The organism is Pseudomonas sp. S3(2024) (assembly GCF_036861315.1).
GTDB lineage: Bacteria > Pseudomonadota > Gammaproteobacteria > Pseudomonadales > Pseudomonadaceae > Aquipseudomonas > Aquipseudomonas putida_A.
On sequence record NZ_JAZAQQ010000007.1, the window covers coordinates 112,894 to 170,564 of the forward strand.

50 protein-coding genes, 3 tRNA genes and 1 riboswitch are annotated in these 57,671 nt (G+C 60.6%); of the genes, 26 read left to right on the forward strand and 27 right to left on the reverse strand.

The features are described from left to right. Nucleotides 1-156 precede the first annotated feature (156 nt). The 12 genes from VLA07_RS18750 to VLA07_RS18805 all read left to right on the forward strand — a co-directional run bounded on the left by VLA07_RS18750 (nt 157) and on the right by VLA07_RS18805 (nt 11,478). Nucleotides 157-2,619, forward strand: coding sequence for an autotransporter (locus tag VLA07_RS18750; protein ID WP_330206041.1), 2,463 nt, complete (start codon nt 157-159; stop codon nt 2,617-2,619). A gap of 101 nt (nt 2,620-2,720) precedes the next feature. Continuing rightward, nucleotides 2,721-3,785: an NAD(P)H-dependent flavin oxidoreductase gene (locus VLA07_RS18755; protein WP_333990402.1), complete on the forward strand. Its 1,065-nt coding sequence runs from the start codon at nt 2,721-2,723 to the stop codon at nt 3,783-3,785. A gap of 168 nt (nt 3,786-3,953) precedes the next feature. Further along, nucleotides 3,954-4,721 carry a molybdate ABC transporter substrate-binding protein gene (gene modA, locus VLA07_RS18760; RefSeq protein WP_333990403.1) on the forward strand — a complete coding sequence of 256 codons (768 nt, stop codon included), beginning with the start codon at nt 3,954-3,956 and terminating at the stop codon, nt 4,719-4,721. Then, on the forward strand, nt 4,722-5,402 hold the full coding sequence (modB, locus tag VLA07_RS18765; protein WP_003225407.1) for a molybdate ABC transporter permease subunit: 681 nt from the start codon (nt 4,722-4,724) through the stop codon (nt 5,400-5,402). A 3-nt stretch (nt 5,403-5,405) separates the two neighbouring features. Then, nucleotides 5,406-6,485 carry a molybdenum ABC transporter ATP-binding protein gene (gene modC, locus VLA07_RS18770; RefSeq protein ID WP_333990404.1) on the forward strand — a complete coding sequence of 360 codons (1,080 nt, stop codon included), beginning with the start codon at nt 5,406-5,408 and terminating at the stop codon, nt 6,483-6,485. Between the two features lie 69 nt (nt 6,486-6,554). Beyond that, complete coding sequence (locus VLA07_RS18775; protein ID WP_333990405.1) at nt 6,555-7,583, forward strand: DNA topoisomerase IB; 1,029 nt, start codon at nt 6,555-6,557, stop codon at nt 7,581-7,583. A gap of 146 nt (nt 7,584-7,729) precedes the next feature. After that, nucleotides 7,730-9,355: an ATP-binding cassette domain-containing protein gene (locus tag VLA07_RS18780; protein ID WP_333990407.1), complete on the forward strand. Its 1,626-nt coding sequence runs from the start codon at nt 7,730-7,732 to the stop codon at nt 9,353-9,355. Nucleotides 9,356-9,425: 70 nt separating this feature from the next. Continuing rightward, complete coding sequence (locus VLA07_RS18785; RefSeq protein ID WP_007964938.1) at nt 9,426-9,656, forward strand: hypothetical protein; 231 nt, start codon at nt 9,426-9,428, stop codon at nt 9,654-9,656. A gap of 122 nt (nt 9,657-9,778) precedes the next feature. Further along, nucleotides 9,779-10,009, forward strand: coding sequence for a hypothetical protein (locus VLA07_RS18790; protein WP_007964939.1), 231 nt, complete (start codon nt 9,779-9,781; stop codon nt 10,007-10,009). A gap of 107 nt (nt 10,010-10,116) precedes the next feature. Beyond that, on the forward strand, nt 10,117-10,401 hold the full coding sequence (locus VLA07_RS18795) for a hypothetical protein (protein WP_027612677.1): 285 nt from the start codon (nt 10,117-10,119) through the stop codon (nt 10,399-10,401). 207 nt (nt 10,402-10,608) lie between these two features. Then, entirely contained in the window at nt 10,609-11,115 is a 507-nt protein-coding gene (msrA, locus tag VLA07_RS18800) for a peptide-methionine (S)-S-oxide reductase MsrA (RefSeq protein ID WP_139053880.1), read from the forward strand. A 201-nt stretch (nt 11,116-11,316) separates the two neighbouring features. Next, nucleotides 11,317-11,478 (forward strand): hypothetical protein, encoded by a 162-nt coding sequence (locus VLA07_RS18805; RefSeq protein WP_178085212.1) that lies wholly within the window; start codon nt 11,317-11,319, stop codon nt 11,476-11,478. A 153-nt stretch (nt 11,479-11,631) separates the two neighbouring features. Here the strand turns inward: VLA07_RS18805 and VLA07_RS18810 are convergent, their stop codons facing one another. The 9 genes from VLA07_RS18810 to VLA07_RS18850 all read right to left on the reverse strand — a co-directional run bounded on the left by VLA07_RS18810 (nt 11,632) and on the right by VLA07_RS18850 (nt 17,330). Continuing rightward, on the reverse strand, nt 11,632-12,072 hold the full coding sequence (locus tag VLA07_RS18810; protein WP_183780075.1) for a hypothetical protein: 441 nt from the start codon (nt 12,070-12,072) through the stop codon (nt 11,632-11,634). A gap of 331 nt (nt 12,073-12,403) precedes the next feature. Beyond that, a tRNA-Leu gene (locus VLA07_RS18815) sits at nt 12,404-12,490 on the reverse strand. Between the two features lie 194 nt (nt 12,491-12,684). Next, nucleotides 12,685-12,758: transfer RNA gene (locus tag VLA07_RS18820), tRNA-Cys, on the reverse strand. Between the two features lie 46 nt (nt 12,759-12,804). Then, nucleotides 12,805-12,880: transfer RNA gene (locus tag VLA07_RS18825), tRNA-Gly, on the reverse strand. Between the two features lie 60 nt (nt 12,881-12,940). Beyond that, the gene (pgsA, locus tag VLA07_RS18830; RefSeq protein ID WP_003225417.1) at nt 12,941-13,501 is read right to left on the reverse strand and encodes a CDP-diacylglycerol--glycerol-3-phosphate 3-phosphatidyltransferase; all 561 of its coding nucleotides are present in this window, start codon (nt 13,499-13,501) and stop codon (nt 12,941-12,943) included. 32 nt (nt 13,502-13,533) lie between these two features. Continuing rightward, the gene (gene uvrC / locus VLA07_RS18835) at nt 13,534-15,357 is read right to left on the reverse strand and encodes an excinuclease ABC subunit UvrC (RefSeq protein WP_027612674.1); all 1,824 of its coding nucleotides are present in this window, start codon (nt 15,355-15,357) and stop codon (nt 13,534-13,536) included. A gap of 2 nt (nt 15,358-15,359) precedes the next feature. Then, nucleotides 15,360-16,001 carry a response regulator transcription factor GacA gene (gene gacA, locus VLA07_RS18840; protein WP_024012761.1) on the reverse strand — a complete coding sequence of 214 codons (642 nt, stop codon included), beginning with the start codon at nt 15,999-16,001 and terminating at the stop codon, nt 15,360-15,362. Between the two features lie 127 nt (nt 16,002-16,128). Further along, the gene (locus VLA07_RS18845; RefSeq protein WP_333990429.1) at nt 16,129-16,572 is read right to left on the reverse strand and encodes a GNAT family N-acetyltransferase; all 444 of its coding nucleotides are present in this window, start codon (nt 16,570-16,572) and stop codon (nt 16,129-16,131) included. Further along, on the reverse strand, nt 16,569-17,330 hold the full coding sequence (locus VLA07_RS18850; protein ID WP_333990431.1) for a carbon-nitrogen hydrolase family protein: 762 nt from the start codon (nt 17,328-17,330) through the stop codon (nt 16,569-16,571). Before VLA07_RS18850 ends, VLA07_RS18845 begins: the two co-directional genes overlap by 4 nt. 615 nt (nt 17,331-17,945) lie before the next feature. Here VLA07_RS18850 and VLA07_RS18855 point away from each other — a divergent pair. Further along, nucleotides 17,946-19,010, forward strand: coding sequence for a 3-deoxy-7-phosphoheptulonate synthase (locus tag VLA07_RS18855; protein WP_333990432.1), 1,065 nt, complete (start codon nt 17,946-17,948; stop codon nt 19,008-19,010). Nucleotides 19,011-19,083: 73 nt separating this feature from the next. Here VLA07_RS18855 and VLA07_RS18860 read toward each other — a convergent pair whose 3' ends face one another. After that, the gene (locus VLA07_RS18860; RefSeq protein ID WP_333990433.1) at nt 19,084-20,262 is read right to left on the reverse strand and encodes a hypothetical protein; all 1,179 of its coding nucleotides are present in this window, start codon (nt 20,260-20,262) and stop codon (nt 19,084-19,086) included. Nucleotides 20,263-20,599: 337 nt separating this feature from the next. Here VLA07_RS18860 and VLA07_RS18865 point away from each other — a divergent pair, with 337 nt between their 5' ends. From VLA07_RS18865 to VLA07_RS18910, 10 genes are all read left to right on the forward strand, one after another. After that, nucleotides 20,600-21,469, forward strand: coding sequence for an esterase/lipase family protein (locus VLA07_RS18865; RefSeq protein ID WP_027612669.1), 870 nt, complete (start codon nt 20,600-20,602; stop codon nt 21,467-21,469). A gap of 96 nt (nt 21,470-21,565) precedes the next feature. Further along, on the forward strand, nt 21,566-21,847 hold the full coding sequence (locus tag VLA07_RS18870; protein ID WP_016774509.1) for a peptidylprolyl isomerase: 282 nt from the start codon (nt 21,566-21,568) through the stop codon (nt 21,845-21,847). A gap of 135 nt (nt 21,848-21,982) precedes the next feature. Then, on the forward strand, nt 21,983-23,851 hold the full coding sequence (locus tag VLA07_RS18875) for an extracellular solute-binding protein (RefSeq protein WP_247269744.1): 1,869 nt from the start codon (nt 21,983-21,985) through the stop codon (nt 23,849-23,851). Then, complete coding sequence (locus VLA07_RS18880) at nt 23,851-24,912, forward strand: microcin C ABC transporter permease YejB (RefSeq protein WP_027612667.1); 1,062 nt, start codon at nt 23,851-23,853, stop codon at nt 24,910-24,912. The genes VLA07_RS18875 and VLA07_RS18880 overlap by 1 nt, the downstream gene beginning before the upstream one ends. Beyond that, on the forward strand, nt 24,912-25,934 hold the full coding sequence (locus VLA07_RS18885) for an ABC transporter permease (RefSeq protein WP_098964175.1): 1,023 nt from the start codon (nt 24,912-24,914) through the stop codon (nt 25,932-25,934). Before VLA07_RS18880 ends, VLA07_RS18885 begins: the two co-directional genes overlap by 1 nt. Before the next feature lie 9 nt (nt 25,935-25,943). Next, complete coding sequence (locus tag VLA07_RS18890; protein WP_135295905.1) at nt 25,944-27,518, forward strand: ABC transporter ATP-binding protein; 1,575 nt, start codon at nt 25,944-25,946, stop codon at nt 27,516-27,518. A gap of 140 nt (nt 27,519-27,658) precedes the next feature. Further along, nucleotides 27,659-29,074 (forward strand): sigma-54 interaction domain-containing protein, encoded by a 1,416-nt coding sequence (locus tag VLA07_RS18895; RefSeq protein ID WP_333990449.1) that lies wholly within the window; start codon nt 27,659-27,661, stop codon nt 29,072-29,074. Nucleotides 29,075-29,351: 277 nt separating this feature from the next. Then, entirely contained in the window at nt 29,352-30,743 is a 1,392-nt protein-coding gene (locus VLA07_RS18900) for a GntP family permease (protein WP_027612663.1), read from the forward strand. Nucleotides 30,744-30,750: 7 nt separating this feature from the next. Further along, the gene (gene hbdH / locus VLA07_RS18905) at nt 30,751-31,524 is read left to right on the forward strand and encodes a 3-hydroxybutyrate dehydrogenase (protein WP_047294787.1); all 774 of its coding nucleotides are present in this window, start codon (nt 30,751-30,753) and stop codon (nt 31,522-31,524) included. Between the two features lie 139 nt (nt 31,525-31,663). Further along, nucleotides 31,664-33,619, forward strand: a complete 1,956-nt coding sequence (locus VLA07_RS18910; RefSeq protein WP_333990454.1) for an acetoacetate--CoA ligase — start codon at nt 31,664-31,666, stop codon at nt 33,617-33,619. Between the two features lie 493 nt (nt 33,620-34,112). Here VLA07_RS18910 and VLA07_RS18915 read toward each other — a convergent pair whose 3' ends face one another. Beyond that, nucleotides 34,113-35,225, reverse strand: coding sequence for a PilT/PilU family type 4a pilus ATPase (locus VLA07_RS18915; RefSeq protein ID WP_097087304.1), 1,113 nt, complete (start codon nt 35,223-35,225; stop codon nt 34,113-34,115). A gap of 133 nt (nt 35,226-35,358) precedes the next feature. Between VLA07_RS18915 and VLA07_RS18920 the strand changes: the two genes are divergently transcribed. Together VLA07_RS18920 and VLA07_RS18925 are read left to right on the forward strand one after the other, a co-directional pair. After that, nucleotides 35,359-37,908 carry a PAS domain-containing hybrid sensor histidine kinase/response regulator gene (locus VLA07_RS18920; RefSeq protein ID WP_333990458.1) on the forward strand — a complete coding sequence of 850 codons (2,550 nt, stop codon included), beginning with the start codon at nt 35,359-35,361 and terminating at the stop codon, nt 37,906-37,908. Nucleotides 37,909-37,947: 39 nt separating this feature from the next. Then, nucleotides 37,948-38,223, forward strand: a complete 276-nt coding sequence (locus tag VLA07_RS18925) for a peptidylprolyl isomerase (RefSeq protein WP_003225447.1) — start codon at nt 37,948-37,950, stop codon at nt 38,221-38,223. Nucleotides 38,224-38,346: 123 nt separating this feature from the next. Here the strand turns inward: VLA07_RS18925 and VLA07_RS18930 are convergent, their stop codons facing one another. The 10 genes from VLA07_RS18930 to VLA07_RS18975 form a co-directional block, all read right to left on the reverse strand. Next, nucleotides 38,347-39,282 (reverse strand): sugar kinase, encoded by a 936-nt coding sequence (locus VLA07_RS18930; protein ID WP_333990461.1) that lies wholly within the window; start codon nt 39,280-39,282, stop codon nt 38,347-38,349. A gap of 130 nt (nt 39,283-39,412) precedes the next feature. After that, entirely contained in the window at nt 39,413-40,627 is a 1,215-nt protein-coding gene (locus VLA07_RS18935; protein WP_333990462.1) for an amino acid deaminase, read from the reverse strand. A gap of 39 nt (nt 40,628-40,666) precedes the next feature. Continuing rightward, a complete protein-coding gene (locus tag VLA07_RS18940) occupies nt 40,667-41,431 on the reverse strand; it encodes an IclR family transcriptional regulator (RefSeq protein WP_027612656.1) in 765 nt (254 codons plus the stop codon). A 144-nt stretch (nt 41,432-41,575) separates the two neighbouring features. After that, on the reverse strand, nt 41,576-41,965 hold the full coding sequence (locus VLA07_RS18945) for a RidA family protein (RefSeq protein ID WP_003225452.1): 390 nt from the start codon (nt 41,963-41,965) through the stop codon (nt 41,576-41,578). A gap of 29 nt (nt 41,966-41,994) precedes the next feature. Further along, complete coding sequence (locus tag VLA07_RS18950; RefSeq protein ID WP_330206058.1) at nt 41,995-42,804, reverse strand: amino acid ABC transporter ATP-binding protein; 810 nt, start codon at nt 42,802-42,804, stop codon at nt 41,995-41,997. Then, on the reverse strand, nt 42,801-43,463 hold the full coding sequence (locus VLA07_RS18955; protein ID WP_247269190.1) for an amino acid ABC transporter permease: 663 nt from the start codon (nt 43,461-43,463) through the stop codon (nt 42,801-42,803). The genes VLA07_RS18950 and VLA07_RS18955 overlap by 4 nt, the downstream gene beginning before the upstream one ends. A 9-nt stretch (nt 43,464-43,472) precedes the next feature. Further along, nucleotides 43,473-44,135, reverse strand: a complete 663-nt coding sequence (locus VLA07_RS18960) for an amino acid ABC transporter permease (protein ID WP_003225455.1) — start codon at nt 44,133-44,135, stop codon at nt 43,473-43,475. 51 nt (nt 44,136-44,186) lie between these two features. Further along, nucleotides 44,187-45,035, reverse strand: coding sequence for a transporter substrate-binding domain-containing protein (locus VLA07_RS18965; protein WP_098964184.1), 849 nt, complete (start codon nt 45,033-45,035; stop codon nt 44,187-44,189). A gap of 286 nt (nt 45,036-45,321) precedes the next feature. Further along, nucleotides 45,322-45,603: a type II toxin-antitoxin system RelE family toxin gene (locus tag VLA07_RS18970; RefSeq protein WP_333990473.1), complete on the reverse strand. Its 282-nt coding sequence runs from the start codon at nt 45,601-45,603 to the stop codon at nt 45,322-45,324. After that, nucleotides 45,593-45,841, reverse strand: a complete 249-nt coding sequence (locus VLA07_RS18975) for a type II toxin-antitoxin system Phd/YefM family antitoxin (protein WP_003225462.1) — start codon at nt 45,839-45,841, stop codon at nt 45,593-45,595. The genes VLA07_RS18970 and VLA07_RS18975 overlap by 11 nt, the downstream gene beginning before the upstream one ends. A 276-nt stretch (nt 45,842-46,117) precedes the next feature. On the opposite strand from VLA07_RS18975, the gene VLA07_RS18980 reads away from it, so the two are divergent. Further along, nucleotides 46,118-46,546, forward strand: a complete 429-nt coding sequence (locus VLA07_RS18980; protein ID WP_027612652.1) for a thioredoxin family protein — start codon at nt 46,118-46,120, stop codon at nt 46,544-46,546. Between the two features lie 166 nt (nt 46,547-46,712). Here VLA07_RS18980 and VLA07_RS18985 read toward each other — a convergent pair whose 3' ends face one another. From VLA07_RS18985 to cobW, 6 genes are all read right to left on the reverse strand, one after another. Continuing rightward, the gene (locus VLA07_RS18985; RefSeq protein WP_333990477.1) at nt 46,713-48,272 is read right to left on the reverse strand and encodes a TerC family protein; all 1,560 of its coding nucleotides are present in this window, start codon (nt 48,270-48,272) and stop codon (nt 46,713-46,715) included. Nucleotides 48,273-48,687: 415 nt separating this feature from the next. Continuing rightward, on the reverse strand, nt 48,688-50,334 hold the full coding sequence (locus VLA07_RS18990; RefSeq protein WP_333990480.1) for a phospholipase D-like domain-containing protein: 1,647 nt from the start codon (nt 50,332-50,334) through the stop codon (nt 48,688-48,690). A 171-nt stretch (nt 50,335-50,505) separates the two neighbouring features. Further along, a complete protein-coding gene (locus VLA07_RS18995; protein WP_442969554.1) occupies nt 50,506-51,180 on the reverse strand; it encodes a vWA domain-containing protein in 675 nt (224 codons plus the stop codon). Beyond that, complete coding sequence (locus VLA07_RS19000; RefSeq protein WP_333990484.1) at nt 51,165-52,163, reverse strand: ATP-binding protein; 999 nt, start codon at nt 52,161-52,163, stop codon at nt 51,165-51,167. Before VLA07_RS19000 ends, VLA07_RS18995 begins: the two co-directional genes overlap by 16 nt. Nucleotides 52,164-52,306: 143 nt before the next feature. Next, nucleotides 52,307-56,155: a cobaltochelatase subunit CobN gene (gene cobN, locus VLA07_RS19005; RefSeq protein WP_333990486.1), complete on the reverse strand. Its 3,849-nt coding sequence runs from the start codon at nt 56,153-56,155 to the stop codon at nt 52,307-52,309. Nucleotides 56,156-56,158: 3 nt separating this feature from the next. Continuing rightward, nucleotides 56,159-57,229 carry a cobalamin biosynthesis protein CobW gene (gene cobW / locus VLA07_RS19010; RefSeq protein WP_103485159.1) on the reverse strand — a complete coding sequence of 357 codons (1,071 nt, stop codon included), beginning with the start codon at nt 57,227-57,229 and terminating at the stop codon, nt 56,159-56,161. A 98-nt stretch (nt 57,230-57,327) separates the two neighbouring features. Next, nucleotides 57,328-57,540, reverse strand: a riboswitch (cobalamin riboswitch). Between the last annotated feature and the right edge of the window lie 131 nt (nt 57,541-57,671).

Consider the following 57,671-nt stretch of genomic DNA (forward strand, 5'->3'; position numbering starts at 1 on the left):
GTGCCCTGAAATAACACAAAGCAACACATTGCCCCACCCGACTTTGCGCCAATTCGCAAATCCGCCCAGTAATTCCAGAGCGGGCGACTATGCTTTTTCGACGGCCGTGCTTTCGCTGCCATCCTGCTGAAAGCGGCCCTGTCGATGGAGCTGACAATGTCTTACCCGCGCTCGTTGCTTGCGATACTGATGCTGTGCCTGCTGACCGTTGGCGACACTTGGGCGGCCCCGGCTACCGCCAGCAAACCTGCTGCTGCCGACGCTGCCGCCAGCGCTCCGACGTGGCCGCAAGTGATCACCAGCGGCAAGGCCAAACTGACCGTGTACCAGCCGCAACTCGACAGCTGGGATGGCTACACCCTCAATGCCCGGGCTGCCGTCGAAGCCACCGGCGCCGACGGCAAACCCACCTTCGGCATCGTCCAGTTCAGCGCGCACACGCTGGTCGACAAGGCCACGCGCTGGGTCGCACTGGATCAGTACAAGATCATCAAGGCCGACTTCCCTGCCGACGCCAGTCAGGCCGACGTCTGGCTCGGCGCGCTGCAGAAAGATGCCGAAAGTCGCAAGAAAACCATCTCCCTCGATCAACTTGAAGCCGCCGTCGGCGTGCTGTCGGCCGAGCAGAAAGCCGACAGCGCGCCGCTGGAAAACACCCCGCCGACGATCATCAGTTCCGACGTTCCCGCACTGCTCGTCTACATCGATGGCGACGCCGTGTACCGGGCGGTCGATGGCACTGCGCTGCAACGGGTGATCAACACCCGCCCGCTATTGCTCAAGGACGCCGAGGGCAAGCACTACCTGCACGTGTTCGATGGCTGGATGGTCGCTGACAGCCTCAGCGGCGAATACACCCGTCTGACCTCGCCGCCAGCCGATCTGGAGAAGGCCAAACAGGCGGCGATCCAGAGCCGTCAGGTCGATCTGCTGACCGGGCAGAGTGATCCGAAAGACAAGGTGCCAAATCTGGCCAGACCGCCGCAGCCGAAAATCTTCATCGCCACCACGCCCACCGAACTGATCGTCACCGACGGCGCGCCGCAGTGGCTACCGATTCAGGGCACCAGTCTGCTCTACGTGAGCAACACCACCGGGCACATCTTCAAGGAAATCGGTGACCAGAACAGTTACGTGCTGATCTCCGGGCGCTGGTTTCGCGCTGCCGACATGCGCGGCCCATGGACGTTTACCCCAGCGGACAAACTACCGGCAGATTTCGCCAACATCCCGGACGACAGCCCGAAAGAGAACGTCAAGGCCTCGGTCGCCGGCACGCCACAGGCCAAGGAAGCCGCGATCGCGGCGACCATCCCGCAAACCTCGGCGATCAAGAAAAGCGCAGTGAAAATGACCGCACCTCAGTTCGATGGCGAACCGCAACTCAAGGCGATCAACCCCACATCACTGCAATACGTGGTCAACAGCGCGACGCCGATTATTCGTGTCGACAACGACAACTGGTATGCGGTGGAAAACGGTATCTGGTTCAGCGCCACCTCGGTGAACGGACCATGGAGCGTCGCCAGTTCGGTGCCGGCGGTGATCTATTCGATCCCGCCGAGTTCGCCGATGCATTACCTCACCTACGTCAAAGTCTATGAGTCCAGCGGCGACACCGTGGTGGTCGGCTATACCTCGGGTTATCAAGGGTCGAATCTGGATCCGGCCACCGGCGTGGTGGTCTACGGCACCGGTTATCCTTACACGCCGTGGGTCGGCAGCGTCTGGTACGGGCCACCGGTGACCTACGGTTTCGGCGTCGCCATGCGCTATACGCCGTGGACAGGCTGGACCTTCGGTTTCGGCTTCGGCTGGAGCTGGGGCGGCAACACCGTGGCGATGGGTTGGGGCTGGGGCGCTTATCCATGGTGGGGCAATTACGGCTGGGGTTACGCCTGGGGCCCGCGCCTGTACCCCGCGCCACTGGCCTGGGGCGGCGCCGCTTATGGCTATCGTGGCGGTGCTGTGGCCTGGGGGCCCGGTGGCTGGGCAGGCACCACCGGCAACATTTATCGTCAGTGGGGGGATCGCGCGACGGTGAGTCGCTATGGCGCCGGATACAACGCCTGGACCGGCAATCGCTGGGCCGGTCAGGTTGGCTCGTCCTATAACTCGCGCACCGGTATTGCGGCGGCAGGCCAACGCGGCGCGGTGCACAACGCCTACACCGGCAACTACGCGGCTGGACGTAGCGGTGAAGTGGTCGGGCCGAATGGTGGCGCCATCGCCGGTGGCCGGGTCACCGCAGGTAATGCTCGCACCGGCACCCAGGTCACCGCCAATCGTGGCGCGGTGTACAACCCCAACACCGACAAGACCACGCAGTATGCCGGCGTGAAAGGCCGCAACGGCGGCGCCGCACGGGTTGGCGACAACGTCTATGCCGGGCGCGACGGCAACGTCTACAAGAAAACCGACAACGGCTGGCAATCGATGGTCAAGGGCAGCCCGGCCCGCACGGCGCCGGTCAACAACAATGCGCAACTGCAGAACCTCAATCGCGAGTCTGCTGCGCGCAACTTCGGCAACCAGCGCACCAACAACTTTCACAACTCCTCGCAAGTCATGAACCGCTCATTTGGGGGCGGCGGGGGCGGCGGTTTTCATCGCCGCTGATGGCTGCATTGAAAATTCAGACTGGCCCCGAGTCCGGTTTTGCTGTTAAAAAACCGGCTCTGCCGTCCCTGCCCCGTTTCATCGTTCGGAGAACCGCTTTCATGAGCCAATGGCCTGACACTCGCATTCTTGACCTGCTCGGCATCGAGCTGCCGATCATTCAGGCCCCGATGGCCGGCGCCACGACTTCGGCAATGGTGATCGCCGTGTGCAACGCCGGCGGCTTGGGTTCGATGCCTGCCGCAATGCTGAGCATCGAGCAGTTGCGCGAAGAGCTGAAGACCATTCGCGAGCACACCCGCAAACCGTTCAACGTCAATTTCTTCTGCCACCAGCCACCGGCCGCCGATGAACAGCGCGCGCAAGACTGGAAAAACCTGCTGGAGCCTTACTACCGCGAATTGGGCGTCGATTTCGACGCACCGACACCGGTTTCCAACCGCGCGCCATTCGATGCGGCAGCGTGCGCCGTGCTCGAAGAGTTTCGTCCTGAGGTGGTGAGCTTTCACTTTGGTCTGCCGGAAAAATCCCTGCTGGATCGGGTCAAGGCCACGGGTGCGAAAATCCTCTCGTCCGCCACCACTGTCGATGAAGCGATGTGGCTTGAGCAAAACGGTTGCGACGCGATCATCGCCATGGGTTACGAGGCTGGCGGGCATCGCGGGATGTTTCTCAGCGATGATTTGAGCAGTCAGGTCGGCACCTTTGCGCTGGTGCCGCAGATCGTCGATGCGGTCAAGGTGCCGGTGATCGCTGCCGGCGCCATTGCCGATGCGCGAGGGGTGGCGGCGGCGTTGATGCTGGGTGCATCGGCGGTGCAGGTTGGCACCGCGTACCTGTTCACGCCGGAAGCGAAAGTCAGCGCCTCGCATCACCAGGCGCTGCGCAGCGCCAAGGAAAGTGAAACCGCGATTACCAACCTGTTCACCGGCCGCCCGGCTCGCGGCATTCTCAATCGGGTGATGCGCGAAATCGGCCCGATGTCACCGAAAGCCCCGGCCTTCCCGCTGGCCGGCGGGGCGCTGATGCCGTTGCGTGCCAAAAGTGAAGCGCAGTTCAGCAACCTCTGGGCCGGTCAGGCGTTCCCATTGGGCGAAGAGCTGAACAGCGCTGATCTGACCCGGCAACTGGCGGATGGCGCTCTGGCAAAACTGCTCCGCCGCTGATCCGGCGCAGGGTGAGACATGGCACCACCTCACCCTGTGTTCACCAGCACTTCCTGTTTAGCGGCATTTCGCTATATATTTCGCTATATAGCGTTCCACCCTTCGCATCGGTGCAGTCCACCTCCAACAATAACTGCCCTCTGCACTCGCCCATAACGGAGCTGTTACATGACCATTCGTGCCCCACGTTTTGCCCCAACCTGCCTGGCCACCCTGCTTTCGGTATTCGCCTTCGGTACCGCTCAGGCTGATGAAGTGCAGGTGGCCGTTGCCGCCAACTTCACCGCGCCGATCCAGGCCATTGCTGCCGATTTCGAAAAAGACACCGGGCACAAACTGGTCGCCGCCTACGGTGCCACCGGTCAGTTCTATACCCAGATCAAAAACGGCGCGCCGTTCGAAGTGTTCCTCTCGGCGGACGACACCACGCCGGAAAAACTGGAAAAAGAAGGCGACACCGTCAAGGGTTCGCGCTTCACCTACGCCATCGGCACCCTGGCGCTGTGGTCGGCGAAAGATGGTTATGTCGACGCCAAAGGTGAAGTCCTGAAGAAGAATGAATACCAGCACCTGTCCATCGCCAATCCGAAAGCCGCGCCATACGGTCTGGCCGCTACTCAAATGCTGGAAAAACTCAATCTGACTGAGGCGACCAAGGCGAAGATCGTCGAAGGCCAGAACATCACCCAGGCCTACCAGTTCGTGTCCACCGGCAACGCCGAACTGGGTTTTGTCGCACTGTCGCAGATCTACAAGGACGGCAAGGTCACCAGCGGTTCGGCGTGGATCGTTCCAGCGAGCATGCACGACCCGATCAAACAGGACGCGGTGATTCTCAACAAAGGCAAGGACAGCGCCGCCGCCAAAGCGCTGGTTGAATACCTCAAGGGTCCGAAAGCCGCTGCGGTGATCAAGTCCTACGGTTACCAACTCTAAATGTCGCTGACGAGTGCCGACTTCGCGGCGATCTGGCTGACCCTGAAACTGGCGTCCCTGACCACCGCTATCCTGCTGGTCGTCGGCACGCCGATTGCCCTGTGGTTGTCGCGCAGCCGTTCCTGGCTGCGTGGCCCCATCGGCGCTATCGTCGCCCTGCCCCTCGTACTGCCGCCGACCGTGATCGGCTTTTATCTGCTGCTGGCGATGGGGCCCAATGGCTTTCTCGGCCACTTCACGCAATGGCTGGGTCTGGGCACTCTGACCTTCAGTTTTACCGGGCTGGTGATCGGTTCGGTGATCTATTCCATGCCGTTTGTGGTGCAACCGTTGCAGAACGCGTTCTCTGCCATCGGCACCCGCCCACTGGAAGTGGCCGCAACCTTGCGCGCCAATCCCTGGGACACTTTTTTCAGCGTGATCCTGCCGTTGGCCCGCCCCGGTTTCGTGACGGCGGCGATCCTCGGTTTCGCGCATACCGTTGGTGAATTCGGCGTGGTGCTGATGATCGGCGGCAACATTCCCGACAAGACCCGCGTGGTCTCGGTACAGATCTACGACCATGTCGAGGCGATGGAATATGCTCAGGCCCATTGGCTGGCCGGGGCGATGCTGGTGTTTTCGTTTCTGGTGTTGCTGGCGCTCTACTCCAGCCGCAAGACCCGCGCGGGTTGGAGCTGATCGATGATTGATGCACGTCTGAAAATCACTTATCCGGGTTTCAACCTGGATGTCGATCTGCACTTGCCGGGGCGTGGCGTGACTGCGCTGTATGGCCATTCCGGGTCGGGCAAAACCACTTGCCTGCGCTGTATCGCCGGGCTTGAGCGCGCCGAGCAGGGTTTCATCCAGATCAACGACGAAGTCTGGCAGGACAGCGAACGGCGGATTTTTGTCCCGCCGCACAAACGTGCGCTGGGTTACGTGTTCCAGGAAGCCAGTTTGTTTCCGCACCTGTCAGTGCTGGCCAACCTGCAATTTGGCCTTAAACGCATCGCCAAGGCCCAGCGTCGGGTCGACATGGCGCAAGCCACCGAACTACTGGGCATCGGTCATTTGCTGGAGCGTCATCCGCAGCATCTGTCCGGCGGCGAACGCCAACGTGTCGGCATCGCCCGCGCGTTGCTGACCAGCCCGAAACTGTTGCTGATGGATGAGCCGCTGGCCGCCCTCGACAGTCAGCGTAAAAACGAAATCCTGCCATACCTGCAACGTCTGCACGACGAGCTGGACATCCCGGTGCTGTACGTCAGCCATGCGCAGGATGAGGTCGCCCGCCTGGCCGATCATCTGGTGCTGCTCAGCGACGGCAAGGCCCTGGCCAGCGGCCCGATTGGCGAAACCCTCGCGCGCCTTGACCTGCCAATGGCGTTGGGCGATGACGCTGGTGTAATCATCGAAGGCCAGGTCAGCGCCTACGATGCCGAGTACCAGTTGCTGAGTCTGCAATTGCCGGCGACTGCCATGAACATCCGGGTGACTCACGCGCCGATGGCGGTCGGTCAGGCTCTGCGCTGCAAGGTGCACGCCCGCGACATCAGTCTGGCCCTGCACAACAGCGAGGCCAGCAGCATCCTCAATCGCTTGCCGGTGACCGTGGTCAGCGAGCTGGCGGCGGACAATGCCGCGCATGTGCTGATTCGTCTGGATGCCGGCGGCACACCGCTGTTGGCGCGGATCACGCGGTTTTCCCGGGATCAGCTCGGCATCCACCCGGGCCAGCATTTATGGGCGCAGATCAAGGCCGTCGCCGTGCTGGCCTGAATTGGTTGGCACGACGGCCACGGCGCGCGGTCAATCGCTGTAACAGAGCGATTCGCCAAGGACACCGCCATGCCCGACACCGCACTAGCCGACGTCTTACCGCCCGACCTGCATTACGTCGACGATACTCAACCCGGCCTCACCCGTAAAAAGCTGCGCGGCAAGTTCGCCTATTTCGATCCGGCCGGGCAGCGCATCACCGACCCTGATGAGATCAAACGGATCAATTCGCTGGCAGTGCCGCCGGCCTACACCGACGTGTGGATCTGCGCCGATCCGCGTGGCCATTTGCAGGCCACCGGACGCGATGCCCGGGGCCGCAAGCAGTATCGCTATCACCCGCGCTGGCGCGAGGTGCGTGATGCCGACAAGTACTCGCGCTTGCGTGAGTTCGGCCTCGCGCTGCCGAAGTTGCGCAAACAGCTCGAAACCCTGCTCGACGCACCCGGCTTCAGCCGCGACAAAGTCATGGCCACGGTCATCACGCTGCTCGACGCCACATTGATTCGTGTCGGCAATACCCAATACGCGCGGGACAACCGCTCCTATGGCCTGACCACCCTGCGCAGCCGACATGTCGAGGTCAACGGCAGCGCGATCCTGTTCCAGTTTCGCGGCAAAAGCGGCATCGAACACCAGATCACCGTCAAGGATCGTCGCCTGGCGCGCATCATCAAGCGCTGCCTGGAAATCCCCGGACAGAATCTGTTTCAGTATCTGGACGAAAACGGCGAGCGGCACACCGTCAGTTCCCATGACGTCAACAGCTACCTGCAGACCCTCACCGGTGCCGACTTCACCGCCAAGGATTACCGCACCTGGGCCGGCAGCGCACTGGCTCTGGCGGTATTGCGCGAACTGCAATGGGAGTCGGAAGCCGAGGCGAAACGGCACGTAGTGGAGATGGTCAAGAGCGTATCCAAACAGCTGGGCAACACCCCGGCGGTGTGCCGCAAGTGCTACATCCATCCGGCGGTGGTCGAGCGCTTCCTGCTCGGTGCGCTGGCTGAACTGCCACGCCCGCGGGTGCGCAAGGGCTTGCGCTCCGAGGAAGTGGCGCTGGCGATGTTTCTCGAGCAAATGATGGACGCGCCTTGATCGCGCTGGATGGGTGATCTAGGCTAGCCACCTTTCCCCCCTTCAGGACGACCGCAGAAAGTGAACAATCAAGCCTTCTGAAAATGTAATCGCGATAAGCGCTGAATGGCGCCTGTCAGTCTTCACGACATTTTTCGGAGGTGCCGATGACTCACGTCTCGCGTACGCCTGCCCTCGTCTCCCTGAATCAAACCAGTTTTCAGTTCGCTAATGGCGAGACGATTTTCAACGACCTGAATCTGCAATTCGATCACACCCACACAGCCATCGTCGGGCGCAACGGCGTCGGTAAAAGCGTGCTGGCCAAGCTGATCGCCGGGCACTTGCAACCAACTGCCGGCAGCGTCACCTGCTCGGTGCCATTGGCCTATGTGGCGCAAACATTCACCGCCAATGCGGCGCTGACCGTGGCCGATGCCACCGGCACCGCCGCCGCCCTTCGCGCATTGCAACGGCTGCAGTCTGGCGAGGCGGCAGCAGAAGATTTTGACATCCTCGGCGAGCGCTGGGATCTGCCCGAACGTCTGCGCCAATCGCTGAATGACGCCGGTCTGCCGGACATTGCTCCCACCGATCTGACCCAACCGCTGAGCGGCGGCCAGCAAGCGCGGCTGGCGTTGATCGGGGCGCTTCTGAATCCGGCGCGCCTGTTGGTGCTGGATGAGCCGACCAATCATCTCGACGGCCCCGGCCGCGACTGGTTGATGAGCGAACTGGAACGCTGGCGCGGCGGATTGATCGTCGTCAGTCACGACCGGCAATTGCTTGAGCGCATGCAGCGTATCGTCGAGCTGACGCCGCTGGGTGTCACGGTGTACGGCGGCAATTTTTCCGCTTACCAGCAGCAACGACAAATCCAGCAGGCGGCGGCGCAAGCGACGCTGGATCAAAGCCGAACCGAGCGCCGGCGCGAGCAACAGCGCTTGCAAAACGAGCACGACACCATCCAGCGGCATGCCGCCCGCTCACTGCGCAATGCGAAAACCGCCAACGTCTCGGGCTTCGAACGCGCCGGCCTGAAAGGTGCGGCGAGGCAGATCATGGGCCAGGTGCGTCATGGTCATCAGCAGCGCAAATCGGAGCTTGATGCACGGGTGCGCGATGCCTATGCCAAAGTGCTCCCGGATGATGCGGTGCTGATGAACCTCCCCGGCAGCGCAGTGCCTGCTGCGCGCAGAGTCTGTACGCTGATTGATGCGTGCGTGCCATGGTTGCCGGCGCAACCGCTCAATGTCACGCTGAGCGGGCCCGTGCGCGTCGCCGTCAATGGTCCGAATGGCTGCGGCAAATCGACGTTGCTCAGGTTGCTCGCGGGTCAACTGCATCCCGCCAGCGGCGAATGCATCACCCATGTTCCTGCGGCTTATCTGGACCAGCATCTGAAGCTGCTGGATGACCGTCTCAGCGTCATCGAGCAACTGCTCGCGCTGCAGAGTCCGTTGAGTGAGAGCGAATTGCGCAGCCATCTGGCGCATCTGCAACTGGACGCGCAACGGGTCACTCGAGCGAGCGCTTCACTGAGCGGTGGAGAACGTTTGAAAGCCGCGCTGGCGGTGGCCTTGTGGGGCAAGACACCTGCGCAATTGTTGCTGCTCGATGAGCCGAGCAATCATCTGGATCTGGCATCGGTTCAGGCTTTCGAGCAGGCATTGCAGACGTTTCCCGGCGCAATTGTTGCGGTTTCCCACGACACTGAGTTTCTACAGGCGTTGAAACCGACGCACCACCTGGATTGGCATGCCACAGAGTGGCGGCTGCAACCGACGAACTGACTGGCTATTTTTTGCACGATTGGCCAAGGCTTCTATAGTTGATCTGACACCTATTTGCTGTGGTGACGCCATGGAAGACATATTTGTCGTGAAGCGCTGCAACAAGATCATCATTCACGGCCGCCGCGCCGGGGAAAGCCAACATGAACCCGCTGAGGCCAGCAGTTGGTTTCGGATCAACGACACCCGCACCGGCGGCTTCATCGGCGACGGCTACGATCTTGAGGAAGATGCCCGACGCGAATGCCGACGGCTCAATGCGGCCAGCTCGCCGCTGCCGGCGCGACAATCGGCCGGCTGATGCAATTGACAGGCGGGGTCTATACTCAAAGCAGCTGACGGACCAGCGCCCCAACGGCAGAGAGCTCGCAGCCCGCGGGCTTTTTGCTGCCTCTCAACGGTTTGTCTGAACGGAGGTGTTCCATGTCCGAAAAAGAGTCCATCACCACCCTCCTCACCTTGCTCGACTCTCGTCAGGCGCGACTTGCCGCGGCCTGCAAGGAAATCGCCGACTGGGTCGACCATCAAGGCGGCCATCCGACTGCGCTGCGCATCCGCGACCGACTGAACGATATCGAAAAAGACACACCGCTGATCCGCAGCACCCTGTCGTCGCTACAACCGGTCGAACGGCCACTGCCACGTTTCAGATGACTGCACCGCGATAAACGACAGCTAACCGGCGTACCGTCTGGCCGATGTACCGAACGCCCCGAGGTGTGGGCGGTCAAAACCTGTACACGTCACCCAGGAGACGGTTCATGGTTATCCATTTCAAAACAGACGGACATCTGGCTTGTGGTCACAAGGGCGACAACCTTGCCTCAAGCCTGGAACTCAATCGCGTCAAATGCCGCAGCTGCCGCAACACAGACGCCTACAAAGAAGCACGCAAGACCCAGCGCAATGCCGCACGCCGCGCAGCGCGCCACACCAAGGCTGATCATGGTGCGTCGAACTGGCGTTCGGAGTGGATCGAACGCCTGACCGCGCTGGCCGGGCCGCAGCGCCTGCCAAGGGGCTTTTTCGGGCAAGCGTTCGTATAACCGATTGATGTCGTTTTTTTAGTCCATCACTCGACGTGAATTGCCACGAATTCACCGCTCGAACCCATCAATGCCCTGGCCTTATCGTCAGGGCTTTTTGTTGAAAACTCCGGTTCGAGCAGCCCGTAGCCCTGAGTCAAGCTTGCAAATAGCCAACGCGCCCTCATAACCAGAACCGTATCCACAGTCACCGAGAGGCAAAAAATCATGACCGGACAAACCGAAACCGCGATTCTCGCCGGGGGCTGCTTCTGGGGCATGCAGGACCTGCTGCGGCGTTATCCCGGCGTGTTGCAGACGCGAGTCGGCTACAGCGGCGGCGATGTACCGAACGCCACCTACCGCAACCACGGCAACCACGCTGAAGCCATCGAAATCATCTTCGACCCGGCGGTGATCAGCTACCGGCAGATCCTCGAGTTCTTCTTCCAGATCCACGATCCGAGTACGCCCAACCGTCAAGGCAACGATCTCGGCCCCAGCTATCGTTCGGCGATTTATTATCTCAGCGAAGAGCAACGCGACATCGCCGAGGATACCGCCGCCGACGTTGACGCTTCCGGTCTCTGGCCGGGCCGAGTAGTCACCGAAATCGAACCGGCGGGGCCGTTCTGGGAAGCGGAACCTGAGCACCAGGACTACCTGGAGCGGATACCGAATGGCTACACCTGCCACTTCATCCGTCCGAACTGGAAGTTGCCCAAGCGCAGCTAATAACACACCTGCGTAATCACTCCACGCACAGCGCTGGCCTTTACTGAAGGCCGGCGCTCGCGCACCTCTGGAATTGATCATTTTGGTGAGCCCTCCGTAGCACAGTTCCAGCGCCCGAGGATGAACATACGTTCATCGCAAGCATGGCTCAATGCGTCTAGCCTGCAGGTTCCAACATAGTGCCTACAGGAGTACCCCACCATGTTCTCGCACGAAAGCCTCCCGCTGATTGCCATTTTCACCATCATGCTACTGTGCGTACTGGCTGCGTTTTTACACCCGGTACATGCATTCTTCAGCTGGCTGCGCAGGCGCAAGGAACGATCAAACGCCCAGGCTGCAAAAGAGGCTGATTCGCGCTGAATGTGTTCCCTCGACTGGCCCGGGGTATGCCTGGGCTTTTTGTTTTCTGGCCGAACAGCAGGTACAAAAAGCCCAGCGCGGGGCTGGGCCTGATTTTTCGTCAAGGTTAAAAACATCCGGGCTTTTTAGCCGCGAGAGTGGAGCTCAAGTGACTTACGCCAGGCTCCTCTCGTGCTCGCTTTCATGGACATAAACCCATGAAATTCCGGATGGCGAGGCCTGGTCGACGCGCATCAGCGCCGAATCGACTTTCTTCTTGGTAATGCCGTCTTTGACAAGGTCGAAGACGGCCAGGAAACAGTCCCCGGGAAGCGCTGTGATCGAGAGGTTGGTGATGTGTGATTCAGGGCTTCCAGCACGCTTGCCATACAAGCCCCAAAGTCGCTCCCAATAGTCCGCCCGACACATGATCTCTCCATCGGTGAGTACCACACGGAAGTCATTCGCCAACGCATCGTACAGAGGCTTGATGGCGCCCTCCGACCGGGAAGACATACCGCGCGACCACGGAAAGAAGAGATTGTACCAACGGTATACCTCGGCTTCGACGAGAGCGGTTTTATCGGTTGCTGCGTGCACTTGATTGATTGCCATCGGTGTTCTCCTTAACACGTCAAAAATGGCGGGGCTGGCGTAACAGACAGGCCGTCTGAATGCCCATCGCCTGAGCGATGTACCGCGCCTTGATCAAGATCCATCCTGATATCAACGCCACCGGGTCAAGCTAAAATGTTCACTCAATGACTTTTGATATCTTCGACCAAGCCACAAACGTAGACGCTTGCAGGATTGGTTGCATCGAGAAGTGACCAACGGTCTCTGCGCGCAGAAACGCAAGGAATTGATGAGGAGCCAGTTAAAAATGGCAATCCGGAAACAAACAAGGGTTTGTCTCAGCTTTCGCCCGCAAACCCTTGATTTAAGATGGTGCCCGAAGCCGGAATCGAACCGGCACGCCCTTACGAGCGGGGGATTTTAAGTCCCATGCGTCTACCAGTTTCGCCATTCGGGCGGTAGCGCTGTTGTAGTGCTCAAATCAGTCGACCAGAGAATCTGTCTTTGTTGAGCCTTTGAAGCAGAGCGGGAAATATATACATCACGTCCCGGTGAAGCAAGTTCACAGTAGCTGATTTCAAGACTAAATCTTGCAGCGCACTGAAAATAAAAAAGCTCCGTAAATCATGGATCTACGGAGCTTGTTTATAGTGGAGGCCGAGGTCGGAATCGAACCGGCGTAGGCGGATTTGCAATCCGCTGCATAACCATTTTGCTACTCGGCCTCAAACGATCGCTGTTTAGTAGCACAACAACAACCGCGTACAAACTTGGAGCGGGAAACGAGACTCGAACTCGCGACCCCGACCTTGGCAAGGTCGTGCTCTACCAACTGAGCTATTCCCGCTTGGTGTGGCGCATTCTATAGATTTCAGATGCCCCGTCAACCCTTTGATTCAAAAAAGTTTTATTTCTTTTCAACGTCGGTTTTCAGATGCGGCCAGGCGGCGCGCAGGTATTGAACCATCGACCACAACGTCAGGCCCGCCGAGATCATCAGCAAGGCGTAACCCAGCAGTACCCAGAAGCTGAAGTCGCGGGGATTGGCCAGCAGGATCACCAGCGCCAGCATCTGCGCCGCGGTTTTCCACTTGCCGAGATTGGACACTGCTACATGAGCGCGGGCACCGAGTTCGGCCATCCATTCACGCAAGGCCGATACGACAATCTCGCGGCCGATGATGACGGCTGCGGGAAGTGTCAGCCACAAATTGCCGTGTTCCTGAACCAGCAGTACCAAAGCGACTGCCACCATCAGCTTGTCGGCAACCGGATCGAGAAACGCGCCGAACGGCGTGCTTTGTTCAAGGCGGCGGGCCAGATAGCCATCCAGCCAATCAGTTGCCGCCGCAAAGGCGAATACCGAAGCGGAGGCCATATAGCTCCACTGGTAAGGCAGGTAAAACAGCAAAATGAAGATCGGGATGAGCAGGACGCGGAGAACGGTAATCAGATTAGGGATATTCATCGGCACAACTGGCTACGAGGTGAGTTGGCATTCTACTCGCTATGCAGGTTTGCATAAATCGACTCTGCGAGCTTTTTACTGATCCCCGGTGCTTTGGCGATCTCTTCGATGCTTGCACGAGACAGCTCCTGCAATCCACCAAAATGTTTCAACAAGTCCCGACGTCGGGTCGGTCCGACACCTGCAACGCCTTCCAGCGTCGAGGTGCGGCGGGTCTTGCCGCGCCGCGCACGGTGGCCGGTGATTGCGAAGCGATGCGCCTCGTCACGAATCTGCTGGATCAGGTGCAACGCCGGGGAATCGCCACGCAGCGTGAACTCATGCGCGGCATCATTGAGATACAAAGTTTCGAAGCCTGCCTTGCGTGTTGCACCCTTGGCCACACCCAGAAGAATGAGATCCGGCACCGCCAGCTCGTTGAGTACGTCGCGGGCCATCGACAACTGACCTTTGCCGCCGTCCACCAACAGAATGTCCGGCAGCTTGCCCTCCCCGTCCTTCAGTTTGCTGAAGCGCCGGGTCAACGCCTGGTGCATGGCTGCATAGTCATCACCCGCCGTGACGCCTTCAATGTTGTAACGACGATAGTCGGATTTGATCGCGCCTTCCGGGCCGAACACGACACAGGAAGCGACGGTGGCCTCACCGCTGGAGTGACTGATGTCATAGCACTCAAGACGCTGCGGCGGCTCATCCAGGTTCAGCACTTCAGCCAGCGCATCGAAACGCGCAGCCGTGTGTTGACGATTGGCCAGGCGTGCGCCCAGCGCTTGCTCGGCATTGGTGACCGCCAACTGCTGCCATCGAGCCCGCGTGCCGCGTACCCGGTGGCTGATGCTCAGCTCCCGACCGCGCAGCTCGTGGATGGCGTCGATCAGAGCCGTGGCGTCTTCGGGAACCACGTTGACGATCAGTTCGCCTGGCAGGTCGCGCTCCGGACTGCTGATGTAGTACTGACCGAGGAACGCCGCCATGACTTCAGCGACCTCCTCCTCGATACCCACCTGCGGAAAGAAGTTCTTGCTGCCCAACACCCGACCGCCGCGCACACTGATCAAGTGAACGCAAGCGCCGCCTGGATTGACGAAAGCGGCGATGACATCGATATCGCCCGTGCCGCCTTCCATGCTCTGCTGATCCTGAACCCGGCGCAGCAAGGCAATCTGGTCACGCAACTCGGCGGCGCGCTCGAATTCGAGATTGATTGCCGCCTCTTCCATTGCCGTGGACAGCTCATTGGTCAGGGCATGACTGCGCCCCTCGAGAAACATCACCGAATGGCGTACATCCTCGGCGTAGACCTCAGGTTCGACCAGACCGACACAAGGCGCCTTGCAACGCTTGATCTGATATTGAAGACACGGGCGCGTGCGATTTTTGTAATAGCTGTCTTCGCACTGACGGACGAAAAAGGTCTTTTGCAAGAGGCTGAGGCTTTCGCGAATGGCCCCGGCGCTCGGGTACGGGCCGAAATACTTGCCCTTGGCCTTCTTCGCGCCACGGTGGATGCTCAGACGTGGGAATTGGCCGTCAGACAGAAAGACATAGGGATAGGACTTATCGTCGCGCAGCAGAATGTTGTACGGCGGCCGCCACTCTTTGATCAGCGTCTGCTCAAGCAGCAACGCCTCGGTTTCGTTGGCGGTAATGGTCGTTTCGACCTGCGCGATACGCCCGACCAGCGCAGCGGTTTTTGGCGCCAGCCCGGTCTTGCGAAAATAGCTGGCAAGGCGCTTCTTGAGGTTCTTGGCCTTGCCGACATACAGCAGGCGCGCATCGCTGTCGAACATGCGATAGACGCCGGGGCGCCCACTGACAGTCGCCAGGAAGGCGCCGGAATCGAATACTTCAGTCATGATCAGGCGCTGGCATCCACCATGCCGTGGCGCACAGCCAGCAACGTCAGCTCGACGTCACTGCTGATCGACAGCTTTTCGAAAATCCGGTAGCGATATGTGTTCACCGTTTTCGGCGACAGGCAGAGTTTGTCGGAAATGATCTGCACCTTCTGGCAGCCGACAATCATCAACGCGATCTGGATTTCCCGCTCGGACAAGGCGTCGAAGGGTGAATCGTTGGTTGGCTGGAACGATTTGATCGCCAGTTGCTGGGCAATCTGCGGGCTGATGTATCGCTGCCCGGCAAACACCAGACGGATCGCCTGAACCATTTCCGGCAAACCAGCGCCCTTGGTCAGGTAGCCGGCGGCACCAGCCTGTAACAGGCGCGTAGGAAATGGATCTTCCTCGCACACGGTCACCGCGACGACCTTGATGTCCGGGTGGCTGCGCAACAGCTTGCGCGTGGCCTCGAGGCCACCAATACCGGGCATCTTTACGTCCATCAGGACCACATCGGGTTTCAACTCACGGGCCTTGATCAGGGATTCTTCCCCGGACTCGGCCTGTCCAACCACCTGCAAGCCATCGATATCAGCCAGCATACGTGTAATGCCTGTACGAACGAGATCATGGTCGTCGACCACTAGCACCCTAATCAAGCAGACACCTCGCGATATGGTCTTATTGGGATGCCGGACACCTTAGCAAAAAGTGCCAGACAGACCTAGCGGCAAGCATCATTTAAAAAGTTTCAATTCATCATCGAAGGCTTGCCGGCCGTGGGTTTCAGAGCACAAGTGTACCGAAATCGAGCTCCATCCTCAGGAAACACTCGTCCTCACCGCACACCTTGAAGCCTTTTCTCTTATACAGACTTTGCGCCGGATTATTTTTGAATACTGTCAAACGCAGTGCTGACAGTTTTTCGCCGCGAGCCAAAGCGACAACCTGATCAATCGCCCAGGATCCTGCACCTTGCCTGCGAGAGACCTCGGCTATTTGCAGCTCGCGGATGTACAAGGCCCGGCGATCATGACTGAGACTGAAAAATCCCACAGGAACTTCACCAAGAAGGATCAGCCAGTTGTCCCGCCCATCCCAGGCAACGTCGAACGCTTCGTCCTGCCACAGCAGATCGTGGTCAATGTAATAGCGCAGCATGTTCTGGCACGTCAGCTCTCGGGCGAACGCCCGATCTGCCGACTCGGCACGACGTAATGCCCAGGTCACAGGTCTACCGCCACGGGTACTACCCGCCCCTGCCATGCGCCGGCATCACGCCGGACAATAACCAACACTTCACCCGGCCCTCGCGCCGCCACCACCAGCGTCCCGCTTTCAGACCAGAACGCGCTGCGACCCGCCGATTGCCATCCACCCGTGAGCCCGGCGTGATTGGCCATCAGCACCGCCATTGAGTGGTTTTGGGCATAGCCCTGCAGCAGCGCGCTATCCACGCCGTAGCCTTTTTCCCCGATCAGCACGCCTGCTGCGTACAGGTCGGCACCAAGATCGGCGGCCGCTGCCGCGTGACTGGCATTGGAAAAATCAGCGCAGACCGCCAGCGCTACGGTATCGCCGCCTATGCTCAAGGACGAACCACCAGCACCTGGGGCATAGAAAAGCTCTTCGCCACTGTGCAGATGTTGTTTGCTGTAAACCTCAAGAGAACCATCCCCTCCTAATGTCAGCGCGCCGATCAATATCTTCGAACTGTCCCTATCGCGAATCGGCATACCGACGACAGCGGTGAGGCCCAGCTCGCGAGCGCAATCGCGCAAGGGTTGCAGCACAGCATCCTGCGGATCGATTGCCAGGTCTGCGGCCATCTGGCCTTCGTAGCCTGTCAGCGACAGCTCCGGGAACACCAGCAGCTCGACGCCCTGCTCCGCCGCCACGGCCATGAAGCGCAAATGACGGGCGAGGTTCGCCGCCAGATCACCGGCAATGGAGAGCGACTGGGCTGCAGCGACCGTGAACATCGACATGAATCATCCTTGGTGTTTGTACAAAGCAACCAGTGTGTCACAACGCCTGCAGCACTCAAGCGATAGGTAACCTCCGCAATGGCGATAGCAATTTCTGATTGCTCAGCCGTACGGGCCTCTAGTAAGCTCGGCGCATTCATCGGAGACAAACCATGTTCAACGCCCTCTCACAGCTTCGTTCCGCCAGCGCCCTGCGCTCGGTTGCGGCTGCCCGGGCGAATGACGTTTGCGCTCCTGTCAGCTTTTATTTTGGGTATTGGTTTAGCCACTGGCGCGCCTGATACCCACCGGCGCCCATAAAAACGGGTCGCCTACCAGAGAATTCTCAACCCCCGGTCGGCCTCCCGACCGGGGGTTTTGTTTTTTCAGGCCCCAAATTTTTCAGCAACACACCAGAACTTTGAGGAATCACGACATGAACTACGCCACTTATTACCGTTACGACACTTTTACCGCCTGGCGATTTAGCAGCCTCCGCTCGGGACAGCCTGCCGCCTCCGATCGGTCACCCACAGGTGGCAAGCACACACACGCAGCCAATACGGCCAATTGTCGAACACCCCAGTAGGGCCGAGTGAGCGGGAAGCACCCGCCGCCAGCCCAGGAATCCCGAATATGAACTCGTCTGTTTCTGCTCTGCCACTGACCACCCTTGATTCTGCCAACGAAGCACTGACCCTGCGTCTGCCCAGCGCATTGCAGCTCAAACAGCAATTGCCCCTGAGCAATGCCCTCGCCCAGCAAGTCGCAGCCCACCGCCAGGCGGTCCGCGCGATCCTCAATGGCGAAGACCATCGCCTGCTGGTCGTCGTCGGCCCTTGCTCGATTCATGACCCGCGCTCCGCACTCGAATACGCCGAAAAACTTTCCCGCCTGGCCCATGAAGTCAGAGACGAGATGCTGTTGGTGATGCGCGCCTACATCGAAAAACCACGCACCACCGTCGGCTGGAAAGGTCTGGCTTACGACCCGCACCTGGATGGCAGCGACGACATGGCTGGCGGCCTGACCCTGTCGCGTGAATTGATGCTTGAGATGATCCGCCTGGGCCTGCCCATCGCTACTGAGTTGCTGCAACCAATGGCGGCCGGCTACTTCGACGACCTGCTCAGTTGGGTTGCTATCGGTGCACGCACCACCGAATCGCAGATTCACCGGGAAATGGCCAGCGGCCTGAACATGCCCGTTGGTTTCAAGAACGGCACCGACGGTGGCGTAGGTGTAGCCGTCGACGCCATGCGCTCAGCAGCGCATCCGCACCGACACTTCGGCGTCGACAGCCAAGGACACCCGGCGATCATCCAGACCCCGGGCAACCCCGACACTCATATAGTGCTGCGCGGCGGTCATCACGGTCCTAACTATGATCGCGAAAGCGTCGCCCGGGTACATGCCGACCTGAGCCGACTGAAAATTCCGAGCCGGATCATGGTCGACTGCAGCCACGCCAACAGCGGCAAGGACCCATTGCGCCAGCCCGACGTGTTCAACGCGGTTCTCGAACAACGCCTGCTGGGCGATCGTTCCTTGATCGGCATGATGATTGAATCCCACCTGTTCGAAGGCTGCCAGCCCTTTAGCCCCACACTGCGTTACGGGGTGTCGGTTACCGATGGTTGCCTTGGGTTCAGTGCGACGGAACAGTTGCTGTCGAGCGCTGCCGAACGTCTTCGAGCCTGATGATCCGAGCAGCCTTTGCGGGCTTATCAAAATCCCGCAAAGGCCGAATCATCGCTCAGACTTCACCACCGGGTTATGCCCGCACCCGGATGCGTGTTATCTCGGAAGCCTGGCTGACATCATCCAGCCGCTCCACTGAATACGACACCTGCACCACAGTTTCCCGATGCTCTCGCCAGAAACGATAAGGCACGATGAATACCAAGGGCTCGCCTGCAGTTTCCCGGGTGATGTCCCGATCATCGCGGTGACTGAAATACTCACCATCGCATTTCAAGTAAACCAGCTCCCCCTCCTCGGCCTGGGCATTGCCGATCACCACGGTAATGCCATCCTCGGCATCTACTGCCTCCAGTTCGCCATCTTGCGCTTCCAGTACCTGCGGAGCTGCGAGCTCGCCTCGCATCAATGGCGCGATCAGAATTCGCGAGGTTGCAGAGTTCCTCACCTGCGCCGACCCTGACTCCACCCGGTAGCTGACGCTCACCTCCTGCATACGATGAGGGGCGATGCGATCTGCGGGTATCCAGAAAGACAGCGCTTCGCCGACAGCAAACGGCTCCACGAGCAACACATCACTGATCACCGGCAGTCCTTCGACACCTTGCCACGACAGGATGACCCGGTCCCCGACAGCCATGCGGGCGTAAGGTCGCACGATAACGCTAGTGCCCTGCGGAACACGGGCCGGATCGAGCGTCCCGCCCACCGTTTCTTCAAGGATCGGAGCCAGCAGATCGGGTTCCGGATCACCCACATTCAGCTGCAAACGACTGGATGACACGGGCTTCTGCAGCGCAACGCTGTACAGCGTCCAGTAAACCTCCAGCGAGCCGCGCTCCAGCGCTGCGATGTGCAAACCCTTTATGACAAAGACGAGTTCCTGACCCACCTGACTTTCACTGACCGCACGAGTGGTTTCGTGAATATAGGGCAATCCTTCGTCATCCAGTCCTTGCCAGCTCAGCACAAGTTTGTCGCCGCACAACATGTTCGGGTAAGGCGCCACCCTGACGAATGCATGGTCCAGTGAAGGATCAAGCATTCCACCCTCCATAACCTCAAGCATCGGTGCAGGCAACCACGAGTCTGGAGAGTCTGCCGCCGCAGACGCGTGCCGATAGCAGAATTCGAAGTGGTCGCCGTCCACCTTCAAACTCAGAAGACCGTGTTCACCGGATTCATCCGGTACAGGGGACATATTTGACGCTGGTACCACAGAAGAATCGCCGGTGGCTTCGTATATAGACATTCGTAGCTCCATTCCTTGGATAAAACGCCGCCGTGAAGGCCGCGTCGAACGAAATCCATTGAACACCATCCAGCGACCGGCGGAAGTCAGCACAACGCCTTCCGTCGGCAGGGTAAATACACCGCATGACGTAGGCTTACGAAGCAGAATCCAGCGATACCGGGCAAAAGATTGCCAAATGTTCCGACTACCCTCTCAAGCAGAAGCGAAAATTCGTACCGCTTTTAGTCCAATTTCCTTTCAGTACAGAGGATTTTTCAGACATCGCCGACCCGCAGGCCTGTTTTACAGTGGCACGCACCAACCACTGACAAGCATCTGCAAAAGAGGCAGGAACATGCAACGGAATGCGACAACCCGCTACCCCATCCTTTTGGTCCATGGCCTGTTCGGGTTTGACCGTATCGGCCATTTCGAGCTTTTTCATGATGTCAAGCAAGCGCTGAGGGAGGCAGGCGGGCAAGTGTTTGTGCCGCAGCTGTCCGCAACCCATGACAACGAAGTTCGCGGCCAGCAATTGATGTTCCAGATCGAACGCGTTCTGCGAGGCACCGGCGCCGGTAAAGTCAACCTGATCGGACATAGCCAGGGCGCGCTGGCATGCCGTTATGCCGCTGCGCTCGCGCCGGAGAAAGTCGCCTCGGTGACATCGGTCAGCGGCCCCAATCACGGCTCGGAACTGGCTGACGCCTTACGCCTGGCGCTGGTTCCGGGAGGCCTGCCGGAGCAGGTGGCGGAGCACGCTGCGACACAGTTTGCGCGATTCCTCTCGCTACTCAGCGGTCAACCGGGTCTGCCGCAGGCCGCCGTAGCCGCACTCAATGCCCTGACGACTGCGGACGTCGGGCAATTCAACAAAAAATACCCTCAAGGCCTGCCTTCGACGTGGGGCGGCCAGGGGGCGGAACGGGTCAATGACGTCCACTACTACTCCTGGAGCGGCACGCTGCAGGACAATTTGTTGCAGGCTCTGGATCCAGTGCATTCCGTCTGCCACGCATTATCCAGCCATTTCGTCACGGAGGCCGGACAGAACGATGGTTTCGTGGGCCGTTACAGTTCTCACTTGGGCCGGGTCATCCGCTCCGACTATCCCCTCAATCACCTTGGCAGCTTGCGCCATCCGGGCGGGTTGCGAATACCCGGCGCGGATCCCGTCGACCTCTATGTCGAACACGCGATGCGCCTGAAAGCCGCGCAACTGTAGATGTACGTCAATGTACCGAGTGGAACTTTGCAGAGAAATCGCTTACTGAATCCGGTAGGCTCCACACTTTACTGAAATAGATTGGAGAATTTCCCCATGGCTAAAGCCACTGCCCGCCACATCCTGGTTTCCAGCGAAGACAAGTGCAACGAACTCAAGGCCCAGATCGAAGCCGGTGCTGATTTCGCCGAGGTCGCCAAGGCCAACTCCAGCTGCCCGTCCAGCCGTCAGGGCGGCGATCTGGGTTCATTCGGTCCTGGCCAGATGGTCAAGGAATTCGACACCGTGGTCTTCAGCGCGCCAATCAACGTCGTGCAAGGCCCGGTGAAGACCCAGTTCGGTTATCACCTGCTCGAAGTCACCAGCCGCCAGGACTGATCCGTCGCCTGACTGCTGTCCCAACGGCCCGCCTTTTGGTGGGCCGTTGTGTTTTGGTTACAGGATACGGCTGGCGACTGACGCGCCGCTCGCGTACAAATTGCGCTTATCGATCACCCGGCTTTAAGGCTGACAATGCGACTGGCTTTCCCGACTTTACTGTTCACTGCCGTGGCCCTGCTATTGGGCGCCGCCGGTGTGAACGCCACCCCGCAACATGCGTTGACCGTCTATGGCGAACCTGCCAAATACCCGGCCGGTTTCAGCCATTTCGACTACACCAATCCGCGGGCGCCCAAGGGCGGCACCATGCGCCGCTCGGCGATAGAGATCGGGCATTTCGATCACATCCTGCCTTATATAGATAAAGGCATCGGCGTCACCCAGATCGACGGCATGCTCTATTCGCCGCTGGCCCAGCGTTCGATGGACGAGCCCTACACGGTCTATGGCCTGGTGGCGCAAAAGATGGAGCGCTCGGAGGATGGTCTGTCGCTGCGCTTCTTCATCGATCCCAAGGCGCGTTTCGCCGACGGCAAGCCGATCACTGCCGAGGACGTGCGCTACACCTATGACCTGTTGATGACCCAGGGCAGCCTGCGCTATCGCACGCAGTTCGCCGACGTCAAAGGCGTGGAAGTGGAAGCGCCGCTGACCGTGCGCTTCGATTTCAAGAGCAACGAGAACCGCACCCTGCCGCTGGACATTGCCACCCTGCCGGTGTTTCCCGAGCACTGGTGGAAAACCCGCGACTTCGCCGGTGGCGGTGGCTATGAACCACCACTGGGCAGCGGCCCGTATCGGGTCGGCAAGGTCGACTCCGGGCGCAGCATCACCTTTGAACGCAACCCCGACTGGTGGGGCAAGGACCTGCCGGTCAGTCGCGGCCTGTATAACTTCGATCACTTCAGCATCGAATATTTCGGCGACACCGATGTCGCCCGCCAGGTATTGCGCGGCGGTGCCTATGACTACAACCGCGAGTTTTCCGCCACCGGCTATTCGATCGGTTACGACAGCCCTGCGCTGAGTGACGGCCGCTTGCAGAAAGCCCACCTGGCCACCGAGGCCCCGCAATCGGCGCAGGGGTTCGTGTTCAACCTGCAGAAACCGATGTTCCAGGATCGTCGGGTGCGCCAGGCGCTGGCGATGCTCTGGGATTTCGAGTGGAGCAACCGGCAGATGATGCGCAACATGTACATCCGCCAGCAGAGCTATTTCTCCAATACCGCACTGGCAGCCCGCGAGCTGCCGGACGCCGCCGAACTGAAAATCCTTGAGCCGTTGCGCGGGCAGGTTCCCGACGAAGTATTCAGCCAGGTCTTCGAGGCGCCGAAAACCGATGGCAGCGGGCTGATCCGCGACAAGCAACTGCAAGCCCTGGAACTGCTCGAACAGGCTGGCTGGAAACCCGAGGGCGACCAACTGGTCAACGCCGAAGGCGAACCGTTGAGTTTCACCTTTCTGGTCAGCCAGAACGGTATGGATCGCCTGCTTCTGCCTTACAAGCGCACGCTGAAACAGATCGGCATAGAGCTGAATATCCGCCGCATCGACTCCTCGCAATACGTCAATCGCCTGATGAGCCGCGACTACGACATGATCGTCACCGGCTACCCGGTCAGCACGTCTCCGGGTGGCGAGCTGCTCAACTACTTCGGCTCGATATCGGCCAACGACCCCGGCGCCAACAACTACATGGTGCTGAAAAATCCGGCGGTCGACACCCTGATCAACGGCCTGATCCGCGCGTCGACCCAAAGCGACATGCTGCACTACGCCCACGCTCTGGACCGGGTGCTGCAATGGAACTACTACTGGATTCCCAACTATTACCCGCCGGGCACCTCCACCGTCTGGTGGAACCGCTTCGGCATGCCGGCGATCCAGGCCAGCAATGACGAAGCCATCGAGAGCTGGTGGGAAATCAGCAGCACGCCGTTGACCAACCAACAGATGACCGCCGAAAAAATCGGGCGTGGCAGACCCGGAGGACCGCACTGATGTGGGCATACATTCTGCGGCGCCTGCTGCTGATCATTCCGACGCTGGTGATCATCCTGCTGGTCAATTTCGTGATCATTCAGGCCGCACCCGGTGGCCCGGTCGAACAGGCCATCGCCCATCTGCAAGGGATCGGCGGTGCGAGTGTCGGCGGCAGTTCCAGCGAAACCATGAGCAACACTTCGCGTGCCAGCCGTGGCCTCGATCCGCAACTGATCAAGGACATCGAAAAGCAGTACGGTTTTGACAAACCGGCGCATGAGCGGCTGTGGCTGATGCTCAAGAACTACGCGCAGCTGGACTTCGGCAAAAGCTTTTTCCGCGGTGCGACGGTCACCGATCTGATTCTGGAAAAAATGCCGGTGACCATTTCTCTCGGCTTGTGGGCGACGCTGATCACCTATCTGGTGTCGATCCCGCTGGGCATCCGCAAAGCGGTGCATCACGGCAGCCATTTCGACATCTGGAGCAGCACCGCGATCATCATCGGCTACGCGATGCCGGCGTTTCTGTTCGCAATGTTTCTGATCGTGGTGTTTGCCGGTGGCACGTCATTGAACTGGTTTCCAGTGCGTGGTCTGGTCTCGGACAACTTCGAATCGCTGTCGACCCTGGGCAAGATTGCCGATTACTTCTGGCACCTGGTGTTGCCGGTGACGGCGCTGGTGATTGGCGGCTTCGCCACGCTGACGATTCTCACCAAGAACTCGTTCCTCAATGAAATCACCCGCCAGTACGTAGTCACCGCCCGCGCCAAAGGCTTGAGCGAGCGCCGCGTGCTTTACGGCCATGTGTTCCGCAATGCGATGCTGCTGGTGGTCTCGGGGATTCCGCAGGCGTTCATCAGTGTGTTCTTTGCCGGTTCGCTGTTGATCGAAGTGATCTTCTCTCTCGACGGCCTCGGCCGCATGAGTTACGAAGCGGCGGTTTCTCGCGATTATCCGGTGGTGTTCGGCTCGCTGTTCATCTTCACCCTGTTCGGCCTCCTGATAAAACTGATCGGCGACTTGTGCTACACCCTGGTCGACCCACGTATCGACTTCGCCGCGAGGAACGCCTGATGTTCAAGCTCTCGCCTCTGGGCCGTCGCCGTTTTGCCCGATTCAAGAAAAACCGCCGTGGCTGGTGGTCGTTGTGGCTGTTTATCGGACTGTTTGTGGTTACGCTGGGCGGTGAACTGATCGCCAATGACAAACCACTGGTGGTGAGCTACCAGAACCAGCTCTACTTCCCGGTCTTCAAGCGCTACACCGAACAGGAGTTTGGCGGGCAATTGCCGTTCCAGGCCGATTATCGCAGTGACTATGTGCAGAACCTGATCCGCAAGGACGGTGGCTGGCTGCTGTTCCCGCCGATCCCGTTCAGCGACGACACGCCCAACTACGACCTCAATCAGCCAGCACCGAGCCCGCCCTCGAAGGTCAACTGGCTCGGCACCGACGATCAGGCGCGTGATGTGTTGGCGCGGGTGATTTTCGGTGCACGGGTATCGATCCTGTTTGCCCTGATGCTGACCGCCGTCAGCGCGCTGATCGGCATTGCTGCCGGCGCCCTGCAAGGCTATTACGGCGGTTGGGTCGATCTGCTCGGGCAGCGTTTGCTGGAGGTCTGGAGCGGATTGCCGGTGCTGTACCTGCTGATCATTTTGTCCGGCTTTGTCGAGCCGAATTTCTGGTGGCTGCTGGGAATCATGGCGCTGTTTTCATGGCTGGCACTGGTGGATGTGGTGCGCGCCGAGTTCCTGCGCGGGCGTAATCTGGAATACGTCAAAGCGGCGCGCGCGTTGGGCCTGAGCGACCGCAAGGTGATTTTCCGGCACATCCTGCCCAATGCGATGAACGCGACGCTGAGTTACTTGCCGTTCATTCTGACCGGCGCAATTTCCACCCTTACCGCCCTCGACTTCCTCGGTTTCGGCATGCCCGCCGGCAGCGCTTCGCTGGGCGAACTGATTGGTCAGGGCAAGCAGAACCTGCAAGCGCCGTGGCTCGGGCTGACGGCATTCTTCACCTTGGCGCTGATTCTTTCTTTACTGGTGTTCATCGGCGAAGCGTTACGTGACGCGTTCGACCCTCGATCCTGAAGTGTGACCATGACTGATAACCTGATCGAAATCCGTGACCTGAACGTCGCCTTCCATGGCCAGCCGGCGGTGCGCGACCTGTGCCTGGACATCCGGCCCGGCGAGTGCCTGGCGCTGGTCGGCGAGTCAGGCTCGGGCAAATCGGTGACTGCGCATTCGATTCTGCAGTTGCTCCCCGAAGGCGATGCGCAAACCAGCGGCAGCATTCGCTATCGCGGTCAGGAACTGCTCGGTGCCGATCCAAAGGTCTTGCGTGAGCTACGCGGCAACCGGATCGCAATGATCTTCCAGGAGCCGATGACCTCGCTCAATCCGCTGCACACCATCGAAAAGCAGATCGGCGAAACGCTGCTGGTGCATCGCGGTCTGGGCGGTAAAGCGGCGCAGCAGCGCATCCTTGAACTGCTGGAACTGGTGGGCATTCAAAAGCCCAAAGAGCGCCTCAAGGCCTATCCGCATCAACTGTCCGGCGGCCAGCGGCAACGAGTAATGATCGCCATGGCGCTGGCTTGCGAGCCGGAACTGCTGATCGCTGACGAGCCGACCACGGCGCTTGATGTGACAGTGCAACGCAAGATCCTGCTGCTACTCAAATCCCTGCAACAACGCCTGGGCATGTCGCTGCTGCTGATCAGTCACGACCTCAATCTGGTGCGCAGCATTGCGCAACGGGTGTGTGTGATGAAGGCTGGCGAAATCGTCGAGCAAGCCCCGTGCGAAACCCTGTTTACCGAACCGAAACACCCTTACAGCTGCGTGCTGCTCAACGCCGAGCCGGAAGGCGAAGCCCTGCCCCGCGATGAACGCGAGAACGTGCTGGAGGTGGATGATCTGCGGGTCGAGTTCGTCGTCGGCGGCGGGCTGTTCCAACGCAAACAATATTTGCGGGCGGTGGACGGCATCAGCCTGAATATCCAGCGCGGCAAAACCCTGGGCATTGTCGGTGAGTCCGGTTCGGGCAAGTCGACCCTGGGTCAGGCGATTCTGCGGTTGCTCGATTCCGAGGGCAGTATCCGTTTTCAGGGCACCGCCCTCGACGGCCTCGATCAGAAGCAATTGCGACCATGGCGTCGGCAGATGCAGGTGGTGTTTCAGGATCCGTTCGGCAGCCTCAGTCCACGGATGTCGGTGGCGCAAATCATCAGTGAAGGGCTGGAGGTGCATTGTCAGTCCAGCGCCGATGAGTGCGATGCACAGGTGATCCGCGTGCTCAAGGAGGTCGGTCTCGATCCGGAAAGCCGTCATCGCTACCCGCACGAGTTTTCCGGCGGTCAGCGCCAGCGCATCGCCATCGCCCGGGCGCTGGTGCTGAAACCGGCGCTGATCCTGCTCGACGAGCCGACCTCGGCCCTTGATCGTACCGTGCAGAAACAAGTGGTCGCCCTGCTCCGCGACCTTCAGGAAAAACACGGTTTGACCTACCTGTTCATCAGCCACGACCTGGCGGTGGTGCGGGCGCTGGCGCATGACATGATCGTGATCAAGGACGGCAAAGTGGTTGAGCGCGGTGCCAGCCATGATGTATTCGACTCACCGCAGCATCCTTACACCAAAGAGCTGTTGGCGGCGGCGCATCCGGGGTAGGCATAATCGGCGCTTGCCTTGATACCGAGTCGCATCTATCGCGAGCAGGCTCACTCCTACAGTGGAACGCCTTTCAAATGTAGGAGTGAGCCTGCTCGCGATGGCGTCGCCACAGCCGAAACACATCCAGGATCTGCCAGATGAACACCACCGAAAGCCTCAAGGACTACCAACGCGTGCGCACGCTGGCGATCCGCTCGCTGTTCGAGATCATCGAGCAGTCCAGCGAAGGCACGGTGATTGTCGATCGTGACGCGAACATCGTCTGGATGAACGAACGCTATGCCCGGCGTTTCGGTCTTGAGTCAGCGAAAAAAGCCATCGGCCAACCCTGCGAAAGCGTGATTCCCGGCAGCCTGCTGCGTGAAGTGGTGCGCACCGGCCGGCCGATCCTGCTGGACATGCAGGACACACCGAAAGAGCCGCTGGTGGTGATGCGTCTGCCGATCCACGACGATGCCGGGGCGGTGATCGGCGCCATCGGTTTTGCCCTGTTCGATGAATTACGCAGCCTGTCGCCGATGCTCAAGCGCTACCTGAACATGCAGGAAGAACTCGCCTCGACCCGCTCGCTGCTGCGGGCGCGGCAGACCAAATACAACTTTGCCCATTTCATCGGTACCAGCAGCGCCAGCCTCGAGGTCAAACGCCGCGCCCGCCGCAGTGCGAGCACCGATTCACCCGTGTTGCTGCTCGGCGAAACCGGCACCGGCAAGGAGTTGCTGGCTCAGGCGATTCACAGCGCTTCGCCCCGGGCGCACAAAGCCTTCGTTAGCATCAACAGTGCGGCGATTCCCGAAGCGCTGCTGGAAGCCGAGTTTTTCGGCACCGCGCCTGGCGCGTTTACCGGCGCTGACCGCAAGGGTCGTACCGGCAAATTGCAGATCGCTCAGGGCGGTACGCTGTTTCTCGATGAGATCGGCGACATGCCGTTGCCGCTGCAGAGCAAACTGCTGCGGGTGCTGCAGGAAAAGGAGTTCGAACCGGTTGGCTCCAACGACGTGATCCAGAGCGATGTGCGAGTGATCGCGGCGACTTCGACCGATCTGCAAGCCGCGATCAAACGCGGTGAGTTCCGCGCCGACCTGTATTACCGGCTCAACGTGCTGCCGATCCAGGTTCCGCCGCTGCGCGAACGTCTCGACGATCTGCCGGCACTCAGCGAGGCGATTCTTGAAGAACTGCGCAGTCAGCATGAGCTGAGTCGCGCAGCGCTGGATCTGCTCGGGCAACATGCGTGGCCGGGCAACATCCGCGAATTGCGCAACGTGCTGGAGCGCGCGGCGCTGCTCAGCGATGACCTGATCCTCACCGAAGAGGATATTCGCGCGGCCATCGGCACCTTTACCCCGGTTGAGCGCCCGTCGGTGTCGACGCGAGAGCCGTTGGCGGATGAGACTTTCGCCGAGGCACGGCAGCGGTTTGACCGGCAGTTGATCCAGTCCGCCCTCGCGCAATGTGCGGGCAAAGTGCCGGAGGCGGCGGCTCGACTGGGACTGGGACGCTCGACGCTGTACAAGAAGATGCTGGCCTTGGGCATCACCGAGTCTCAATAAAGAGACCCGAGTCCCCAATAAAAGACAACAGCAAAAGCTTCGCGAGCAAGCCCGCTCCCACAGGGGATACGCTTTCCAAATGTGGGAGCGGGCTTGCTCGCGAAGGCGTCAGCCCTGTCAACAAAAATCTCCAGAAGGAGACAACCCTTCAACTCTCAACACGCTTAAAACAATAAAACCCTTACATTTCAATGATTTGAGTATCTGGCACAGATCTCGCTAAAGCCTCTCCAGCACCCGCTTCACCCACAAAAATAACAATCTTTGGAGACACTCCATGAGTGTGATCATCGCCTTGGCAGCCCTCGCGCTGCTGATGCTCGCCGCCTACCGTGGCTACAGCGTCATCCTCTTCGCCCCGATTGCCGCCCTCGGCGCTGTCCTGCTCACTGACCCTTCCGCCGTCGCCCCTGCCTTCACCGGGGTGTTCATGGAGAAAATGGTCGGTTTCATCAAACTGTATTTCCCGGTGTTCCTGCTCGGTGCCGTGTTCGGCAAGTTGATCGAATTGTCGGGGTTCTCCCGTTCGATCGTGGCCGCAGCGATTCGCTTGCTCGGCACGCGTCAGGCGATGCTGGTGATCGTGCTGGTCTGCGCCTTGCTCACTTACGGCGGCGTGTCGTTGTTCGTGGTGGTGTTTGCGGTGTATCCATTTGCCGCGGAAATGTTCCGCCAGAGCAACATCCCCAAGCGCCTGATCCCGGCAACCATTGCCCTCGGCGCATTCTCGTTCACCATGGACGCCCTGCCCGGCACGCCGCAAATCCAGAACATCATTCCCAGCACCTTCTTCAATACCACCGCGTGGGCGGCGCCGTGGCTGGGGGTAATCGGCACGATTTTCGTGTTCTGCGCCGGCATGCTGTTCCTGCAGCGCCAACGCAACAAGGCCCAGCGCGCCGGCGAAGGTTATGGCACCGAGCTGCGTAACGAGCCGGAAACCGCCGAAGACCTGAAGCTGCCAAACCCATGGATCGCCCTGTCGCCGCTGCTGGCGGTGGGCATCATGAACCTGCTGTTCACCCAGTGGATTCCGCAGTGGTACGGCAAGACCCACAGCCTCGCGTTGCCGGGGATGGCCACGCCGGTGACTACGGAAATCGCCAAGCTCACCGCAATCTGGGCGGTGCAGGCGGCATTGCTGATCGGCATCCTGATGGTGTTGGTGTTCGGCTTCAAGGCGATCCGCAGCAAACTCGCCGAAGGCAGCAAAAGCGCGGTCAGCGGTGCATTGCTGGCGGCGATGAACACCGCCTCGGAATACGGTTTCGGTGCGGTAATCGCTTCGTTGCCGGGCTTTCTGGTACTGGCCGACTGGCTCAAGCAAATCCCCAATCCGCTGGTCAACGAAGCGATCACCGTGACCCTGCTGGCGGGTATCACCGGTTCGGCGTCAGGCGGCATGAGCATCGCGCTGGCGGCGATGTCCGAGCAATTCATCGCGGCGGCACACGCCGCGAACATTCCGCTGGAAGTGCTGCACCGCGTGGCCGCGATGGCCAGCGGCGGCATGGACACCCTGCCGCACAACGGCGCGGTGATTACCCTGCTGGCGGTCACTGGCCTGACCCACCGCGAGGCCTATAAAGACATTTTCTGTATTACGCTGATCAAGACCCTGGCGGTCTTCGTAGTGATCGGCACTTTCTACGCCACTGGCATTGTGTGAGGTATTCATGACGACTCTTTCGGGCAAGACCGCACTGGTTACCGGTTCCACCAGCGGCATCGGCCTGGGCATCGCCCTGAGCCTGGCCAAGGCCGGCGCCAACCTGATTCTCAACGGTTTCGGTGATGCCTCGAGCGTGATCGCCGAAGTCGGCCAGTTCGGTGGCAAGGTCGGTCACCATCCAGCCGATGTCAGCGATCCGGCGCAGATTGCCGACATGATTGCTTACGCCGAACGCGAATTCGGCGGCGTCGACATTCTGGTCAACAACGCTGGGATTCAGCACGTGGCGGCCGTCGAGGAGTTTCCGGTAGAGCGCTGGGACTCGATCATCGCGATCAACCTGTCATCGGTGTTCCACAGCACCCGCCTGAGCCTGCCGGGCATGCGCGCCAAGGGTTGGGGACGAATCGTCAACATTGCCTCGGTGCATGGTCAGGTGGGGTCGACCGGTAAAGCCGCGTATGTCGCGGCCAAGCATGGAGTGATCGGTTTGACCAAAGTGGTCGGACTGGAAACGGCTACCAGTAATGTGACCTGCAACGCGATCTGCCCGGGCTGGGTATTGACGCCGCTGGTGCAGAAACAGATCGATGATCGTGCCGCCAAAGGCGTCGATCCGCAGCAGGCGCAGCATGATTTGCTGGCGGAGAAGCAGCCGTCGCTGGAGTTCGTCACGCCGCAGCATCTGGGGGAACTGGTGTTGTTTCTATGCAGCGAGGCTGGCAGCCAGGTGCGCGGGGCGGCGTGGAATATTGATGGAGGCTGGTTGGCGCAGTAATGCTGCGCCCCTGTGGGAGCGAGCCTGCTCGCGAAAGCGGTGTATCAGCCAACATCAATGTTGAATGTAATTCCGCTATCGCGAGCAGGCTCACTCCTACAAGTGATGTGTCATGAACAACACAACAAGAGGCAAACCAATGTCCGACCTCCTCTGGCAACCCGATGCCGAGCGTATCGCCCAATCGCGCATGGATCAGTTCCGCCGCGACATCAATCAGCGCCATGGCCTGGCGCTGAGCAGCTACACCGACCTGCACCGCTGGAGCGTGGAACAGCGCGAAGCGTTCTGGCAGGCGATCGTCGATTTCTTCGACATCCGCTTTCACACCCAGCCCGACGCCGTCCTGCGTGAAGGCGCGCAGATGCCCAGTGCCGAATGGTTTCCCGGCGCGACCCTGAACTTTGCAGAACACCTGCTGCGCCGTCGTGACGATGCCGTTGCAGTGATCGCCGTGGCGGAAAACGGTCAGCGCGAACAGCTGACCTGGGCCGAACTGGCCGAGCACGTCGCCGGTTTTCAGGCCAGCCTGCAAGCCGCCGGTGTCGGCCTCGGCGACCGGGTGGCCGCGTGCATGCCCAACACCTGGCAGACTCTGGTGGCGATGCTCGCGACCACCAGCCTCGGGGCGATCTGGTCGTGCTCGTCGCCGGACTTCGGCACCCATGGCGTGATCGACCGTTTCGGCCAGATCGAACCCAAAGTGTTGATCACCTGCGCCGGCTACCGTTACGCCGGCAAAGACATCGACCAGACCACCAAGATCAACGAAATCCTCGCGCAACTGCCATCGCTGCAGCAGTTGATCATCGTGCCCTACGCTCGCGCGCAGGCCCGTACCGAGGATTACCGAACCCACGCCAACGTGACGTTGTGGGACGAGTTCTACCAACCCGGCGGCGAACCACGGTTTGTCCCGGTGCCGTTCAATCACCCGCTGTACGTGTTGTATTCCAGCGGCACCACCGGCGTACCCAAATGCATCGTGCACAGCACCGGCGGCGTACTGCTGCAGCATGCCAAGGAGCATGGCCTGCACGTCGATCTCGGCCCCGGTGACCGGTTGTTCTACTACACCACTTGCGGCTGGATGATGTGGAACTGGCTGGTCTCGGCCCTCGCGGTCGGCAGCGCGGTGGTGCTGTATGACGGCTCGCCGTTTCACCCGGGCCATGAGCGCTTGCTCGACCTGATCGACGACGAGCGCATCAGTGTGTTCGGCACTAGCCCCAAGTTTCTCGCGACACTGGAAAGCAGCGGTTTAAAGCCTGCGCACAGCCATGATCTGAGTAGCCTGAAGACCCTGCTCTGCACCGGCTCCGCGCTGTCGCCGCAGAGTTATGACTTCGTCTACCGCGACTTTAAGCGCGATGTGTGCCTGGCGTCGATGTCCGGCGGCACCGATGTGGTGTCGTGCTTCGTCAACGGTAATCCGCTGTCGGCGGTGCGCCGCGGCGAAATCATGGGCAAGAGCCTGGGCATGGCGGTTGAAGTGTGGAACGACGCCGGCGTTGCCGTGATCGGCGAAAAAGGCGAGCTGGTCTGCACCCGGCACTTCCCGGCGATGCCCGTCGGGCTGTGGCATGACCCTGACGGCGCAACACTGCGCAAATCCTATTTCAGCCTGTTCCCCGGTGTCTGGGCCCAGGGCGACTACGCCGAGCAATTGCCCCACGGCGGGATGCTGATCCACGGCCGCTCCGACGCCGTGCTCAACCCCGGCGGCGTGCGCATCGGCACGGCGGAAATCTATCGTCAGGTCGAGAAAGTCCCGCAGGTGCTGGACAGCGTGGCGATCGGGCAGCAATGGCAGGACGATGTGCGCGTAGTGCTGTTTGTCCGTCTGCAGGATGGCGTGACGCTGGATGACCACCTGCAACAACAGATCCGCCAGGTGATCCGCGCCAACACCACGCCGCGCCATGTGCCGGCGAAGATCGTCGCGGTGACCGATATTCCGCGCACCATCAGCGGCAAGGTGGTGGAACTCGCGGTGCGCAATGTGGTGCATGGCGAAGTGGTAAAAAATACCGATGCGTTGGCTAATCCTGAAGCGCTGGAACAGTTTCGCAATCGCCCGGAATTGTCGGACTGATCCCAATCCCTTGTGGGAGCGGGCTTGCTCGCGAAGGCAATCTGTCAGTCGATAACAATGTGACTGATACACCGCTTTCGCGAGCAAGCCCGCTCCCCCAGAGGTGAGGTGTTAATCCACCAAGCCCCAATCGCCTGGTATTGGGGGCGCCGGCGGCGACCCCGCAATCGTCCAGAGCTTTCGGCTTAGCACGCCATCCCCTTGTGGGAGCGGGCTTGCTCGCGAAAGCGGTGTGTCAGTCCCGCTGATATCGACTGATGGATCGCATTCGCGAGCAAGCCCGCTCCCCCAGAGGTGAGGTGTTAATCCACCAAGCCCCAATCGCCTGGTATTGGGGGCGCCGGCGGCGACCCCGCAATCGTCCAGAGCTTTCGGCTTAGCACGCCATCCCCTTGTGGGAGCGGGCTTGCTCGCGAAAGCGGTGTGTCAGTCCCGCTGATATCGACTGATGGATTGCATTCGCGAGCAAGCCCGCTCCCACAGGGGTGGGGTGTTAATCCATCAAGCCCCAATCGCCTGATGTTGTGGGTGCGGGCGCCGGGCCCGCCTCGGTGTGTAGTTTCAAACGCAGGCGCAGGTTGTTCTGCGAATCGGCATGTTTGAGCGCTTCGTCCTCACTGATCACGCCCTCCACCACCAGCCCGTACAGCGCCGCGTCGAAGGTCTGCATGCCGACCTCGCCAGACTTCTCCATGATGCCCTTGAGTTCACCCAACTCGTTGCGGCGGATCAGGTCGGCGATGGTCGGGGTGCCGAGCATCACTTCGACCGCCGCCCGGCGCTGACCGTCCACAGTGCGCACCAGCCGTTGCGAGACGAACGCCTTGAGATTGTTGCCCAGTGCATGCAGCAACTGCGGGCGGCGCTCTTCGGGGAACAGATTGACGATACGGTCCAGCGCCTGATTGGCGTTGTGCGCATGCAACGTCGACAGCACCAGATGCCCGGTGTCGGCGAACGTCAGCGCATGCTCCATGGTTTCGCGGTCGCGGATCTCACCGATCAGCACCACATCCGGGGCCTGGCGCAGGGTGTTTTTCAGCGCCGCATGGAAACTGCGGGTATCGACGCCGACTTCGCGTTGATTGATGATCGAGCGCTGGTGTCGATGGATATACTCCACCGGGTCTTCGATGGTGATGATATGCCCGCTGCTGTGGCGGTTGCGGTGATCGATCAGCGCGGCCAGCGAAGTGGATTTACCGGAGTCGGTGGCGCCAACGAACAGGATCAGCCCCTGTTTGAGCATCACCGTTTCCAGCAATACCGGCGGCAGTTTCAGGTCTTCGAAGCGCGGGATATCGAGTTTGACGTTGCGGATCACGATTGACACATCATTGCGTTGCTTGAAGACGTTCACCCGAAAACGCCCGATGCCCGTACGGGAAATCGCCAGGTTCATTTCCAGATCCCGATCGAACTCGCGCCGTTGCTCGGCGTCCATCAGGGAGTTGGCGATGGTCTCGACCTCGCCGGGCTTGAACGGCCGCTCGCTGAACGGCGTCAGCACGCCATCGATGCGCGCACTGGGTGGCGCTCCCGTGGACAGGAACAGGTCAGAGCCGTGCTGGCTCGACAGACGGAGCAACAGTGCATCGATTTCCATGGCAATAAGCACCCGCGAAGCATTCAATGAACAGAAATGACCCGCTGTCGTGACGTCACGGGTCATACAGCGTCTACCGCAAGTGCAAGAATAGTAGATGCCAACGCACTGACCGACGCTCAGGATACATGTGATGAACGCAGCACCCTCCCCCGATGACGCCCAAGCCCTGATCGCCCGTACCGACTGGAGCCGCACGCCGTTGGGCGCTTCTGGCACCTGGCCGCAAAGCCTGCGCACCGCGGTGGACATCGTGATTCACTCGCCGATGCCGATGCTGCTGTTGTGGGGGCCGCAGCTCACGCAGATCTACAACAATGGCTTTGCGATGCTCGCCGGCAGCAAGCATCCACACGCTTTCGGACAGCCGGCGCACCTTATATGGCCGGAGCTTCAGGACTTTACCGACCCGATTTATCGAGCCGTCCTACAAGGCCAGGTGCGCACCTACAGCGAGCGGCGATTTACCCTGCAACGCGGAGGCGTAGAGTCCGACTTCTGGCTGGACCTGACCTACAGCCCCATCCGCGATGAAGACACGCAAGTGGCGGGGATCCTGGTGACGGCTATCGAAACCAACGAACGCCGGCGCATCGCCCTCGAATTGCAACGCCGTTCCGAAGAAAGTCTCAAGGCTCAGCGCGACACTGAAGAACGCCTGCAACTGGCGCTGGCCGCCACCGATGCGGTTGGCACCTGGGATTGGGATATCGGCGAAGACCGCTTCATCGCCGACGCGCATTTCGCCCAGTTGCACGGCATCGACCCGGCACAAGCCGGCCAGTTGCCGATCAGCGACTACCTGCAAGGCGTGCACCCCGAAGACCGCGCCCTGATCGCCCGCAGCATCAAGCATTGCATCACCCACGGCACCGAGTACGCCGAGGAATATCGCCTGCTCAAAGCCGACGGCGAGCTGCGTTGGGTGTTTGCCCGGGGCCGCTGTTACAAGGATCACCACGGGCGACCCGTGCGCTTCCTCGGCGCCGCGCTGGACCTGACCGAGCGCAAGCACACCGAGCAGGCGCTGCGCCAGAGCCAGACGGAATTGCAGCTGATCATCAATGCAATGCCGATCCTCATCAGCTACGTCGACCACGAAGAGCGCTTCCGCCTTAACAATGCGGCGTATCTGGACTGGTACGGCCTCACGCCGCAGGAACTGTATGGCCGTACCATTCGCGAAGTGATCGGCGAAGAAGCCTACTTCCTGCGCGCGCCGTATATTGCCGAAGCGCTGGCCGGGCGGCCCTGCTCGTTCAGCCTGTATACCCCGCATCGCGACGGCAGCAACCGCCATGCGCTGATGAATTACCTGCCGCGCCACGGCGCCGACGGCTCAGTCAACGGTTTTTATATTTTCGTGATCGACGAATCCGAACGGAAGAAGACCGAAGAAGCCCTGCGCAATCTCAATGAAACCCTCGAAGAGCGGGTCAGCGCCCGCACCGAACAACTGGCTCAGGCCAATCAGCGTCTGCAGAACGAGATGTTCGAACGTGAGCGCGCCGAAGATGCGTTGCGCCATGCGCAGAAAATGGAAGCGGTCGGCCAGCTCACCGGCGGTATCGCCCACGACTTCAACAACATGCTCACCGGAATTATCGGCAGCCTCGACCTGATGCAACGCTACATCGCGAACGGCCGTGCCGATGAAATCGGCCGTTTCACCGAAGCGGCGGTGTCGTCGGCCAACAGAGCGGCGGCGCTGACCCATCGCCTGCTGGCGTTCTCGCGCCGGCAGTCGCTGGATCGCAAGACCCTCAATGTCAACGAACTGATTCATTCGCTGGAGGATTTGATCCGCCGTACCAAGGGCGACCCGATCGAACTCACGCTGCGCCTGGCCGACGATGTCTGGCCGATCAGCACCGACGTCAGCCAACTGGAAAATGCCCTGCTCAACCTGGTGATCAACGCCCGCGACGCTATGCCCGATGGCGGCGAGTTGCTGATCGAAACCGCTAATGTCTACCTCGACGGCAACGACATCACTACCCTCGAACCGGTCAAGGCCGGCGACTACCTGATGCTGGCGGTCAGCGACAACGGCACCGGCATGACGCCGTCGGTACGGGCCAAGGCGTTCGATCCGTTCTTCACCACCAAACCGATCGGCCAGGGCACCGGGCTGGGGCTATCGATGATTTATGGCTTCGCCCAGCAGTCGGGCGGCCATGTCAGCCTCGACAGTCTGCCGAATCAGGGCACCTGCGTGCGCTTGTACTTGCCGCGCCTGAACCTGCTGGAGCCGGAACGGCCAGTCGTGGAAACCCTCAGTGCGGCGCCGACGGCCACCTGTGGCGAAACCGTGGTGGTGGTTGAAGATGACCCGGCAGTGCGCATGCTGGTGCTCGATCTGCTCAAGGAGCTGGGTTACCTCGCCCACGAAGCCGCCGACGCCAGCGCCGCCCTGCCGCTGCTGGAATCGGAGCTGCGTGTGGATCTGCTGGTGACCGACGTTGGTCTACCGGGGATGAATGGCCGGCAACTGGCGGAAATCGCCCGCCAGCATCGTCCGGGGCTGAAGGTGCTGTTCATGACCGGTTATGCGCAGAAAGCCGCCGAGCGTCAGGGCTTTCTGGAGGATGGCATGGACATGGTGGCCAAGCCGTTTTCGATTGAAGTGCTGGCCAACAAGATCCGCGAGATGATCAACCAAACGCCGTCACTTGAGGCATAATCCCGCGCCCCGCCGTCACCCCGTTACAGGTATCGCACGATGAAAGCCCAAGCCCGCCACATTCTGGTGAAAACCGCCGAAGAGGCCGAACAACTCAAGCAACGCATTGCCAAGGGCGAAGCGTTCGATGTGCTGGCGAAGAAATACTCGACCTGCCCGTCCGGCAAACGCGGCGGTGATCTGGGTGAAGTGCGGCCGGGGCAGATGGTCGGCGCGATCGATGCGGTGATTTTCAAGAAGCCGCTGCGCACGGTGCATGGGCCGATCAAGAGCAAGTTCGGCTATCACCTGGTGCAGGTGTTTTTCCGCGACTGAAGGCTTTGCTTTCGGGCGTTTGTGGCGAGGGAGCTTGCTCCCGCTGGGTGGCGGAGCCGCCCCAATAAGGCTTGCGCCTGCTGCGCAGTCGAGCGGGAGCAAGCTCCCTCGCCACAAGAACACTCATTCTTTAGGGATCAACGCCCCCGGCACCTGAATCACCCGACTTGCCAGCCAATGCCCCGCCTGCGCCGCCTCGACCGGACTGCCACCCAGCAACCGGCTAGCCAGATACGCCGCGCTGAACGAGTCTCCCGCCGCCGTCGTATCCACCACCTTCTCGACCTGCTGCGCCGGCACTTCGAACGCCTCATCATCGCAGCGAATCAGACACGCCTCGGCGCCACGCTTGAGCACCACTTCCGGCGTGCCGATCTGCGCGTACGCCTCGAACACCGCGTCGCAATCGGCAAAATGGAACAGCGCCTGTTCGTCATCCACGGTCAACAACGCCAGATCGACATGCGGCAACACGCTGCGATAGGCCGCCCGCGCCTCTTCCGGTGAGGCCCACAAGCGTGGCCGATAATTGTTGTCGAAGACGATCCGCGCGTCGCGCTGGCGGGCTTCGATCAGGGTCTGGATCAAGCGCTCGCGCCCCTTCGCACCTAACACTGCGAGGGTGATGCCGCTGAAATACAGCACATCGTAGTCCGGCAGCGCTGCCAGAATCGGCTCCGCCGCTGGGGTGGTGAAGCAATCGCGCACCGCCGCTTCATTGCGCCAGTAGAGGAAACGCCGCTCGCCGTTGGCGTCGGTCTGAATGCAGTACAGGCCGGGCAAACGACCGGGCAGACGCTGCACGAGATCCAGGCCAATGCCTTCGTCAGCCCAACTCTGGCACATGGCATCGCTGAAGCTGTCGTCGCCGAGCGCGGTGACGTAATCGACCTGGGCTTTGTCGCCGAGGGCGCGGGACAGGTACACCGCGGTGTTCAAGGTATCGCCGCCGAAGCTTTGCTGCAGGCTGCCATCGGCGCGGTGCTGGAGTTCGATCATGCATTCGCCGATCAGGGCGATGCGCGGGGTGTTCGGGCCCAGGGGGCTGAGGCTGGTCATTGGGAGGTGTCTCTGGATAATCATCGGTGTTTGGGCGGCCCTCATCGCGAGCAGGCTCACTCCTACAATTGGAATGCGTTCCCCTGTAGGAGTGAGCCTGCTCGCGATGGGCGCGACTCGGTCTGAAACCTTAGAAGCAGGTCTCCATGCTCTCGACCACCGCCAACTGCTCATCCACCAGCAACCCCACCCGCCACTTGTCGAACGTCAGGCACGGGTGCGAGGTGCCGAAGGAAATGATGTCGCCCACCCGCAACTCAACCCCCGGCGCCACGCTCATGAACGCATGCTGGTCCATCACCGCCGTCACCTTGCACGCGCCAACGTCATCGCCGACCGCCGGCACCACACCGGCCTTGTACCGCAACAACGGCACCGGCAGTCCGGCATCGAACGCCACGTCGCGCTTGCCGAGAGCGATCACCGCAAAACCCGGCTCCGGCAGCGATTGCACGTGGGCCCAGACTTCCAGCGCCGGGCGCAATCCTTCGTGCAGATCGCTACGACGATCCAGCACGCAGCACTGCGCTTCCTTGTAGATGCCATGATCGTGGGCGACATAACTGCCCGGGCGCAGCACGCTGAGGAAGCGTCCGCTCGCATTCTGTGCCTCGAACGACTCGGCGATCAGGTCGTACCACGCCGAACCCGAGGCGGTGATGATCGGCTTGGCAATGGCAAACGCGCCACTGTCCTGCAGTTGTACCGCCAGTCGCACCAGTGAGGCGGCGAATTCGCGAATACCGCTGACCGCGTGATCGCCATGGATCACCCCTTCGTAACCTTCGATGCCGGTCAGGGCCAGCGCCGGTTGCGCATTGATTGCCTGGGCCAGCGCGATGACTTCCTGCTCGCTGCGGCAACCGCAGCGGCCACCGACCACGCCGTATTCGATCATCACGTTCAACTTGACCCCGCGCGAGGCGAAGTAGGCGCCGAGATCGGCGACGTTGTCCGGGTGATCGACCATGCAATAGAAATCGAAATCGGCATCGGCCAGCAGATCGGCAATCAGTGCCATGTTCGGCGTGCCGACCAGTTGGTTGGCCATCAGCACCCGGCGTACACCGTGGGCGTACGCGGCGCGGGTCTGGGTGGCGCTGGCGAGGGTGATGCCCCACGCGCCAGCGTCGAGCTGACGCTGGAACAGCGCCGGGGTCATGCTGGTCTTGCCGTGGGGCGCGAGCTCGGCGCCGCTGTCGCTGACGAACTTCTGCATCCAGCGAATGTTGTGCTCCAGCGCCTCGCGGTGCAGCACCAGCGCCGGCAGGCTGACGTCGCGCACAAGGTGCGCACCGATGGCGGCGTCGCCCTTTTCCACAGCGGTATTGATGGCAGTCGTCATGCTTGAACTCCTCACTGTCGCGGCCGCAGGCAGCCGCGGTTATTCGTTGATGCGCCGGGCGAGGCTGTTGGCGCTCTCGATCAGCACCCGGCGATAGTCGTCGTAATTGTTTTTCGCATCGGCCCGTGGGGCGACGATGCACAGGGTGCAAATGGCCACGCCGCTGGGGTCTTTGACCGGCGCGGCGAAGCAATGGGTGAAGGTGTCGGCCACGCTGTCGAAGGAGAAGAAACCGTCGATGCCAGCCTGGCGGATCTCCGCCAGAAAGCGTTCCAGCGGCAGGCGCTCGCCGTCGGGCAGGATGTAGTCGTCTTCGTCGATCAGGTCGATGATCTGCTGGTCGCTCAAATGCGCCAGCAGCAAGCGCCCGGACGCAGTCCACGGGATCGGCGCGTTTTCGCCGATGTCGGACGAAATGCGGAAATGCCGCTCGCCCTCCTTCATCAGCGCCACCGTGTATTTGCGCCCGTTGAGCAGGCACATTTGCGCGGTTTCCCGGGTCTGGCTGACGATCTCCTGCAAGGCGTGATCGGCCTCGCGACTGAGGTCGAAGTGACGCAGGTGCGCCTGCCCGAGGAAATACAACTGACGTCCGAGATAGACGTGACCGTCCTTGCCCACCGGCTCCAGAATCCGTCGCTCAAGCAGCGACGCCACCAGTTCGTAGACCGTGGATTTCGGGCTGCCGATGCCGTTGGCGATGTCGTTCGGACGCAGCGGCTGGCCGATCTCCTTGAGGAAGTCGAGGATATCGAACGCCCTGTCCAGACCACGGGCCCGGCGTTTGATGGTGTCTTCGGTCATGTCTTCAGTTCCCAATGAAAGTGCCGGGAGTGTACCGAGAGTGCAGCGTCGACGGTTAGATCGCCATCGCGAGCAGGCTCACTCCTACAGTTGAAGCGCGTCCTTCTGTAGGAGTGAGCCTGCTCGCGATAGGGGCACCTCGGTTCAGGGTTTCTTCTTGTACGCGATGCAATCGATCTCGACCTTGCAATCAACCATCATGCTCGCCTGCACACAGGCCCGTGCCGGGGCGTGTTCAGGTTTGAAGTACTCGCCGAAAACCTTGTTGAAACTGCTGAAATCCCGCGGATCGTCCAGCCATACGCCAGCCCGCACCACGTCCTCCAGGCCATAACCGGCCTCTTCGAGAATCGCGATCAGGTTTTTCATGGTCTGGTGGGTCTGCTCGACGATACCACCAACGATGATCTCGCCATCCACCGCCGGCACCTGGCCGGACACGTGCAGCCAGCCATCCGCTTCAACCGCGCGCGCGAAGGGGCGTGGCTGACCGCCAGCGGCGGTGCTGCCGGTGCCGTATCGAGTAATGCTCATGGGTACTTCTCCTGATTACAAAGCAAAAATTAGAACCGCGTGCTCTTGAGAAACTCAGCCAGACGCGGCGATTGCGGGCGTTCGAACAGTTCCTTGGGCGGCCCCTGCTCTTCGATCCGCCCCTGATTCATGAACACGATCTTGTCCGAGACCTCGAAGGCGAAACGCATCTCGTGGGTCACCAGCAACATGGTCATGCCGTCTTCGGCCAGGCCCTTGATCACGTTCAACACTTCACCGACCAGCTCCGGATCGAGGGCTGAGGTGACTTCGTCAAACAGCATCAGGCTGGGGTTCATCGCAATCGCCCGGGCAATCGCCACACGCTGTTGCTGACCGCCGGAAAGCTGTCCGGGAAAGTGATTGCGCCGCTCCAGCAGGCCGACCCGCTCCAGCCATTTTTCGGCCAGCACCACGGCTTGGTCCTTGTGCATTTTCTTAACCTTGAGCAGACCGAGGGTGACGTTCTGCAAGGCGGTCAGATGCGGGAACAGGTTGAATTGCTGGAACGCCATGCCGGTCATGGCGCGATGGCGGGCGATGACTTTTTCCGCATGACGCACACGTTTACCGCCAACCTCGTCATAGCCGATGGACTCGCCGTCGAGCAGGATCTGCCCGCCCTGGAACTCTTCGAGCATGTTCACGCAGCGCAGCAAGGTGGTCTTGCCCGAACCGCTGGAGCCGATCAGCGTCACGACGTTGCCGCGCTGCATGCTCAGATCGACACCCTTGAGCACTTCGACCGCACCGTACTGCTTGTGCAGGCCACGGATGTCCAGCAGCGGCTGACCGTTCTGAACGTTGGAAACTTGAGCTTGAGCTTGAGCTTGAGTCATGGCAGGGCCACCCGCTTTTCAATATGCCGGCCGAGTAATTCGATGCCGTAGTTGATGACGAAGAACAGAAAACCGGCGAACAGGTAGAACTCCAGAGTCATGAAAGTCCGGGCGATGATCTGTTGGGTGCTGAGCAGCAATTCAGCGACACCGATCACCGAGAGCAAGGTCGAGGCCTTGACGATTTCGGTGGATGAGTTGACCCAGGTCGGCAGGATCTGCCGCAACGCCTGGGGCAACAGCACGTAACCGAGGGATTGATAAAACGTCAGGCCGATCGCCTTGCTCGCTTCCATCTGCCCGCGTGGCAATGCCTGCAAGGCACCGCGCACGATCTCGGCGACGTGCGAGCCGCAGAACAGCGTCAGGCCCAGCGCACCGGCCTGAAACGCGCTGATCTGCCAGCCCAGCGCCGGCGCCATATAGAAGCAGGCCAGCACCAGTACAAACACCGGCGTGCCGCGAATAATGTCGACATAAAAGCGGAACGGCGCGCGCATCCAGAACTTGCCGTAAGTCAGCACCAGACCGGCGACAACCCCGAGCAGCGTGCCGAACAGAATCGCCAATGCCGACACTTGCACACTGGTCAGGAAGCCTTGCAGCAACGTCTCGCGTGCCACCCACAATTCACGCAACCAACTGGGAGATTCGTACATCGCAGCCTCCTATCGGCGGATCGCCAGACGCTGCTCGAGGTAACGCAGCAGCATGGCAATGAGGTAACAGGCCGCGACATACAACGCCGTGGTCACCAGCCAGGTTTCGATCACCCGGTAGCTCTCAACGTTGATCTTGCGCGCGTAATAGGTCAGCTCCGGCACCGCAATCGCGGCGGCCAGCGAGGTGTCCTTGAACAGCGAGATGAAGTTGTTCGACAGCGCCGGCAGCACGTTGCGCAGCATCACCGGCACGGTGACGTAGGCCTTGACCTGCCACTCACCGAGTCCGATCGCCAGCCCCGCTTCGCGCTGGCCTTTGGGGATGCTCAGCAAGCCGCCACGGAACACTTCGGTCAGATAGGCACCGGCATACAGCGACAGCGTGATGATGAACGAGGGAATCTTGTCCAGACGGATCCCCAGGCTCGGCAAGGCAAAGTAGATCAACAGAATCAACACCAGAATCGGCGTATTACGCACCACCGTGACGTACACCGAGGCCAGCACCCGCAAGGCGCGATGCTTCGAGAGCAAGGCAAACGCCATCAGCAGGCCGATCACGCAGCCGATGGCGATCGACACCAGCGCCAGTTCAAGGCCCAGACCGAGCCCCGCCAGCAAGGTGTCGAAATCGCGCCACACGGCGGCAAAGTTCAACTGATAGTTCATGGTCAGCAGTACCTTGAGCGGGGCGCGTGCAGGCGCCCCACTCTCACGGGATCATTTGAATTCGACAGGGAAACCGATCGCCGGCGACGGCAGGTCGACACCGAACCATTGCTTGAAGGATGCCGCGTAAGTCGGGAACTCAACGCCGGTCATGGCTTCATGCAGAGTGGTGTTGACGAAGTTCAGCCAGTCCTGATCGCCGCGTTTGACTGCGCAGGCGTAGGTCTGTGGGCTCCACGCGTAGGTCGGGCTGCGGTAGCGGCCGGGGTTCTGCACCATCAGGTATTTGACCGACGACTGATCGGTAGCCGCGGCATCGGCACGGCCGGAGTTCACCGCCTGATACATCAGATCGACACTGTCGTACTGATCGACCTTGGCCTTGGGCAGCGCCTGATGCACCAATTCTTCGGCATAGACGTTTTGCAGCACGGCCACCGTAACGCTGTCACCGGCCGCCTGCAGGTCTTCGATTTCCTTGTACTTGCTGTTGGCCGGCAGCAGCAGGCCGACACCTTCGCGGTAGTACGGCAGGGTGAACGCCACTTGTTGCGCGCGGCTGGCGGTAACGGTGATGAACTGGCAGCTCATGTCGACCTTGTCGGTCAGCAGATTGGGAATTCGCGCGTCGGACGACTGCACGACGAACTCGACTTTGCTTGGGTCATTGAACAACCCCTTGGCCACCATCCTGGCGATGTCGATATCAAAGCCCTGCAACTTGCCGTCCGCACCCTGAAAGTGCCACGGCGCATTGGTGCTGCCGGTGCCGACAATCAGCTTGCCCCGGGCCAGAACACTGTCGAGCTTGCTATCGGCTGCCTGGGCCATGCCCATCACAGCGGACGAAGCCGCAAGAACAAAAACACACGCTTTGAACAACGAAGGACGGCGATGCATGGCAAGCACTCCAGGGTGATGTTTATTCCGCTATACCGGAACACGGTTTGTTACTACGGAATAGACAGCAGAAAGTGTGCCACAGGAATCACAGGGAAACTGTAGAGGGGTTAAATGTTTTTGGAATCAACGGGATGCAGGAAATGCGAAAAATGGAGTCAGGTGCGGGTACTGATGGGCTGCGCTACCTTAGGCTACAAATAACGAGTAGCAGGTTCCCAGATGGAGCACGAAGGGCTACTTCGGTGCAATGTGGTTAGCGATTGAAGGGGCCAGCTCTCCATATCTATCGGCAAGCGGCTTGGTCGTAGACCTCTCCCCGCTCTCTTCTCCCTACCGCAATCACGGTAACAACCAAAACCTGGTTCTTTACGCGATAGACCAGCCTGTATCCAGCACTGCGAAGCTTGATTTTGTAGGCGTTTCCCAACCCTCGGAGTCGATCGGCAGGAACGTGAGGATTGACCAGACGTGTAGAGAGCTTTTTCTTGAACTGATCCTGAAGTGCTGAATCAAGCTTTCTCCATTCCCTCCAGGCTTTCTCGGAAAACTCCAGCTCATAGGTCATCTATAGAGACCTTGATGGTGGGATCGTTTTCTCGCTCCTTGCACAGTGCGATCAGTTCCAGATCCTCAAGGCGATTCATCATCGCCTCATACTCCTTTGCGGGAACACAATAAAACGCTGGCTCATTTCGATTGAGGATTGCAACAGATTGGCCGCCACCGGCGGCCACGGTACCCATGGGGTTTCTTTTCAATTCAGAAATACTCGCAACGATATTAGAAAGGACTACGTGAGTCATGATGGTGCTCCCTGGAGTGCTGTTAATGGTGCTTAAAATAGCACTCCAAGACGGCTTCGACGCCTATCACTTATTACCGCCTTCTCTTTTATTGAGTGAAAAAAGGTATCACGTCCCGACATTCCACATTTCCGGGCTTCGTGTCGGGCCGGTCCTTCATAAAAGTGGGAAAAATCCCGCGAATCCACAGGCCACCTGTAATTTCTGACAGTAGACCTGTTCTTCACCCTTCTTTAACGTCATCGAACCTTCGAGGTCGTTGAAAAGGAGTTCTCAATGAGCGCTGCCAATACCATTTCCAATCTGGCTCCGGTTTACCGCAAAGCCCTGAAAACCTGGCGCCCGGTGATCCTGTATTTCGCCAATGAACACTGCCCCGCCTGCGAATGGGCCGGGCCGATTTTTCGTCAGATTGCCGAGCCGTACCGTCATCGCGCCAATATCTACATGCTTAACACCCGTGAGTCGCCGCGCCATCCGTTGGTCACCGGCACGCCGACGGTGCTGTTCTACAAGAACGGCAGGCTGGTGAAAAAACTCAAAGGCATCGGCACAGAGGAAACACTGGCGGCGGACTTTGCCCGGCATATTGGCAGGACCAGGGCACCGGTGGTGCAGCAGAAACCACGACATGACCTGCCGTGGTTGCGCCGCACATTGAGCAGGCTCTGCACAATCACGCGTGCGCATCGGCGGGTGATTTGAGGCAGTGCATTTCCCGTAATCGTTGCGGCGTCTGACACATCGCTTTCGCGGGCAAGCCCGCTCCCACAGGGGTCAACGTTGTTCACACATTTCGTGTACGACGCGTGCACTGTAGGAGCGGGCTTGCCCGCGAAGGGGTCGGCACCGTCAGCGCAAGGCTGCTGCCTTACGCAGAATCGCGCACCAGCAACACCTGCGTCACCCGTCGTTCCTCAACGGCTTTGACGGTCATTTGCCAGCCTGCGTACTGCAGCCGATCGCCGATCATCGGCAAGCGATCCAGCAGGCTCATCACCAGTCCGGCCAGGGTCTGATAGTCCTCGGTCGGTTCGGCGCCAAACCCGGTGCGCTGGCGAACACGCGTCAGGTTCAACGCGCCGTTGACGACAAAACCGCCCTGCTCCTCGATCACGTCCGGGCCTTCGATCTCGCTGGCATCGGGCAGTTCGCCGGCAATCGATTCGAGGATGTCGGTCATGGTCAACACACCGACGAAGTCACCGAATTCGTTGACCACGAAGGCGATGTGAGTCGACGCCGCGCGCATTTGCTCCAGCGCATTGAGGATCGAATAGCTGTCGAGCAGGTTGATGGTCTTGCGCGCCAGGTGCTCCAGGTTCGGCTCGGCACCGGCCAGGTATTCCTTGAGCAATTCCTTCTTGTGCACGAAGCCCAACGGTTCATCCACCGCGCCGTGGCGAATCAGCGGCAGACGTGAATACGACGAGTGCATCAATTTTGTGCGAATTGTCTCGGCGTCGTCGGCCAGATCGATGGTGTCGACATCCGCACGTACGGTCATCAGGTTCCGAATCGGCCGCTCGGCCAGTTGCAGCACGCCACTGATCATCACTCGCTCGCGGCGGTCGAACAGCTCCGCACTCGGGGCTTCGCCGTCATCCAGCAGATCGGAAATTTCCTCGCCGACCTCCTCCGCCTCCAGCTTGCGCCCGCCCAGCAGACGCATTACCGCGTAGGCCGTGCGCTCACGTATGGGGCGCAAGCCTTGCATCGAACGCTTGCGTCGGGCCCGGGCGATCTGGTTGAACACCTCGATCAGGATCGAGAAACCAATCGCCGCATACAGATAACCTTTCGGGATGTGGAAACCCAGGCCTTCGGCCGTCAGGGCGAAACCGATCATCATCAGGAAGCCCAGACACAGCATGATCACCGTCGGGTGCGCGTTGACGAAGCGGGTCAGCGGCTTGCTGGCGACGATCATCAGGCCGATGGAAATGATCACCGCGATCATCATCACCGCCAGTTCATCAACCATGCCGACGGCGGTGATTACCGCGTCCAGCGAGAACACCGCATCGAGCACCACGATCTGCGCGACGATTGGCCAGAACAGCGCGTAAGCGGCATTGGTCGAGCGCTGGCCGACGTGGCCTTCGAGTCGTTCGTGCAGCTCCATCGTCGCCTTGAACAGCAGGAATACACCACCGAACAGCATGATCAGGTCACGGCCGGAGAAGCTCTTGTCGAACACCTCGAACAACGGCTGCGTGAGGGTGACCAGCCAGGAAATACTCGCCAACAGGCCCAGGCGCATGATCAGCGCCAACGACAGGCCGATGATCCGCGCACGATCGCGCTGATGCGGCGGCAGTTTGTCTGCCAGGATCGCGATGAACACCAGGTTGTCGATACCCAGCACCAGCTCCAGCACGATCAAAGTCAACAAGCCTAACCAGGCCGTGGGATCCGCTAACCATTCCATAAAATGTCTCGATCTCTCTTCAGTGAATTCAGGCTGCCGGACACGGCAAAGTGCAACGCGAAGGCTCTGAAGCCGCGTTGTCAACGATAGACGGGAGTCGGAAAACCGGATGCTGCGAGTACGTCAAGACCGCGCCATGGCGCGTGGAGAAGGTACGACTGGGAGGCTCCAAGAGGGTGTTCATGCAAATCCTGAATGAAAAATGGCCTTGGAGCGTACAGGCTCAAGGCACATTTTCTACAGCGGCAAATCATTTCAAAATCTGTAAGAGCACAGGAAATTTGATTTTCCTGCAGGCCCTTTCGCGAGCAAGCCCGCTCCCACAGGGGTTATTCGTCGGACGCAGGTTCTGAGTTCAAAGAAGGTCCAACGTGGGAGCGGGCTTGCTCGCGAAGGGGTCATCAAACACACCACATCATCGCCCGGCAAAACGCAACCGCGACAACTGGCGCAAATCCCCTTCCACGTAATAATCGTTGGTCCAGCTGTCATCCACCGCCAATGGACTCACCTGCTTCAGTTCCAGCTTTTTCGCGAAATAGCGAAAGCGGTAATGCTCATAAAACCGCAGCAACTCCAGGCCATAGCGATCAGCCAGATCGGTGTCGCCACGAATGATCAGGAAGTTCTCGTCATTGCCGTTACTGGCTGACGTACTGAGGTTGTGACTGCCGCTGATGATGGTCGGCGCATCGGTGGTGAAGTCGGTGATCACGGCTTTGGTGTGCACCAGCAGGTTGCCCTTCTGGCCTTTCATGTTTTCCTTCAGCCAGCCTTCCAGCCCGGTGTTGAGTAATGCTGTGGCAGCGAATTCGGCGGTGCGGTCGGCATGAAACCCGGTGATGCTGCTCGCGGTGTTTTGCAGGCCGTAGCGCAGAATGTCGTCATGCGGTTTGCCGAGCAGCGCGTTGAGGATCGCGTCCGGCAAGGTGAACGCGGTGACGAACAGCACGTCCTTCCTGGCCGCCTCGATGATCTCGACGAACTCACGCAAATCGCCACCACCGCTGCGTGGCGAGAACCCGGCGAACAGCGCCTGTGTCGGGTCCATCGGGTTGTGTTCGGTGATCCAGCTGCGCGTCGCAGCGACGTCGGCCGGGTTGGCCCAGACTTCTTCGAAGGTTTGCAGATAACGCGCGGCAATCGTCACGTCGTCGAGCGTATGCACCACGTTGGCCTGGCGATACACGCCATTGGCGGTGAAATTGGTGCTACCGCACAGCACCGCCTGCGGTTGCCGCTGACCCGCGCCATCGACACGGCTGAGAACAATGAATTTGTCGTGAAAGATGTTATGGGTGACCCGGCCGCGCTTGTTCGCCATCGGCAATTTGGCAAGGTTCGTTTCGTTCAGGGTCGTATCGGGATCATCAGGTTGCGCGTGATACAGCACGCGCACCTGAACCCCTCGGGCAAATGCCGCATTCACTGCGTCGACGATCGCCTGCAACTGATACTCGTAGATCGCGATGTCCAGCCCCCACTGCGCGTCCACCGCACGTTCGATAAAGCCCAGCAATCGCTCCAGGAGTCCGTTCTCCAGCCACAGCCGCGCCGCGTCGGGCCAGGCCTCGATGGGGAAGTTCTTGTTGGCGCTGATCTGCGCGTCGAGGTCGGGAAATTTGCGCTGGAAGGCCTGACTGGCGGCCACGGCACGGTTGAATATCACGCTCTGGTTGGCCGGATGACCGTCGTCACTGGTGATGCTCAGCTCCAGTGATTCGCCAAGTTGTGGCGCGTCTGCCGTGCCGTAGGCCAGATGCACGCGATAATGCATGGTAGTGCCCGGATTGACCGCGTAATCGGCCCAGCGGAATTTCTGCAACGGCGCTTTATCGCTGGGCGTGGCGTGATACTGGGGAAACGTGTGTGCCTTGCCGGGAAATGTCAGGCTGTTGAACAGGAACAGCCAGGGTTTGTCGCCCTGCTGTTTCTCGATGGCAAAGCCGAGCAAGCCTTTGCGTCGAGGTTCGGCCAGGTCCATGGCGAGTAACACGCCGTTGGTGCCGGCGTAGGCCTTGACGCGAAAGTCGTCCTGAGGATTGGCGACCATTACCCGCATGATTCACTCCTTGTGATTGTGCTGGGGTGGAGCATAGAGCAGCTCTGCGGTTTTCGTTGATCCTGCATGATCCGAGGCGATGTCTTCGCGAGCAGGCTCGCTCCCACAGAGCAAGCGGTGTTCACCAACATTGTGGGAGCGAGCCTGCTCGCGAAGAGGCCCGCTCAGACTTCACACATCATCGATATGCCGATATTCCGCACTCAGCGCCGCCGCTAATTCCCGCGCCCGTGCCAATCGGATGGGCCCGCGCTCAATGTCGATCAACAATCCCGGACACTCCAGCGGCGGCATCGACGGTAAGGCTTTTAAACGCCCATCCGTGACCACCAGCAAGCGCTGCTGCTCGGCCGGGAAGCGCTTTTGTCGCTGCACCAGCCATTGCTGTGCCTGCGTCAATGCCGCCACCAACGGCGTGCCGCCGCCCGCCCCCAACGCCTCCAGCCAGGTGCGCAAGCCACTCGATGCTTTCAGACCTTGCACCTGCCATTTCGGCGCGCTGCCGCTTGCGGTCAGCAAGGCCAGTCGCGCGCGCTGCCGATAAGCATCATCGAACAATTGCGCGAGCAGGCCCTTGGCATCGCTCAGCGCCTGATGCCTACGGGTCGAAGCCGACGCATCGACGATCACCAGCCACAACTCATGGGGAGAACGAGTGCGCAACTGGAACTGCAGATCTTCTCGAGTCTGCGGCCGACCGTTGAGCAGCGTGCCCGGCCAGTTCACCCGGCCGCTGCGCGCGGCGTGGCGCTGGCCTTGGCGTCCATGATCGAGGCGACCGGCGCGGGGTCTGGCATTCGCCCCCGCGTCGGATCGGGGACGAATGCCGGTTACTTTTTTGGCCAGCTCGGCACTTCGCGACGGACACCGGTGGTCACTGCCGGGGCGGGCATATCACCCCACTGGCCCTGCCCTTCGCTCGGTTCGGCCTGGCTACTGGCCGGGTTTTGCGCGGGTGGCTGAGAGCTGGAAGAAGACGATTCACGACGGCGATGCCGCAGGGCAAATTCCGCCACGGCGTCGATGTCCTGCTCGGCAATCGCTTCGGCGCCGCGCCATGCCGCATGCGCACGGGCCGCACGCAGCCAGACCAGATCAGCACGCAAGCCATCGACGCCAGCAGCGAAGCAACGCTGGGTGATGCTCGCCAACGCGTCGTCATCCAGCGGGATGTTCGCCAAGGCGATGCGCGCCTGTTCGCAGCGCTCACGCAGCGCTTGCTGCTGGGCTTCCCACTGCACGCAGAACGCCTGTGGATCGCTGTCGAAATCCAGGCGGCGGCGGATGATCTGCCCGCGTTCGGTCGGCGCGGTGTGGCCGCTGAGGGCAACGTTCAGGCCGAAACGGTCAAGCAGCTGTGGCCGTAATTCACCCTCTTCCGGGTTCATCGTGCCGATCAATACAAATCGCGCCGAATGCCGATGGGAGATGCCGTCGCGCTCGATCAGGTTGGTACCACTGGCAGCCACATCGAGCAGCAGGTCGACCAGATGATCGGGCAGCAGGTTTACTTCATCGACGTACAGCACACCGCCGTCAGTCTTGGCCAAAACACCGGGAGAAAACTGCGCCCGCCCTTCACTCAGCGCGGCGTCGAGATCAAGAGTGCCGACCAGACGCTCTTCGGTGGCGCCCAATGGCAGCGTGACGAACTGTCCGCTCGCCAGCAGATCAGCCAAGCCACGGGCCAGGGTCGACTTGGCCATGCCGCGCGGGCCTTCGATCAGCACGCCACCGATTTTCGGGTCGATGGCGGTGAGGTACAGGGCGAGTTTCAGGTCATCGGCGCCGACCACGGCGGAGAGCGGGAAATGCGGGGTGTCGGTCATCTTCAATACTCGGTCATGGTCGGTGTGGATTCATTTCAGTGTAGGAGTGAGCCTGCTCGCGATAGCGGTGGGTCAGCGACAAATAGGTTGGCTGATACACCGCTATCGCGAGCAGGCTCACTCCTACAAAATGTTGTGGTGTGTCAGGTGTCTTCTTCTATATCCAGCAGCAGGTTTTCCAGTGCTTCTTTATACACGCCGGGTTCCTGCCACATCCCACGCTGCTGTGCTTCCAGCATGCGCTCGGTCATGTCGCGCAGCGCATGCGGATTGTGTTCACGAACAAAATCGCGGGTCGCCGGGTCGAGCAAGTAGGCGTCCGCCAGCAACGCGTACTGATGATCATCGATCAGTTGCGTGGTGGCGTCGAAAGCGAACAGGTTATCGACTGTCGCCGCCAGTTCGAAGGCGCCTTTATAGCCATGACGCTTGACCCCGTCGATCCATTTCGGATTGGCCGCCCGCGAGCGTATCACCCGGTTCAGTTCTTCTTTCAGGGTACGGATTTTCGGCAGATCCGGCTGACTGTGATCACCGTGATAACTCGCCGCCGCTTCGCCACGCAGGGTTTCCACCGCCGCGAGCATGCCGCCCTGAAACTGGTAATAGTCGTTGGAATCGAGCAAGTCGTGCTCGCGATTGTCCTGGTTCTGTAGCACCGCTTGCACCTGACTCAGACGCTGGACGAACTGTTCACGAGCGGCGGTGCCCTCGTCCGCCCCGCCGTAAGCGTAAGCGCCCCAATTCAGATAGACCTCGGCCAGATCCTCGCGACTCTGCCACAGGCGACCGTCGATGGCGCCCTGTACGCCCGCGCCATAGGCTCCGGGTTTGGCGCCGAAAATCCGCCAGCCGGCCTGGCGCCGCGCCGCGTCGGCATCCAGCCCCGATTGCAACAGCGCCTCGCGCTCGGCACGCACCTTCGCCGCCAGCGGGTTGAGGTCATCCGGTTCGTCCAGCGCCGCCACCGCTTGCACGGCGGCGTCGAACAGACGAATCAGGTTGGCAAAAGCATCGCGGAAAAAACCCGAGACCCGCAGCGTGACGTCGACCCGTGGCCGGTCGAGCAGGCTCAGCGGCAGAATCTCGAAATCATCGACGCGCTGACTGCCGGTGGCCCACACCGGGCGCACGCCCATTAGCGCCATGGCCTGAGCGATGTCGTCGCCGCCAGTGCGCATGGTCGCGGTGCCCCACACCGACAGGCCGAGCTGACGCAGGTGATCGCCGTGATCCTGCAAATGCCGCTCGAGAATCAACGTGGCGGACTGGAAACCGATGCGCCACGCGGTGGTGGTCGGCAGGTTGCGCACGTCCACCGAGTAGAAGTTGCGCCCGGTGGGCAACACGTCGAGACGGCCACGGCTGGGTGCGCCGCTTGGGCCGGCGGGGACGAAGCGACCGTTGAGGGCGTCAAGCAGACCGCGCATTTCGGCGGGGCCGCAGGCGTCGAGGCGTGGGGCGACGACTTCGCGCAGATTTTCAATGATTGCACTGACTTCAGCCCCCCTCGGTTCCTGTAGGAGTGAGCCTGCTCGCGATGGCGTCAGGTCAGGCAATTCAGTGTTGAATGACATACCGCTATCGCGAGCAGGCTCACTCCTACAAGGGGCGTGCAATGTTTCGGAGATCAGTTGGGTGGCGAATAGCTCAAGGCGTTCGCGGGTATCGCCGGCAGTGCGCCAGATTTCTTCGCTGAGGCTTTGCAGCTCTGGCGGACGCGGGCCGTTCCATGGATCGGCAAGCACACAATCCAGCGGATCAAAGCCCAACTCGAAGGCCTTGGCCAACGCCCGCAGCAGACTCGACTGCGCACCCTTGCCGTCGCCACGCGGAATGCGCAGCAAGGCCAGCAACGTATCGATGCGTAAACGCCCGGTCGGCGACTCGCCAAAGATGTGCAGGCCATCGCGGATCTGCGATTCCTTCAGGTCACACAGATAGGTGTCCAGACGCGGCAGCCAGATCGCTGCGTCGGCGTCGCTGTCCAGACCGGCGTCGAGTTGCAGTTCGCGGTCGATCTGCGTCTCGCGCACCAGTTGCAGAATGTCGCGCTGCAGCTCCCGCGCACGACGCGGATCGAGCAGTTGCGCCTCGTAATATTCGTCGGCCAGCAGTTCCAGATTGCGCAGCGGGCCGTAGGTTTCGGCACGGGTCAGCGGCGGCATCAGGTGGTCGATGATCACCGCTTGCGTGCGCCGCTTGGCCTGGGCGCCCTCGCCCGGGTCGTTGACGATAAACGGATAAATGTTCGGCAGCGGCCCGAGCAATGCGTCCGGCCAGCAATTTTCCGAGAGGCCGACGCCCTTGCCCGGCAACCATTCGAGGTTGCCGTGCTTGCCGACGTGAATCACCGCATGGGCACCGTAGGTGTTGCGCAGCCAGAAATAGAACGCCAGATAGCCATGCGGCGGCACCAGATCCGGGTCGTGATACACCGCACTCGGATCGACCTGATAACCGCGCGCCGGTTGAATGCCGACGAAGGTCAAGCCAAAACGCAGCCCGGCGATCATCATCCGCCCGTCGCGGCACATCGGATCGTTTTGCGGCGCGCCCCAGCGTTCCAGCACCGCCGCGCGATTGGCTTCCGGCAGCGCGTTGAACATCGCCAGATAGGCATCCATCGCCAGGCTTTGCTGGCACGGACGCAGGTCGATGCTGTCGAGGTCGTTGCTGACGCCGCCGAGCAATTGCTGGATTAACGCGGTGCCGCTGTCCGGCAACTCCGCCGTCAGCGGGAAGCCTTCCGCCTGCAACGCGCGCAGGATATTCAATGCCGCCGCCGGCGTGTCCAGACCGACGCCATTGCCGATCCGGCCGTCGCGAGTCGGGTAGTTGGCGAGGATCAGCGCGATGCGTTTTTCCGTGTTCGGCAGCCGCGCCAGATCGCTCCAGCGCCGCGCCAGTTCAGCGACGAAATCCATGCGTTCGGGTTGCGCCCGGTAGCAGACCACGTCGGACTGGCTGCGCTCGCTGCGCCAGGCCAGGTCCTTGAAGCTGATCGGCCGGCTGATGATGCGCCCGTCGAGTTCCGGCAAGGCAATGTGCATCGCCAGGTCCCGTGGCCCCAGGCCTTGCTCGCTGTCGCGCCAGCCCGGCTCGTTGTCCTGAGCACAGATCGCCTGAATCACCGGAATATTGCGCCGGAACGGGCGCAGATGCGGGGCTTCTGGACTGGACTGCGCGAAACCGGTGGTGTTGAGAATCACCGCCGCCTCGACCTCGTCCAGCCAGTCCTCGACCACGCTCAGACAGCCGGGTTCTTTCAGGCTGGCGACGGCGATCGGCAACGGATTGAGCCCCGCCGCCTGCAAGCGCTGGCAGAACACGTCGATGAACGCGGTGTTTGCCGCTTGCAAGTGCGAGCGATAAAACAACACCGCCGCGACCGGTTGACCGGGCAGCCATTCGGCTTGCCAGTCGCTCAGTGCGGCGGTGTTATTCTGTGGCTGGTAAATCGCCGTGCGCGGCAGCGCTTGCGGTTCGCCCCAGGCGTAGTCGCGCCCCAGCCAGCGGTTGGCCAGACAATGAAAGAAATCCAGCGCATTGCCCATGCCGCCCTGACGCAGGAACTGCCAGAGGCGGTCGCGATCTTCGGCGGGCACCGTGCTCAGGTCGCTGAGTTCCGGGTCGGGACGATCATCGCCCGGCACCAGAATCACCTGCACCCCGCGCTCGGCCAACTCCACCAGACGCTCGACGCCATAACGCCAATAGGCAATGCCGCCGTGCAGCGAAATCAAAATAACCTTGGCGTGCCGCAGCACTTCATCGACATACAAATCGACCGAAGCATGATTCTGCACCTGCATCGGATTGGCCAGGCGCAGGCTCGGGTAATCCTCGGGCAATTGCTGCGCGGCTTCGGCGAGCAGCGCCAGGCTGGAATCGCCGCTGCACAGGATCACCAGCTCGGCGGGGGTTTGTCCAAGGTCGGCAATGTTGTCATCCGACACGAAACCGCCGGGCTGGGTCCTGAGCAGGTGCATCGCTTAAACGCTGAGCGCGGCGCGCAGTTGCGCTTCGAGTTGCGCGGCGTCGAGTTCCTGACCGATCAGCACCAGACGGGTGACGCGCGCTTCATCAGCGCCCCACTGGCGGTCGAAGTGCTTGTCGAAACGCGTGCCCACGCCTTGAATCAACAGGCGCATCGGCTTGTTCGGAATCGCCGCGAAGCCCTTCACACGCAGGATGCCATGCTTGACCACCAACTGCGTCAGCGCGTCGAGCAGCAGGCTTTCGTCGGCTTGCGGCAGTTCGATGGAGATCGAATCGAAGGCGTCGTGATCGTGGTCATCGTGGTCGTCATCACCGTCGTGATGGTGATCGTGATGGCTGTGGCGGCTGTCGATATGTTCTTCGGATCCGGCACCGAGACCGATCAGCACGTCCAGTGGCAGGCGACCGTTGCTGGCTTCGATGATCTTCACTGCTGGCGGCAGTTCTTCGGCGACTTCGGCGCGAACGCGAGCCAGATCTTCGGCGCTGGTCTGGTCGGCCTTGTTGAGGATCACCAGATCGGCGCTGGCCAGTTGGTCGGCGAACAGCTCATGAAGTGGCGATTCGTGATCCAGGTTCGGATCGAGTTTGCGCTGGGCATCGACCTGATCGGGGAACGCGGCGAAAGTGCCGGCGGCCACGGCCGGGCTGTCGACCACGGTGATCACCGCATCCACCGTGCAGGCACTGCGGATTTCCGGCCACTGGAAGGCTTGTACCAGCGGTTTTGGCAGGGCCAGACCGGACGTCTCGATCAGGATGTGATCGAGGTCACCGCGCCGGGCGACCAGTTCACGCATCACCGGGAAGAACTCTTCCTGCACCGTGCAGCACAGGCAACCGTTGGCCAGTTCGTAGACGCGGCCAGTGGCTTCTTCTTCGGTGCAGCCGATGGTGCATTGCTTGAGGATCTCACCGTCGATGCCCAGTTCGCCGAATTCGTTGACGATCACGGCGATGCGACGGCCCTGAGCGTTGTCGAGCATGTGTCGCAGCAAGGTGGTTTTGCCCGAGCCGAGGAAACCGGTGACGATGGTGACGGGGAGTTTGGCCAGTGTTTTCATCGGATGCCCTTTGGCAAGGTGGCGGGCATACGGGACGAGATCCGCTGCGAGCGTGCGCGCGGAAGAATTCGCCACCGGATCACCCCGCCCGGTTGTAGTGAGAAATCTGTGACGAGGCAGGTCTCCTGGCTGACGGTGTTCGGGCCTTGGGCCCGGCGTTCGCTGCGCCTTCCCGCGGGCTCAGTGGATTGAGCTGGCAGTGGCGTGGCAACGAACTTCACCGTTCACAGTTGCGGGGGCAGCCGCGGCTTTGACCGCGTTCCCTTCTTAGCTTCGGCGTGGGCCGAAGAACCTCGAAAGCGCAAGGCTACGCATGGCTTGAGGATGGGTCAATGCTTTGGTTTTTTTTGGATTGGGGGCATATCCGTTGCTGCGGGGGTTGCCGCTGGCGGTTTCGCTCTTACAGCGAGTCACTTTTTCCAAACGCTGGGTTTGAGGTTTG

Coding starts and splice junctions, on each gene's coding strand:
- VLA07_RS18975 (WP_003225462.1), bottom strand. CDS start 45,841: ATGACTCACGTAGTCCTTTCTAATATCGTTGCGAGTATTTCTGAATTG.
- modB (WP_003225407.1), top strand. CDS start 4,722: ATGTCGCTGACGAGTGCCGACTTCGCGGCGATCTGGCTGACCCTGAAA.
- modC (WP_333990404.1), top strand. CDS start 5,406: ATGATTGATGCACGTCTGAAAATCACTTATCCGGGTTTCAACCTGGAT.
- VLA07_RS18870 (WP_016774509.1), top strand. CDS start 21,566: ATGGCTAAAGCCACTGCCCGCCACATCCTGGTTTCCAGCGAAGACAAG.
- VLA07_RS18885 (WP_098964175.1), top strand. CDS start 24,912: ATGTTCAAGCTCTCGCCTCTGGGCCGTCGCCGTTTTGCCCGATTCAAG.
- VLA07_RS18950 (WP_330206058.1), bottom strand. CDS start 42,804: ATGACTCAAGCTCAAGCTCAAGCTCAAGTTTCCAACGTTCAGAACGGT.
- VLA07_RS18875 (WP_247269744.1), top strand. CDS start 21,983: ATGCGACTGGCTTTCCCGACTTTACTGTTCACTGCCGTGGCCCTGCTA.
- VLA07_RS18990 (WP_333990480.1), bottom strand. CDS start 50,334: ATGCGGGTAATGGTCGCCAATCCTCAGGACGACTTTCGCGTCAAGGCC.
- VLA07_RS18935 (WP_333990462.1), bottom strand. CDS start 40,627: ATGACGACTGCCATCAATACCGCTGTGGAAAAGGGCGACGCCGCCATC.
- VLA07_RS18790 (WP_007964939.1), top strand. CDS start 9,779: ATGTCCGAAAAAGAGTCCATCACCACCCTCCTCACCTTGCTCGACTCT.
- VLA07_RS18785 (WP_007964938.1), top strand. CDS start 9,426: ATGGAAGACATATTTGTCGTGAAGCGCTGCAACAAGATCATCATTCAC.
- VLA07_RS18915 (WP_097087304.1), bottom strand. CDS start 35,225: ATGGAAATCGATGCACTGTTGCTCCGTCTGTCGAGCCAGCACGGCTCT.
- modA (WP_333990403.1), top strand. CDS start 3,954: ATGACCATTCGTGCCCCACGTTTTGCCCCAACCTGCCTGGCCACCCTG.
- VLA07_RS18970 (WP_333990473.1), bottom strand. CDS start 45,603: ATGACCTATGAGCTGGAGTTTTCCGAGAAAGCCTGGAGGGAATGGAGA.
- VLA07_RS18985 (WP_333990477.1), bottom strand. CDS start 48,272: ATGGAATGGTTAGCGGATCCCACGGCCTGGTTAGGCTTGTTGACTTTG.
- VLA07_RS18860 (WP_333990433.1), bottom strand. CDS start 20,262: ATGTCTATATACGAAGCCACCGGCGATTCTTCTGTGGTACCAGCGTCA.
- VLA07_RS18780 (WP_333990407.1), top strand. CDS start 7,730: ATGACTCACGTCTCGCGTACGCCTGCCCTCGTCTCCCTGAATCAAACC.
- VLA07_RS19000 (WP_333990484.1), bottom strand. CDS start 52,163: ATGACCGACACCCCGCATTTCCCGCTCTCCGCCGTGGTCGGCGCCGAT.
- VLA07_RS18750 (WP_330206041.1), top strand. CDS start 157: ATGTCTTACCCGCGCTCGTTGCTTGCGATACTGATGCTGTGCCTGCTG.
- hbdH (WP_047294787.1), top strand. CDS start 30,751: ATGACGACTCTTTCGGGCAAGACCGCACTGGTTACCGGTTCCACCAGC.
- cobW (WP_103485159.1), bottom strand. CDS start 57,229: ATGAAAACACTGGCCAAACTCCCCGTCACCATCGTCACCGGTTTCCTC.
- VLA07_RS18945 (WP_003225452.1), bottom strand. CDS start 41,965: ATGAGCATTACTCGATACGGCACCGGCAGCACCGCCGCTGGCGGTCAG.
- VLA07_RS18895 (WP_333990449.1), top strand. CDS start 27,659: ATGAACACCACCGAAAGCCTCAAGGACTACCAACGCGTGCGCACGCTG.
- msrA (WP_139053880.1), top strand. CDS start 10,609: ATGACCGGACAAACCGAAACCGCGATTCTCGCCGGGGGCTGCTTCTGG.
- uvrC (WP_027612674.1), bottom strand. CDS start 15,357: ATGACTGAAGTATTCGATTCCGGCGCCTTCCTGGCGACTGTCAGTGGG.
- VLA07_RS18925 (WP_003225447.1), top strand. CDS start 37,948: ATGAAAGCCCAAGCCCGCCACATTCTGGTGAAAACCGCCGAAGAGGCC.
- VLA07_RS18805 (WP_178085212.1), top strand. CDS start 11,317: ATGTTCTCGCACGAAAGCCTCCCGCTGATTGCCATTTTCACCATCATG.
- VLA07_RS18850 (WP_333990431.1), bottom strand. CDS start 17,330: ATGTCGATGTTCACGGTCGCTGCAGCCCAGTCGCTCTCCATTGCCGGT.
- VLA07_RS18955 (WP_247269190.1), bottom strand. CDS start 43,463: ATGTACGAATCTCCCAGTTGGTTGCGTGAATTGTGGGTGGCACGCGAG.
- VLA07_RS18865 (WP_027612669.1), top strand. CDS start 20,600: ATGCAACGGAATGCGACAACCCGCTACCCCATCCTTTTGGTCCATGGC.
- VLA07_RS18855 (WP_333990432.1), top strand. CDS start 17,946: ATGAACTCGTCTGTTTCTGCTCTGCCACTGACCACCCTTGATTCTGCC.
- VLA07_RS18910 (WP_333990454.1), top strand. CDS start 31,664: ATGTCCGACCTCCTCTGGCAACCCGATGCCGAGCGTATCGCCCAATCG.
- VLA07_RS18795 (WP_027612677.1), top strand. CDS start 10,117: ATGGTTATCCATTTCAAAACAGACGGACATCTGGCTTGTGGTCACAAG.
- VLA07_RS18980 (WP_027612652.1), top strand. CDS start 46,118: ATGAGCGCTGCCAATACCATTTCCAATCTGGCTCCGGTTTACCGCAAA.
- VLA07_RS18965 (WP_098964184.1), bottom strand. CDS start 45,035: ATGCATCGCCGTCCTTCGTTGTTCAAAGCGTGTGTTTTTGTTCTTGCG.
- cobN (WP_333990486.1), bottom strand. CDS start 56,155: ATGCACCTGCTCAGGACCCAGCCCGGCGGTTTCGTGTCGGATGACAAC.
- VLA07_RS18940 (WP_027612656.1), bottom strand. CDS start 41,431: ATGACCGAAGACACCATCAAACGCCGGGCCCGTGGTCTGGACAGGGCG.
- VLA07_RS18755 (WP_333990402.1), top strand. CDS start 2,721: ATGAGCCAATGGCCTGACACTCGCATTCTTGACCTGCTCGGCATCGAG.
- VLA07_RS18810 (WP_183780075.1), bottom strand. CDS start 12,072: ATGGCAATCAATCAAGTGCACGCAGCAACCGATAAAACCGCTCTCGTC.
- VLA07_RS18880 (WP_027612667.1), top strand. CDS start 23,851: ATGTGGGCATACATTCTGCGGCGCCTGCTGCTGATCATTCCGACGCTG.
- VLA07_RS18920 (WP_333990458.1), top strand. CDS start 35,359: ATGAACGCAGCACCCTCCCCCGATGACGCCCAAGCCCTGATCGCCCGT.
- VLA07_RS18890 (WP_135295905.1), top strand. CDS start 25,944: ATGACTGATAACCTGATCGAAATCCGTGACCTGAACGTCGCCTTCCAT.
- pgsA (WP_003225417.1), bottom strand. CDS start 13,501: ATGAATATCCCTAATCTGATTACCGTTCTCCGCGTCCTGCTCATCCCG.
- VLA07_RS18930 (WP_333990461.1), bottom strand. CDS start 39,282: ATGACCAGCCTCAGCCCCCTGGGCCCGAACACCCCGCGCATCGCCCTG.
- VLA07_RS18900 (WP_027612663.1), top strand. CDS start 29,352: ATGAGTGTGATCATCGCCTTGGCAGCCCTCGCGCTGCTGATGCTCGCC.
- VLA07_RS18960 (WP_003225455.1), bottom strand. CDS start 44,135: ATGAACTATCAGTTGAACTTTGCCGCCGTGTGGCGCGATTTCGACACC.
- VLA07_RS18775 (WP_333990405.1), top strand. CDS start 6,555: ATGCCCGACACCGCACTAGCCGACGTCTTACCGCCCGACCTGCATTAC.